We start from the raw sequence: 57,671 nt of genomic DNA, 5'->3' as shown, positions 1-57,671 counted from the left end.
GCGGCAGCGGCTGCTTCGGCTGCCAGTTGCTCCATCACTGCATTCAGATCACAGGGCACTTCTCCCCCGGCCTGACACAGAATGGTGCCATCCTCCGCGACGATGCTGCCATCCTCGGTCATGGTCTGGGCCATCAGCGGCAGCGGGCCGATCTGCATCAGCGCCACCGACAGGGCCGTGGTCGAGATCAAAAGCCTTCTCATCCGAATATCCTTCCAATTGATGCACCCTGCATATGGGCGCAGCTTGGCCCAGATGACTGTCTTTGGCGCTGATATGCGATATCATGGATGCCGAATTACCTATCAATCGGCAGTCAGCCGCCTAATCCGCGCCCATCATGGCCAGAAGGCGCGCCTTTTCCCCGGAATCCCGCGCCTCGGAAATCGCCTGCCCCAAAGCCTCAAGCGAGGCGATGGAATGGCCTGCGCGGAAACTGTCCACATGCGGCAGCATCGCGCGAATGCCGCTGGCCTTTGGCGCGAAACCCTCCCACCGCAGCAAGGGGTTCAGCCAGATCAGACGACGGCAGGACAAATGCAGCCGCTCCATTTCCGCCGCCAGCGCGCCAGTGTCATCGCGGTCCAGCCCGTCGGTGATCAAAAGAACCACCGCCCCCTGCCCCAGCACCCGGCGAGACCAGTCACGATTGAACCCGCGCAGGCAGGTGCCGATCCGCGTGCCACCCGACCAATCCTGCGCCTCGGCCCCCGCCGCCTTGAGCGCGGCATCGACATCGCGATTCTTCAGATGCCGGGTGATGTTGGTCAGCCGCGTGCCAAAGGTGAATGCATGCACCTTGGCCCAGCCTTGCCCTTTGCGGTTGGCAACCGCGTGCACGAAATGCAGCACCAGCCGCGAATACTGGCTCATCGACCCGGAAATGTCGCACAGCACCACCAGATTGGGCCAGCGCATCCCCGGCGATTTCATCGACAGACGCGTCACCTCGCCCCCTTGCCGCAGCGCCGCGCGCAGGGTGCGCCGCCCGTCGATCCGTCGCCCGGCCAGATCGCCCACCATCCGCCGCGTCAGCAAGGGCCGCACGGGCAGCGCAAGGCGGGACAGCATCTTCTTGGCCTCGGCCACTTCGGCCAGGCTCATCTGTTCGAAATCCAGCGTCTTGAGCCGCTCCTCATGCGACATGGTCGCCGATGCGTCGATATCGACCCGGTCCTCGCCCTCTGGCGCGTCCGGGTTGCGGGCGGGCATGTCGATGCCCTTGCCGTCCAACAGCGCCTCTGCCGCGCGCTTTTCCGCGGCATCGGCAAGACGGTCCTCCTGCACCCCACGCACGGCGGGCAGCAGCAGCGTCATCATCTGTTCCAGAAACTGCGGATCGCGCCAATACAGGCGGAACACCTGATCATAGACCGCCCGCTGTTCCGGGCGACTGACGAAACAGGCATGCAGCGTCCAGTAGAAGTCTACCCGTTCGGTGAACCCCGCCACCTCGACCGCGCGGATCGCATCGATCACCCGCCCCGGCCCTATGGGCAACCCCGCCCGGCGCAGGGCGCGGGCAAAATGCGCGATGTTATGCGACAGCTTGCCCTCATCGGGCAGTGTCAGTTCGGGCAGCGTCATGCCCGGCCCCGGCCGCGACGGGGGGCTGTCTGCCCCCCGGACCCCCCGAGGATATTTTTCCAGAGAAGAAGCCGCAAAAGCCCGGTCATGCAAAAACCAACCCCTGCCGCACCTCATCCAAAAGCTTCTTCGCCTCTGACCCCTGAATTTTCTGGATATCGTCCTGATACTTGAGGATTGCGCCCAGTGTATCTGCAATCACCTCGGGCGACAGCTGGATCACATCCAACGCCAGCAGGCATTTCGCCCAGTCGATGGTTTCCGCCACACCGGGCTTCTTGAACAGATCCTCGGATCGGAGCCGCTGAACAAAAGCCACGACCTCGCGGCTCAGCCTGTCCTGCGCTTCGGGGGCGCGCGCTTGCAGGATTTCCAGCTCGCGCTCGAATCCCGGATAGTCGACCCAATGATAGAGACACCGCCGTTTCAGCGCATCATGCACCTCGCGCGTGCGGTTCGAGGTCAGGATCACGATCGGCGGTTCGGGGGCGGTGATGGTGCCCAATTCGGGGATCGTCACCTGAAAATCCGACAGCGCCTCCAGCAGAAACGCCTCGAACGGTTCATCGCTGCGGTCAAGCTCATCGATCAACAGGATCGGCGCGCCCCCCGCCTGCGGGCGCATGGCGGCCAAGAGCGGGCGTTCGATCAGATACTCTTCGGTGAACAGTTCCGCCTTCAGCGCATCCCGGTCCGCGCCACCCCCAGCCTCGGCGGTGCGAATGGCAATCATCTGCGCCGCAAAATTCCATTCATAGACGGCAGATGCCGCATCCATCCCCTCATGGCATTGCAGCCGGATCAGCCGCCGCCCCAGAGCCGCCGCCAGCACCTTGGCAATCTCGGTCTTGCCCACGCCTGCCTCGCCTTCCAGAAACAGGGGCCGACCCAGCTTGAGCGACAAGAACACCACCGTGGCCAGCGCGCGCGAGGCGATATAGCCTTCGCCCGCCAGCAGGGTCTGGACCGCATCGATGGATCTGGGCAAGTCGTGCACCGGGTTCTCCTTCCCTGCTTTGGCAAGCCATGCTTGGGCCTGCCCCGGACAAGGGTCAAGCCGCCAAAGCCCCGCATGCGACCAATGGAGGGGGGCGGGAGAGGATGGCGTTCCCATCCCCCCACCCGCCATGCTATCGCTTGATCCATGCGTGTGCTTGCCATCCTGACCGTGCGAAATGAGGGCAGTTTCCTTCTGGAATGGCTGGCCCATCACCGTGCCTGCGGGATCACCGACATCCTCGCCTTTTCCAACGATTGCACCGATGGCACGGATCTGATGCTGGACCGGTTGGCGCAAATGGGATGGCTGACCCATGTCCGGAACGATGGCCCGCATGAAAAGGGGCCGCAATGGCACGCGCTCAAGATCGCGGCGCAGCACCCGCTGACGCAGGCGGCGGACTGGATCCTTGTCCTCGACATTGATGAATTCGTGAACATCCATGTGGGCAACCGCACCTTGCCTGCGCTGATCGCCACCCTGCCAGAGGCGGATGCCATCACCCTGACATGGCGTATGTTCGGCAATGCGGGCGTCGTCCTCCTGACCGATGCGCCGGTGACCGAAACCTTCACACGTGCCGCGCCGGACCCGCTGGATTGGCCCTGGCGCGCGGTGATGTTCAAGACGCTCTACCGCAATGATGGCCGCTTCGGCCAACCCGGCGTCCACCGCCCAAAGGGCCAGGTGACCGACCGCCAGCGCTGGTTCGACAGCGCCGGTCGCCCCCTGCCGGGCGGGCCGCCACGCATCTTCTCGGCCCTTGGCCAGCCGCACTATACTCTTGCCCAGCTCAACCACTATGCGCTTGGCTCGATGGAGGGGTATCTGGTCAAGGCAGACCGTGGCCGCGCCAACCGCGACGCTTCCGGCTTCGATCTGGGGTATTGGGTCGATCGCAACCTTTGCGACGCCGAGGATCGGTCGATCCACGCGCTCGACAGCCGGGCCCTGCGCGCCGAACTGATGGCAGATCCTGTTCTTGCCCGCCTGCACGCGGCCGCCCATGACTGGCGGCGCGCGCGCTTTCTGGACCTGATGCGCGATGAAGCCTGGCGCGCGCTGTTCGGGCGGCTGCTGATGACCCCGCCCACCCGTCACCTGACCGCCGAACAGGCCCGCCTCATCTGGACCCACGCCTTGCCGGGCGCTTGACCCGCCGGATCGCGACAATCCGCGCAGTCCGCCACCGAACGGCTTTCCAAATGCCCCGTTCCGCGCCAGTCATGCCACAAACTTGCCGTTTGCCTTGGGTAAAACAGAACGCAAGATATGAGGCCCGAGTCCGGGACACGCCCGCGACCGATCCGAGCAGAAAAGGCAAACGCCGATGAACGACCGCGCCGAGGGCGATCTGTCAGACATGGACCGTGACGATGCGGGCGTGGGCGAAGCCCCTGCGTTACAAGCCGTGCTGGACCGTGACCAATGGTTCGCCCGGATTGATGAGCTTTGCGCGGAAGAGGGATATTTCGAACCCCTGGGCAGCAAGCATTGGGCCTATTTCCACGATGACGGCCCGATTCTGCTGGTGTCTTTCGAATCGCTCGACCGCATCCTTGCGCGAAAGGGGCAGATGCCCTTTGGCCATGATGTGGCCATGGCAAATGGCTGGTCGCATCTGACGGTGATTTGCGATGGCGAGACGTGGTTCCGCGATCCTGCCGTCTGGGGCTATTTCGACCGGCTGGTGGATGAGGCCTTTTTCGAAGATTTCGACCGTGTCCTGTTCTACGGCGCGGGGGCGGCGGGCTATGCCGCCTGCGCCTATTGCGTCTGCGCGCCGGGGGCCACCGTTCTGGCTATCAGCCCGCGCGCCACGCTTGATCCGGCTGTTGCGGGATGGGATCACCGCGCCGTCAAGCTGCGCCGGCTCGATTTCTCCAGCCGCTATGGCTATGCCCCGGACATGACCGAAGGCGCGTCGCGCGTCTTTGTGATCTACGATCCGCAGATGCCGGAAAACGCCATGCATGCGGCCCTGTTCCGCGCGGATTGGGTCACGCCCCTGCCCGCGCGCCATTTCGGCGAGACGATCGAATCGGTCGTCGAACAGGCCGACCTTCTGCCCCAACTTCTGACCGCTGCCTGCGAGGCGCGGCTTGATCCGGTCAGCTTCGCCCGCCTCTGGCGTTTCCGCCGCCGCTTTGCCCCCTATCTGCGCGGCCTCTTGCGCAAGGCCGATCTGGCCCAGCGCCCGCTTCTGGCACTTATGATTTGCCGTTCGGTCGTGCAGCGGATGGGTGCGCCACGCTATCGCCGCCGGATGCACGAGCTTGAAGCCCGCCTTGGCCTGCCCTCCACCTCAACGTCAGGCGATGGCAACAGCGACATCGACACCCCCGGCAGCAGCACCGACGAAACCCGCAGCTGAGGCAGGGACAGGGATCACATCCGGGCCGGTCCGTGCCATTCTTTGCTGGAAAGCACGGGCCAGTTGCGCTAGGCGCAAGACATGACCCAGAGCCTTACCATCCGTCGTCCCGATGACTGGCACCTGCATCTGCGCGACGGCGCGATGCTGCAAGGCGTGCTGCCCGAAAGTGCGCGCCATTTCGCCCGCGCGATCATCATGCCCAACCTTGTGCCGCCGGTCGTGACCGGCGATCAGGCCGCCGCTTACCGCGACCGCATCCTTGCCGCCTTGCCCGACGGTATGGTGTTCGAGCCGCTGATGACGCTCTACCTGACCGAAACAACCGACCCCGCCGATGTGGCCGCCGCCCATGCCTCTGGCTTGGTCAAGGCGGTCAAGCTTTACCCCGCCGGGGCAACCACCAACTCCCATGGCGGCGTGCGCGACCTGTCCAAGGTCACGGCCGTTCTGGAAAAGATGGCCGAAATCGGCCTGCCGCTCTGCGTACATGGTGAGGTGACAACGCCCGAGGTCGACATTTTCGACCGCGAAGCTGTCTTCATCGACACCGTCCTCGATCCCCTGCGCCGCCGCATCCCCGGCCTGCGCGTGGTGATGGAACACATCACAACCGAGGAAGGCGTCGCCTATGCCCGGTCAGGCGGCGAAACGCTGGGGGCCACGATCACCACGCATCACCTGATCCTCAACCGCAACCACATCCTCGTGGGCGGGATCAAACCACATTACTACTGCCTGCCCGTGGCCAAGCGCGAAAAACACCGCCTCGCCCTGCGGGCCGCCGCGACAAGCGGCGAAGGGCGGTTCTTCCTCGGCACCGACTCTGCCCCGCATGTCGACGCGCTCAAGGAACATGCCTGCGGCTGCGCCGGGTGCTTTACCGCGACCAACACGATGCAGCTTCTTGCCCATGTGTTCGAGGAAGAGGCGGCCCTCGACCGGCTGGAGGCGTTCAGCAGCCTGAACGGCCCCCGCTTCTATCGCCTGCCCCCGAATGAGGATCGCATCACCCTGACCAAGGGCACCGTCGCCCAATGGCCCGCCAAGATCTTCACCGAGGCAGGCCCCGTTACCGTCTTCGACCCCGGCTTCCCCGTGCATTGGCATGTCGAAGCCTGATCCACGGAAAATTTTCGCCGAAAATTTTCCGCCCCCGCCCCACGCCGAAGAATTTTCGGCGAAAATTCTTCGCCCCGTCCCGAAAATCTTTCGCCGAAAGATTTTCGGGCCCGCCGACAGGAGCCGCCCGTGATCCCCGCTGCCTTCCCCCCGAAAGAAGAAATCGCCCGCCTCACCGCTCGTGCGCTGTTGGAGATCAAGGCCGTCCACTTCAACGCTGAAACGCCCTTCACGCTGGCCTCCGGCTTGCCCTCGCCCACATATATCGATTGCCGCAAGCTGATCAGCTATCCGCGCATCCGCTCCACCCTGATGGATTTCCTGACGATCACCGTCATGCGCGACGCGGGGTTCGAGGCGTTCGACAACATCGCAGGCGGCGAAACTGCAGGCATCCCCTTTGCCGCGCTGGTGGCCGAACGCATGGCGCTGCCCATGACCTATGTTCGCAAGAAACCCAAAGGTTATGGCCGCAACGCCCGCATCGAAGGCGCGATGACAGAGGGCCAGCGCGTGCTGCTGGTCGAAGACCTTACCACCGATGGCGGATCGAAACTGTCCTTCGTCGATGCCATCCGCGACACCGGGGCCACCTGCGCCCATACGGCGGTCATCTTCTACTATGGCATCTTCCCGGAAACGACCCAGCGCCTCGCCGATCATGGCATTGCGCTGCACCATCTGTGCACCTGGTGGGACGTGCTGGCCGAGGCCCGCGCCAGCGGCGCCTTTGATGCGGCCACGCTGGCCGAGGTCGAGGTTTTTCTCAACGACCCCCGCGCCTGGCAAGCGGCCCGCCAGCAGGGATAAGTCGCAGATTCCTGTGGACAGCTTCTGTGGATGCTTTGTGCAGGACTCAGCCGATCCGGGATTTGCCCCATGCAAAACTTGGGTCCACCCGGACAAGCGCCGCAGGATATGGTAGGTTGATCCCCCGGGGGCCGAGTCGCCCTTGGGTTATCCACAATGTTATGCCCGCCTGTTCCTGCGGGCCAAACCGGGGCAATGACGACCCCGAAAGAACACGTGCCAGAACCGATGGCAGACCCGATCCGAGGCAGACATGAACGAAATCGCAACGCTCCGTCCCTCTCTCCCCGCGGCACCGCAGGCCGAGCCGGAATCCCTGCCCCAGAATGTCGAAGCTGAACAGCAGCTTCTCGGCGCGATCCTGACCAATAACGATGTCTATGACCGCATCGCCGCGCTGGTGAAGGCGGATCATTTCTTCGATCCCGTCCATCAGCGCATCTTTGAGAAGGCCGCCGCCCGCATCCAGAAGAATGCTCTCGCCTCTCCTGTCACGCTCAAGCCTTTTTTCGAAGATGACGAAGGGCTCAAGGAACTCGGTGGTCCCGCCTATCTTGTACGCCTTGCCGGTGCCGCCATCTCGTCTTTCGCCGCCCGCGACTATGCCCAGATGATCTATGATCTGGCCGTCCGGCGCGAGTTGATCGCGCTGGGACGCGACATCGCCGCCCGTGCGGCCAAGGTCGAGGTCACCTCGGAACCCCGCGAACAGATCATCGAGGCCGAGCAAAGCCTTTACAAGCTGGGCGAACAGGGCGTGTCGCAGCGCGGCTTCGTCTCCTTCCTGCGCGCCACGACCGAGGCGGTCAATTCCGCCAACGCCGCCTATCAGCGCGGCGGCGGCCTTGCGGGGATTTCCACCGGTCTTGTCGATCTGGACCGCAAACTCGGCGGCCTGCACCCGTCCGACCTTCTGATCCTCGCCGGTCGCCCCTCGATGGGGAAAACCTCGCTTGCCACCAACATCGCCTTCAATATCGCCAAGGCCTATCGCCGCGGCCGCACCCATGACGGCAACGAAGGCGCGGTCGAAGGCGGCGTGGTGGGCTTCTTCTCGCTGGAAATGAGCAGCGAACAGCTTGCCGCACGTATCCTGTCCGAGGCATCCGAAGTGCCCTCCGAACAGATCCGCCGCGGCGACATGACCGAGGTCGAATTCCGCCGCTTTGTCGAAGCCGCGAAATCGCTGGAATCCTGCCCGCTCTATATCGACGACACCCCCGCCCTTCCCATCAGCCAGGTCGCCGCCCGCGCGCGCCGTCTGAAACGCACGCATGGGCTCGATGTGCTGATGGTCGACTATCTGCAACTCCTGAAAGGCACAGGCCGCGGCGAATCCAACCGCGTGCAGGAAGTGTCGGAAATCACCCAAGGGTTGAAGGCCATCGCCAAGGAGTTGAACATCCCCGTCGTGGCGCTGTCACAGCTGTCACGGACGGTGGAATCGCGCGATGACAAACGCCCGCAGCTTTCCGACCTGCGCGAATCCGGATCGATCGAACAGGATGCCGACGTCGTCATGTTCGTCTACCGCGACGAATACTATCACGAACGCCTGAAACCGCAGGAAGACGATCCGCGCTTCACCGAATGGCTCGACAAGATGAACCGCGTGCATGGCAAGGCCGAAGTCATCATTGGCAAACAGCGTCACGGCCCCATCGGAACGGTGGAGTTGAGCTTTGAGGGCCGCTTTACCCGCTTCGGCAACCTCGCCCAGCCCTGGCAGGGCGACGGGCAGGCGCAATACTGACCGGATACACACATGGATCTTCAGCTTCAGAACAAGGTCGTCATCGTCACCGGTGGCGGGTCCGGCATCGGCGGCGCGATCAGCCGTCGCTTGGCACAGGAAGGGGCGATCCCCGTCATCCTCGCCCGCCGCGCGCCGGACGGTGTGTTCCTCTCCGATCTGCGCGCCGATCAGCCCAAGGCAGGCTGGGTGCAGGTCGACCTGTCACAGGACGCCCAGATCGAAGGCGCGATCAAAGAGGTCCATGCCCATTGGGGGCAGGTCTACGGCCTTGTGAACAATGCAGGCACCAATGATGGCGTGGGGCTGGATGCCGGCCCCGCCGCCTTTCGTGCCTCGCTCGACCAGAACCTGATCCATTACTACACGCTGGTGCATCTGCTGCAGGACGATCTCAAGGCCAACCACGGCGCGATCGTCAACATCTCCTCCAAGACCGGGGTCACCGGGCAAGGCTCCACCTCTGCCTATGTCGCCGCCAAGGCCGCGCAACTGGGCCTAACACGCGAATGGGCCGCCGCCTTTGCCCCCCACGGCGTGCGCGTCAACGCGGTGATCCCCGCCGAGGTTCTGACGCCCATGTATGATGCCTGGCTCGACACCTTCCCCGACCGCGATGCCAAACTGGCGGAAATCACCCGCCGCATCCCGCTGGGCCAGCGCATGACGCTGGATACGGAAATGGCCGATACGGTGGTTTTCACCCTGTCGCCGCGCGCAGGCCACACCACCGGCCAATGGCTGTTCGTCGATGGCGGCTATGTCCATCTCGACCGTGCCATGGCGGGCCTGCGCGACTGATCCGGTCCTCAGGCCGCCCCCATTCTTCTCTGCACAACCATCCTCGGGGGACGTCCCGTCAGGGACGGGGGGCAGACAGCCCCCCGGGGCCCCGGTCCGTGCGCAGGCACGGAACGGGGAGAAAAGCCTTGCGCGGGCAACCCTGCCCGCGCGCCATCGGATCACCCTCGCCACCCCGTGATACCCTCGCCGCCAGAATTCCCTTGACCCCGGCCCCGCCCCTGCCGAAAACCCCCGGACCATGGCAACCGCATCCCTTTCCATCGACCTCGACGCCATCGCCGCCAACTGGCAGGCGCTGGATCGCCATTCCGCCCCCGGCGTGCAGACCGCCGCCGTCGTCAAGGCCGATGCCTATGGCACCGGCATCGCCCGCACCGGCCCGGCCCTCGCCCGCGCCGGCGCGCGGCGGTTCTTCGTTGCCGTGACCGAAGAAGGCGCGGCCCTGCGGCAGGTGCTAGGCCCCGGTCCCCAAATCGCAATCCTTGGCGGCCATATGCCGGGTGATACCGAGATGATCCATGATCTCGACCTCACCCCGATGCTCAATTCGCTCCAGCAGGTCACCCGCCATCTGGAGGCGTTGCCCCGCCATCCCTTCGGGATTCAACTCGATACAGGCATGAACCGCCTCGGCATGGAACTGGCGGAATGGCAGGCTGTGGCCCCCATCGTGCTGGCAGCGCGGCCGGAACTTCTGATGTCCCACCTCGCCTGCGCGGATGAGCCGGACCATCCGATGAACCCCATGCAACTGGCCAATTTTCACGCCATGACCGATGGGCTGGGCGTCCCCCGCTCATTCGCAGCCACGGGTGGCATCCTCCTCGGCCCGGACTATCACTTCGACCTCACCCGTCCGGGCATCGGCCTTTACGGCGGCCAACCCTTCGCGCAAGCCCATCCGACCATCACCCTGTCGCTGCCCGTCATCCAAACGCGTGAGGTGGCACCGGGCGAAACCGTGGGCTATGCCTGTGGCTGGACGGCCAGCAAACCTACGCTCGTGGCCACTCTGGCGGCAGGCTATGCTGATGGCCTGCCCCGCGCCCTGTCGGGCAAAGCCACCCTTTGGGATGGCGACACGCCCGTGCCCCTGCTGGGCCGCGTGTCCATGGACCTGATCACCGCCGACATCACCCACCTGCCGCAGGTTCCGCGCAGCCTGGATATCATCGGTCCCCATCAAGGCGTCGATGATCTGGCCGCCGTCGCAGGCACAATCGGGTACGAAATCCTCACCTCGCTCGGCCCGCGTTACACCCGCCGCTACATTGACCGCCGCACAGGGGGGCAGGCATGACCGCCCTTGCCGCGCCGCTCGCCGCCATCGGGCGGCCCGTGCTGGCAGCCTTGGCTGCCATCGGCCGTGTCGCGCTGTTTGCTGCGCAGGTGATCAGCCACCTCTCTCGCCCCCCCTTCTACCCGCGTGAGTTTCTCCATGCGCTGATGCATATCGGCTGGTTCTCGCTCCCTGTCGTGGGCCTGACGGCCGTCTTCACCGGCGGCGCGCTGGCGCTGCAAATCTATTCCGGCGGTGCAAGGTTCAACGCCGAGGCGGTGGTCCCCTCCATCGTCGCCATCGGCATGGTGCGCGAACTCGGCCCCGTCTTGGGCGGCCTGATGGTCGCCGCCCGCGTGGCATCCTCCATCGCGGCCGAGATCGGCACGATGAAGGTCACCGAACAGATCGACGCGCTGGTGACGCTGTCAACCAACCCGATTAAATACCTCGCCGTGCCGCGCGTGCTGGCCGCCACGCTGGCGGTGCCGGTGCTGGTGGGCGTGGGCGATGCCATCGGCATTGCGGGCGGCTGGCTGGTGGGGGTGAACAGGTTGGGCTTCAACTCCACCGTCTATCTGCAAAATACCTATGACTTCCTGGAAAGCTGGGATGTCGTCTCGGGCCTGTGGAAGGGCGCGGCCTTCGGCTTCATCGTGGCGCTGATGGGTTGCTATCACGGCATGAACTCCGGTCGCGGTGCACAGGGCGTGGGCGCGGCCACCAAGGCCGCCGTTGTGGGCGCCTCGGTCCTGATCCTCGCCACCAATTACATCCTTACCGAACTGTTTTTCTCCGCATGATCACGCTCACCGACGTCACCAAGACCTTCGGCAAGAACCGCGTGCTGCGCGGGGTGAACCTGACCATCCCCTCGGGGCAAAGCATGGTCATCATCGGGGGGTCCGGCACCGGCAAATCGGTGCTGCTGAAATGCATCCTTGGCCTTGTCCGCCATGATGGCGGCTCCATCACGCTGGACGGGCAGGATGTCACCAAAGGCGACCGCGATGCCTTTCTCGCCCGCTTCGGGATGCTGTTCCAAGGCGGCGCATTGTTCGACAGCCTGCGCGTCTGGGAAAACGTGGCCTTTCGCCTGATGCGCGGCACCACCAAGCACGCCAAGGCCGAGGCGCGCGAAATCGCCATCGAAAAACTTCGCCGCGTGGGCCTGAAACCCGAAGTGGCTGACCTCTTCCCCGCCGAATTGTCGGGCGGGATGCAGAAACGCGTGGGCCTGGCTCGCGCCATCGCAGCAAGCCCTGAGATCATCTTCTTCGATGAACCCACCACCGGGCTTGACCCGATCATGGCCGGCGTCATCAATGACCTGATCCGCGAAATCGTCACGGAAATGGGGGCCACCGCCATGACCATCACGCATGACATGTCTTCGGTCCGCGCCATCGCCGACCGCGTGGCCATGCTGCATGACGGCGTGATTCAGTGGACCGGCCCCATTGCCGACCTTGACGCCACCGCCGATCCTTATGTCCAGCAATTTATCCACGGGCGGGCCACCGGCCCCATCGCCGCGGTGCGCTGATGCAGGCCTGGGCGGAACAGGCGCTCGCCCTGCTGTCCGGCTCCGGCCTGATCCGCGGCCTCGTTGCCGCGATCCCCGTGACCATCGCAGTCGCCGCGCTGGCAGGCTGGCGGCAAAGGGTAGAGGGCGCGGGTCTGCTGGCGCTGTTCGCCTGCGGCTTCTGCCTCTGGCTGATCCTGCCCTGGCAGTCGGCTTATGTGGAACTGCGTCAGTCCAGCCTCGTCTTTTCAATACTTTGCTGGTTCTGGCTGGTTTGGGCCTGGGCACGGCATGTGCTGGGCGAATGGCCCGCGCCGATCTGGGGCCACTGGATCGTGGGCACCTTTCTGTGGGTTCTTCCCGTCGCCGCGGTGGTCGTCCTTCTGCTGGGCTGATTGTTGCGATTTGGTAAACAATCAGCCCACGAGCCTTGGTCTGTTTCTTTCCAAAACTAATGATCACAAAAACATTTGCCGAATCTCCCGTCCCTGCGCTTGCCTGTCGGACGTGTAAAGAGTGTGTGAGTGCTGCTTATGTCCCCCGTCCTGTCCGGCAACCTGCGTGTTGCCCTGCGCGCGCTGCAATCCGTGGCCCATGGCCTTGTGATCCTGCTCACCCTTTGCCTGATCGCAGCCAGCAGCCTTGCCGCGCTTGGCGTCCTGCCATGGCCCCGCCTTTCACTTGGTTTTGGCGCGTCCGAACTGCCCAATGCCGGCATGTGGGCGCAACTTGGCCTAACCGCTTTCTCGGCCCTGCTCTGCCTGTTTTTGCCGGCCAACACCCGCATGGCCCGTCTGGAACGCAGCCACCGCACCTTTGCCATGGGGCTGGAGGATGTGGCCCACGCCTATCGCATCGCTCATGCCGCCGACCGCGCCGGGGTCTTTGCCCTATCGGCCGAATTTGAGAACATGCGCGCGCGCCTCAACCACCTGCGACAGCACCCCGATCTGGCCCATCTGGAACCCGAACTTCTGCAACTCGCCGCCGCGATGAGCTTTCAGACACGCGATCTCGCCCGCACCTATTCCGATGCCCGCGTCTCGCGCGCCCGCGATTTCCTTCGCCAACGTCAGGAAGAGGTGCAGGCCCTCACCGACCGCATCACCCTCGCGCGGCAAACCACCGATGAACTGCGCCGCTGGCTGACGGATATCGAAGCCGAGGAACGGCTTGCCGAACAGCAGATCAAACGGCTTGAGGCCGACCTGCGCGAAATCCTTCCCCAACTTGGCTATGCGCTTGAGGTTGATGATCCGCGCGACGCCACCGTTGTTCAATTGCCCAAACCGGCAAAGTGACTTGCGCGCAACCGGGCCTTCCCGCCCAATGGGGCCATGCGCATCGCCGTCATCCTGAACCTGTCGCTCCTGATCCTGTTCCCGGTCGCATGGTTCGCGCCGCTTTTGCGCGCGGGCCTTCTGCCGCTCTTCGGCCTGTCGGAAATCTCGGTCATCACCGGCCTTCAGGCGCTTTGGGAGACAGACCCCGCCCTTGCGGCTTTGGTCGCGCTCCTCGCCCTTGTGGCGCCCTATGCAAAGGTGATCGGCCTTGCGCTGATCGACGTTCACCTTCTCTCCCCCCGCGCCCTGCCTGCCCTGCGCCTGCTGGGCCGCTTTGCCATGGCGGACATCTTTCTGATCGCGCTCTACATCGTGCTGGCCAAGGGCACCGGGTTCGGCACCATCGAAACCGCTTGGGGCCTGTGGCTGTTCACCTTCTGTGTGGCGCTGTCGCTGATCCTCACCCACCGCGGCCGCCCCCGTCGCAACCCTTGAACCCCCGGCCCCCAACCGCTACCCAAGAGGCATGAGCAAATCCGCCCCCGCCTTCACCTGCACCGCCTGCGGCACAGTCCACCGCAAATGGGCGGGCAAATGCGATGCCTGTGGCGCGTGGAATTCCATCATCGAAGAGGCCCCTCTGTCGACCGGCCCCAAATCGCTGGGCGCCAAGGGCCGCACCATCCCCCTCACCGACCTGACGACCGAGGAAACCCCGCCGCCCCGCGCCGCCTCGGGGATGGAGGAGTTCGACCGCGTTCTCGGCGGCGGCCTCGTGCCGGCCTCTGCCATCCTCGTGGGCGGCGATCCCGGCATCGGCAAATCCACCCTGCTGCTGCAAGCGACTGCCAGCTTTGCCCGGCGCGGGTTGAAGTGCATGTATATCTCGGGCGAGGAAGCCTCAGCCCAGGTGCGAATGCGCGCCCAACGCCTTGGCCTGACCGATGCGCCCGTGTCGCTTGGTGCGGAAACCGCCCTGCGCGACATCCTCACCACGCTGGATGCCGAACGCCCCGATCTTGCGGTGATCGACTCGATCCAGACCATGTGGCTCGATACCGTCGAGGCCGCCCCCGGCTCCGTCTCTCAGGTCCGCGCCGCCGCCCATGAACTGGTCACCTTCGCCAAACGGCGTGGCGTGGCCGTCATCCTCGTGGGCCATGTAACGAAAGAGGGCCAGATTGCCGGCCCCCGCGTCGTCGAACATATGGTGGATACGGTTCTCTATTTCGAAGGCGAACGCGGCCATCAGTTCCGCATCCTACGCGCGGTCAAGAACCGCTTCGGCCCCGCCGATGAAATCGGCGTGTTCGAAATGACAGGCGACGGTCTGGCGCAGGTCACCAACCCTTCGGCGCTGTTCCTGTCGGATCGCGGCCAGTCCAGCCCCGGCTCGGCGGTCTTTGCAGGCATCGAAGGCACGCGCCCGGTGCTGACCGAAATTCAGGCTCTCGTCGCGCCCTCCAACCTCGGCACCCCGCGCCGTACCGTCGTGGGCCTAGATTCCGGGCGTCTGTCCACCATCCTCGCCGTGCTGGAATCCCGCTGCGGCATCCCCTTTGCGGGCCTTGACGTATTCCTCAACGTGGCTGGCGGCATGCGCGTGTCGGAACCTGCCGCCGATCTGGCCGTCGCCGCTGCGCTGCTTTCCGCCCGCGAAGATGTGGCCCTGCCGCCCGATATGGTGCTTTTCGGAGAAATCTCCCTCTCAGGTGCCCTGCGTCCGGTGGGGCAGACCGAAAACAGGTTGAAAGAAGCGTCGAAACTTGGTTTCTCACAGGCGATTGCGCCGGACCGTTCCAAACTTGGGGCGGATACGGGGATGCGGGTGCGTCAGATGCCCGACCTTACGGCCTTTGTGGGCGAGATGTTCGGGGCGGGCTGACCCCCCCGGCAGGACAGGAGCAGGACGACAGATGGAAGGTTTCACCCTGATCGACGCGGTTGTCGCGGGCATCATCGTGCTTTCGGCGATCCTCGCCTATTCGCGCGGTTTCGTCCGCGAGGCGATGGCCATCGTCGGCTGGATCGGGGCGGCCCTTGTGGCCTTCCTCTTCGCCGCCGCCGTGCAACCGCTGGTCAAGGAACTGCCCGTGGTGGGCGAATTCCTTGGCGACAGTTGCGAATTGTCCATCATCGCGGCCTTCGCCCTTGTCTTTGCCGCCGCGCTGATCGTGGCCTCGCTCTTCACGCCGCTGCTCTCTTCGGCCATCCATCGCACCGCGCTGGGTGGGCTGGATCAAGGGCTGGGCTTCCTCTTCGGCGTCGTGCGCGGTGTGCTTCTCGTCGCCGTGGCCTTTATCGTCTATGACCGCGCCGTCGCCGCCGATGCGATCCCGATGGTGGATGACAGCCGCTCGGCCAAGGTCTTCGCCTCGTTCCAGGAAAACATCGACGCCCAGATGCCGTCTGATGCCCCCGGCTGGATCGTCGCCCGCTACAACGACCTGACTCAGGTCTGCGTCGGCACCGCTGCCCCGGCCGAAACCGCCCCCGCCACCTCGGGCTGATCGCGGCGAACACCGCCTTGTGCACCCGCGCACCGCCGCAGCGCGGCAAAGGGGGCGTGACAGCGGCATGACAAAGCACTAGATCAGACGCATACCCATCCCCGGATTCGGAGGCCCCATGCGCCCCTTCCCCACCCACCCCTTCGATGATGACAAGTTGAAGGAGGAATGCGGTGTTTTCGGCGTGATCGGCGTCGCCGATGCGGCCAATTTCGTGGCCCTTGGCCTGCACGCCCTGCAACATCGCGGGCAAGAGGCAGGCGGGATCGTCGCCTATGATCCCGTGAATGGCTTCAACTCTGCCCGCCGCTTCGGCTATGTCCGCGACAATTTCACCAAGGCCGACGTGATGGACACGCTGCCCGGTGAACTGGCCATCGGCCATGTCCGCTATTCCACCGCAGGCTCCAAGGGCGCGACCGCCATCCGCGATGTGCAGCCCTTCTTCGGCGAATTTTCCATGGGCGGGGCCGCCATCGCCCATAATGGCAACCTGACCAATGCCTCGGCCCTGCGCCGTGAACTCATCGAACGCGGATCGATCTTCCAATCGTCATCAGATTCGGAATGCATCATCCACCTGATGGCCCGCTCCATCCAGAAGACCATCCCCGAACGCATCAAGGATGCGCTGCGCCGGGTTGAGGGTGCCTTCTCCGTCGTCGCCATGACGCGGACAAAACTCATCGGCGTGCGCGATCCGCTGGGCGTGCGGCCGCTCGTGCTCGGCCGCATCGCCGATCACGGTTGGGCGCTGTCGTCGGAAACCTGCGCGCTGGATATCATCGGTGCCGATTTCATCCGCGAAATCGATCCCGGCGAAATGGTGGTGATCGAGAATGACAAGGTGGAAAGCTTCCGCCCCTTCTCGCCCGCGAAATCGCGTTTCTGCATCTTCGAACATGTCTATTTCTCGCGCCCTGACAGCATCCTCGGCGGCCATTCGGTCTATGAAACCCGCCGCCAGATCGGCGTTGAACTTGCCCGCGAAGCCCCGGTCGAGGCGGATCTTGTCTGCCCCGTCCCTGATTCCGGCACCCCCGCCGCCATCGGCTATGCGGCCGAATCCGGCATCCCCTTCGGTCTGGGCATCACCCGCAACCAATATATGGGCCGCACCTTCATCGAACCGACCGAACAGATCCGCAACATGGGCGTGCGTCTGAAGCTGAACGTCAACCGCGCCCTGATCAAGGGCAAGCGGGTGATCCTAGTGGACGACTCCGTCGTTCGCGGCACCACCTCGCGCAAGATCAAGGACATGATCCTTGATGCCGGCGCGGCCGAGGTGCATTTCCGCATTGCCTCGCCCCCCACCGCCTGGCCCTGCTTCTACGGCGTTGACACGCCCGAACGCTCCAAGCTCCTTGCCGCCACCATGTCCGAGGATGAGATGCGCGACTGGATCGGGGTGGACAGCCTGAAATTCGTCTCCCTCAACGGCCTTTATCGCGCCGCCGGCGAAGCCGCAGGCCGCGACCCCGCAAATCCACGCTACTGCGATGCCTGCTTCTCGGGCGACTACCCGGTCGCCCCCTCCGACAAGATCGAAGAAGGCTTTCAGATGAAGGCCGCCCAGTGATGGCCGGCGGGGTGGCAGAGGTCGACGCCTACCTCGCCGCCCTGCCCCCCGCGCCGCAAGCTGCCCTGCGCGACCTGCGCGCCACGCTCGCGCAACTTCTGCCCGATCATGTCGAGACGATCTCCTATGCAATGCCCGGCTTCCGCCAACCGGGGCCAAAGGGCAAGATGGTTGCAGGCTATGCCGCCTTCGCGCGGCATCTTGGCCTCTACCCCCATTCCGGCAACATCCTGCCGCAGCTCGCCGCCGAAACCATCGGCTTCAAAACCTCCAAAAGCGGCATCCTCTTCACTCCGGACCACCCCCTTCCCAAGGATCTTATCCAGCGCATCCTGGCCCTGCGTCAGGCCGAGTTGGCACAGTAACCTACCGGTCAAGGCCTGCCCGTAACCCTTGCCCCCGGCCCTTGCCCTGTCTTCTCTGTTCAAATATCCCACGGGGGTCCGGGGGTGTGAAACCCCCGGGGCTCGTCCCATAGAACCACGTCACAGAAAACGTCACAGAAAACCTCGCCGCAGCCCCCCGCAAACCAAGGCCCGAAATGACCCAGAAAATCGCTCTCGTCACCGGCGCCTCCCGCGGCCTCGGGGCCGCAATGGCCGAACAGCTTGCCCTGCGTGGCTGGCATGTGGTGGCTGTCGCCCGCACCGTGGGCGGGCTGGAGGAACTGGATGACCGGGTCAAATCCGCCCATCTTCCCGGCGCCGGCGCCCTGACCCTCGCGCCGATGGATATCACCAACGACGATGCCATGCGCCATCTCTGCCGGTCCATCCACGATCGCTGGGGGCATCTGGACCTCTGGGTCCATGCCGCCATCCATGCGGCTCCGCTGGCCCCGGCCGGCAGTCTGGATGCCAAGGATTGGGACAAATCCATCACCACCAACTCCCGCGCCACGGGCGCGCTGATCCCAATGGTGGAACCCCTTCTGCGCGCCGCCGCGCAAGGTACGGCGCTGTTTCTCGATGATCCCAAGGCCGGCACAAAATTCTATGCCGCCTATGGCGCAACCAAGGCCGCACAGATCGCCCTCGCCCGATCCTGGGCGGCGGAGAATGCCAAGCACGGCCCCCGCGTCGTCATTGCTGAACCCGCGCCCATGCCCACTGCCACACGCGCCCGCTTTCACCCCGGCGAAGACCGCAGCATCCTCGCCGACCCACGCGCTGAAGCGGCACGCATCCTCGATGATCTCTGACTAACATGTCAGTTTGTCCTTGCCCCCGCGCCCGCCATCCGCTTGACTGGCAGGCATAGGGATAAGGGACAGGATCATGCGCCTTGCAGGCAAAACCGCCTTCTGCACCGCCTCTGGCGCCGGGATCGGCCTCGCCACAGCCCGCGCGTTCAAGGCCGAAGGCGCCCGCGTCATCGCGACCGACATCAACAGCAAAGCGGTTGAGGCGCTGCGCGACGAAGGAATCGACGCCCACCGCCTCGACGTGACAGATGCCGCCGCCATAACGGCCCTCGCCGCCATGGCAGGCCCGGTGGATATTCTCTTCAATTGCGCGGGCTTCGTTCATGCCGGCACCATCCTCGATTGCGAGGAGAAGGATTTCGACTTCTCGGTCGAATTGAACGTGAAATCCCTCTACCGCGTCACCCGCGCCTTCCTGCCAGCCATGCTGGACAATGGCGGCGGCTCCATCGTGAACATCGCCTCGGTCGCCTCGTCGATCATCGCCGCGCCCAATCGCTTCGTCTATGGCGCGACCAAGGCCGCCGTCATTGGCATCACCAAATCCATCGCTGCCGATTACGTCACCCGCGGCATCCGCTGCAACGCGATCTGCCCGGCCACTGTCGAATCCCCCTCGCTGGAACAGCGCCTGCGCGCCACGGGCGATTACGAAGCCGCCCGCGCCGCCTTCATCGCGCGCCAACCCATGGGCCGCATCGGCCAGCCCGAGGAGATTGCCCATCTGGCGGTCTACCTCGCCTCCGACGAATCCGTCTTTCTGTCAGGGCAGGCGATCAGCATCGATGGCGGCTGGACCAACGTCTGACCGCGCCAAGAGGGAAATTTTTCACCGAAAAATTTCCCGAAGCGCCTTCTCCGAAGGCCCCGATTTTTCGCAGAAAAATCGCCAGTAGAAAATTCTTCGCCGAAGAATTTTCACCCCTCACACAGCGTCCAGCGCCGCGCTGATCCCGTCCCACAGCGCCTCCACCGGCTCCACCCCGATCGACAGCCGCAAGAACCCTTCCGGCACAGCGTCGCCCCAGCGCGCCCGCCGCTCCCCCGCCGAATGGGTCGACCCGAAAGAGGTCGTCCGCGCCATATAGGGGCAGGCCTCCAGAAAGCGTTCCGCCACCTCGGCACTGTCCAGCGTCATCCCGATCAGGAACCCGAACCCCTGCGCCTGCTGCGCGGTCACCGCATGGGATGGATCACCCGGCAGCCCCGGATAGCGCAGCGCCCTCACTTTGGGATGCCCCGCCAGTCGCTCCGCCACGACCTGCGCGCTGGCACACATACGCGACAGGCGCAGTTCCAGCGTCTCGATCCCGCGATGCACGAGCCAAGCCTCGAACGCCCCCGGCACCGCACCTGACAGCTTGCGCCAATCCCGCACCTTCTGCATCAGGTCCGCATCCCGCCCGGCCACATGGCCGAACAGCACATCCGAATGCCCGCCCGGTGCCTTGGTATCCGCCGCCACCACCAGATCGGCGCCCAGGTCCAAGGGCCGCTGCAAGACCGCCGTCATCGTGGTGTTGTCCACAATCACCACCGCCCCCACCGCATGGGCCCGCGCCGCCACTGCGGCGATGTCGCACACCTCCAGCCCCGGATTGGACGGCGTCTCGATATAGACGATCCCCGCCCCCGTGAAATCAGCCGCAGCCATATCTACGGTAGGCACATAATCCAGCGTCACGCCGAAGGGTCGCAGGAACCCCTCGGCAAACAGCCGCACGGTGTAATACCCGTCCGACGGAAGGATCACCCGCTTACCCGGAACCACCGCCGCAAAAAGCGCCGCCGAAATCGCGGCCATCCCTGACGGGAAGCTCACACAAGGCGCGCCTTCCAACACCGCCATCTGCGCCTCGACCTCTTCCCAGGTCGGCATCGACATGCGGCCATAGATGAAACCGCCCACATCCGACCGGGGCAGATGATAGGTGGCTGCGCTGACCAAAGGCGGCGTGACCGGATCCCCCTGTTCCAGCCGCGCCGCGCGGTGGTGCAGCAGGTCGGCAAAACGGCGGTCGTCATTGTTGCGTAGGGTCATTGGCGGGCTCCTTTGCGGCGAACCTTCCCCGCCACGGCGGCAAATGCAACCCCGCGCGCTGCAATGGATGGCAAGCCCCGGGGGCGCTTCGCCCCCCGGACCCCCAGAGGATATTTTCCCAGAGAAGAATAGACTTACTCAAGCCGCGCCGGGAACCCATCCGCCCGCAGATCGGTGCCTAGTGCATCCTCCAAGAGCTTCACGATCTGCGTTGATTGCGCGCCGCCGCCGTATACCGCCTTGCCCTTCATGAAAGTCTGGTTGGTCATCGCGGCAAGGTCCAGTGGCACCCCGAATTCGCGCCCGAACCCCATCGCAAAGCCCAGATCCTTCAGCGCCAGATCCATCGAGAACGCAATGTCATAGCTGCCATTCAGGATCAGCTGCCCCTCTGTCTCATGCACAAAGGAGCTGCCGGATGAAGCCGCAATCGCCTCCCACGCGGTCTTCAGGTCCAGCCCGCCCCGCTTTGCCAGCATCAGCGCCTCGCCATCTGCCACCAGATGGATGAAGGCCAGCATGTTGGTAATCACCTTGATCACTGCCGCACTGCCCAAGGGGCCCATGTGGAAGATGCGGTTCCCGATCGCTTCCAGAGCGGGTTTGTGCATCGCGAACAGGTCGGCATCACCGCCCACCAGCACGGTGATCTCTCCCCGCGCGGCCAGATGCACGCCCCCGGTCACAGGCGCCTCCAGCAGCCGCACACCCCCTGTCCGCGCCAGCCCCGCCAGCCGCAGGATATCATCCCGCCCAAGGGTGGAGTTTTCGATCCAGGTCGCGCCGGGTTTCATCTCGGTCAGCAGTTGCGCCAGCACCGCCTCGGATACGGCAGGCGACGGCAGGCAAGTGAACACATGGTCCACCTGTGCTGCCACCTCGGCCGGGCCTGCGGCGACTTTCGCCCCCATGGCCCGGTGCCGTTCGGCAAGCGCGGGATCGCGGTCATAGACCACAACCTCATGCCCGGCCCGGATCAGGCTCGCCGCCAGATGCCCGCCCAGATTGCCCAGACCTACATAGCCGTATTTCATTTTCCGTGACCCACGATTGCCTTCACCTCGCAAAAATCATGGATGCCCCAATCGGCATATTCCCGACCGTTGCCCGATTGCTTGTATCCGCCAAAGGGCGCGAAAGTATCCCAGGCGGGGTAGTTCAGGCTCACCTGTCCCGCCCGCATCCGCCGCCCCACGGCAATCGCCTCTGCCGTCGGCCCCTGCACATAGGCGGCAAGGCCATAGACGGTGTCATTGGCCATCTCTACCGCGTGATCGACGGTCTCATAACCGATCACCGCCAGCACGGGGCCAAAGATTTCCTCGCGCGCCACGGTCATGTCATTGGTCACATGGCCAAAGATGGTGGGCCGTGCGAACCAGCCCCGGTTCAGCCCGGCAGGCCGCCCCGTGCCGCCTGTCACCAGCGTGGCCCCTTCATCGATGCCCTTCTGGATCAACCCCTGCACCTTGTCGAATTGCAGCTTGGAAATCAGCGGCCCCATCGTCACCGCCGGATCGTTGGGGTCGCCCACAACCACCGCCTCGGCGGCCTCTTTCGCGACAGCCAGCGCCTCATCCATCCGCGCCATCGGTACGAACATCCGCGTGGGCGCATCGCAGGATTGCCCCGTATTGCCAAAGCAGCCTTCCACACCGCCCGCCACCGCCGCAGCCAGATCGGCAGTCGGCAGGATGATATTGGCCGATTTGCCGCCCAGCTCCTGCGCCACGCGCTTCACGGTGGGGGCAGCCGCCGCCGCAACCGCCGTACCCGCGCGAGTGGACCCGGTGAAGCTTACCATGTCCACTTCCGGATGCGACGACATACGCGCGCCGACCTCGGGGCCAGAGCCGTTGACCATGTTGAACACGCCCGCAGGCACGCCCGCCGCATGGCAGACTTCGGCAAACAGCACGCCCGACAGCGGGGCGATTTCAGACGGTTTCAGAACCATCGTGCAGCCTGCCGCAATCGCTGGCCCCACCTTGCAGGCGATCTGGTTCATGGGCCAGTTCCACGGCGTGATCAGCGCACAAACACCAATCCCCTCACGGATCAGCAGCGTGTCGCCCCGCATTTCTTCCCAATGAAACTCCTTGGCCGCCTTGATTGTGCTTTCCAGATGCACCTGCCCCGCCCAGGCCTGCGCCTCGCGCGCCCAGGCCATCGGCGCACCCATCTCGGTGCTCATCGCCACCGCGAATTCCTCATAGCGCGCGTTGTACTCGGCCAGAATCCGCTCCAGCAGCGCGATCCGCTCCTCCGCCGACCAGGTTGAGAAGCCTGCAAAAGCTGCCCGCGCCGCCATGATCGCCCGATCCGCATCCGCAACCGACCCCAGCGCCACCTGTGCCACGATCTCTTCGGTGGCGGGATTCTCTACGCCCATCATGGTTCCGCCCAGCGGCGCCACCCATTCACCGTTGATGTAGAACTTGGAAAGGTTCGCGTAAGTCATTCTGTCCTCACCGGAAATAGATGTTGAAGCGCGCCCGGATCGCGGCATCGATCTCGGGATCGACCACGCAGCCGGCCTTAGCCAGTATGTCATTCTTGCGCCGGATTGCCGTATCCAGCAACAGCGGCTTTCCGGCCTCGTTCCATTCCTTGGGACTCATGCGGTTGGCCGCATTGGGATAGATGTATTCCGTCTGCATCAGGCTCAGCGTCTGATCCGACCCCAGATAATGCCCGGGTCCACCCAGACAGACCTGCTTCATCGCCTCGATGCTGGTGGAATCCTCGGTCACGTCGATCCCCCGCACCAGCCGCATCGCCTGCCCCAGCAGGTCATCGCCCAGTACCAATGACTCCAGACAGAAGCCCAGCAGCGATGCATGCATCCCCACCGCCTCATAGCACATGTTCAACCCCGCCAGACCGGCCAGCGCATTCGTGATGCCCTGCTCCCAACCGGCCTGCATGTCAGGCAGTTTGCTGTCGGAAATCCCCGACGCCGCGCCACCGGGCAGATCATAGAACCGATGCATCTGCGCGCAGCCCGCCGTCAGCAGGGCTTGTTCCGCACTCCCGCCCGACATCGCCCCCGTCCGCAGATCGCTGACAAAGGGCCATGTGCCAAAGATCGCCGGCGCCCCTTTCTTGATCGCGTTCACATAGACAACGCCCGCCAGACATTCCGCCACCGCCTGCACTATGGTCAAAGCGATCGGCGCAGGCGCCGTCGCCCCCGCCTGCCCTGCGCTCAAAAGCAGCATGGGCATGCCCCGCCGCACGCAATCCTCCATCGTGATGCAGGACTCTTCGGCAAACTTCATCGGCGGCACGACAAAGCAGTTGGAATTGCTGACAAATGGCCGCTCAAGCCATTTCTCCTCGCCCCCCGCCACCGTGTAGAGCATGTCAAAACAATCGGCGACATGGGACGGATCGCTGAATGATGTCCCCACATGCTTCTTCGTACCCGCAAGGCAGGCATAAAGCGTGTTCAGGTCCATCTCGCGGTTGTCCACCACATCACGGCAAACCATCGTGCGCTGATAAAAGTGGATGTTGTCGAGGTTGTCGACCAGCCGCGCCCCGTCATACAGGTCTTGCGCGGTCGACTCGCGATACTCCAGCGTGATGGGGTCCACGATATGCACCGCCGCCCCAGCCGTGCCGAAATGCACCTTGGTTCCCGACAGTTCCAGATCATGCTTCGGGTCGCGCGCATGCAGCGTGATGTTGCGCGCCGCCACCGTCAGCATGTCCTCGACCAGCGCGCGGGGAAAACGGATACGCCCATCGTCGCCCAGAATCGCGCCTGCCTTGGTCAGGATCTTCACTCCTGATGGCGGGGCTTGTGACAGCCCGATCACCTCCAGCGCTTCAAGCGCGCTTTCATGGATCTTCGCCATCCCGGCCTCGGTCAGGGGTTTGTACTGCCCGCCCGACATGCCGCCGCGAACGGGCCGCACATTTTCGGCCAACGGGGCCGACCGCAGGGCCACCCGTGCCGACCGCCCACCAGACCGCCCAGAAGCGCGCCGCGTCGGTTCGCAGACCTCGCCCACCGTACCCGCATCCGCGCCTTCGATTGCCTCAGCCATGACCCGCTCCCTGATTCATCTGTTCCCAAATATCCTGCGGGGGTCTGCCATCGCGTCCGCCACGGGTCCAAGGACCGATGGCAGACAAGGCGCAAAGCCCCCCAGACCGCCCGATGTCACGCACGCACCCGCTCCGATTTCGGGTCATACATCGGTGCCAGTGACGCCACAGCCCGATGCCGCACCCCCGCCACCTCGATCTCATAGCTTGAGGCAAGCACCGCTTCTTCGCTCTCGCCCGCGCAGGGCACATACCCCATGCCGATCGCGCCCCCGAGGAAGTGCCCGTAATTCCCGCTTGTCACCGGCCCCACGATCCGGCCATCGCGCACAATGGCCTCATTGTGGAACAGCATGACTTCGGGGTCCTCCATCCGGAACTGCACCATCCGACGGCTCAGCCCGGCCTCCTGTTTGCGCAGCACCGCCTCGCGACCCAGGAAGGCCGGCTTCTTCTTCGAAACGGTAAAGCCCAACCCCGCCTCCAGCACATGATCCTCATCGGTGATGTCATGGCCCCAATGGCGATAGGCTTTCTCGATCCGGCAGGAATCCAGCGTGTGCAGCCCGCACAGCGTGAAACCCAACCCCTCGCCCGCCGCCTCCAGCGCCTCGAACACATGCGCCGTCTGGTCGGAACTGACGTAAAGCTCCCACCCCAGCTCGCCCACATAGGTCACCCGATGCGCCCGGGCCAAACCCATGCCGACCTCGATCTCACGCGCCGTCCCGAAAGGATGCGCTGCGTTAGAGAAATCATCGGGGGACACCCGCGCCATCAGATCGCGCGCCTTCGGCCCCATCACGCACAGAACGGACTCCGCCGCCGTCATGTCGGTGATGACAACGAATTCCTCATCCAGACAGCGCCGCAGATGGGCCAGATTGCGCTGCAACGTCGCCCCCGGCACCACCAGCAGATAGGCCGTCTCCGACAGCCGTGTGACCGTCAAATCCGCCTCGATCCCGCCCCGCGCATTCAGAAACATGGTATAGACGATCCGCCCCACCGGCACGTCCACCTCTGCCGAACAGACCCGGTTCAAAAAGGCCGCTGCATCGCGCCCCTCCACCCGGATCTTCCCGAAAGAGGTCATGTCAAAGAACCCGACGCCGTTCCGAACCGCCAGATGCTCGGCCTTCTGGTTCTCGAACCAGTTCTGCCGCTTCCAGCCGTACCGATATTCCCGCTCCTGCTCCGGCTTCGCGAACCAGTTCGCCCGCTCCCATCCCGCGACCTCGCCGAACACCGCCCCGCGCGCCTTCAGATGCTCATGCAACGGCGTCCGCCGCACATCACGCGATGTAACCATTTGCCGATAGGGGAAATGGTCCGCATAAAGCAGCCCCAGCGTCTCGCTCACCCGTTCCTTAAGGTATGCCCGGTTGCGCTGGAACGGCTGCGCCCGGCGGATATCCACCTCCCACAGATCAAACGGCGGCTCGCCTTCGGTGATCCAGGATGCCAGCGCCATCCCCGCCCCGCCAGACCCCGCGATCCCGACAGAGTTATACCCCGCCGCGATCCAGTATCCGCCAAGCTCCGGCGCCTCGCCCAAATAGTAGCGATCATCCGGGGTAAAGCTCTCCGGTCCATTGAAAAAGGTGTGAATCCCCGCCGTCTGAAACAGCGGCATGCGGTTCATCGCATCTTCAAGGATCGGCGTGAAATGCTCCCAATCCTCGGGCAGCGTGTCGAACATGAAATCGTCGCGGATGCCCCCCATGCCCCAGGGTTTGGCCTTGGGCTCAAAGGCCCCGATCATCATCTTGCCCGCATCGGATTTGTAATAGGCACATTCATCCGGCACCCGCAGCACGGGCAGATGGCCCAGCCCCTCCACCGGTTCGGTGATCAGGTAGAAATGCTCGCAGGCATGCAGCGGCAGCGTCACGCCCGATTGCGCCGCGAGGTCACGCCCCCACATGCCCCCGCAGTTCACCACCACATCGGCGGCGATGAACCCCGGCTCGCCATCAGCGCCGATGTAATCCACCCCCGTCACGCGGCCCCCCGCCTGACGCACACCCGTCACCTTGGTATGCTCAAAAATCTGCGCCCCGCGCATCCGCGCACCCTTGGCCAGCGCCATCGCGATGTTGGCTGGATCGCATTGCCCATCCAGCGGCAGATGCACCGCCCCCACCACGTCCGACACGTTCAGATGCGGATACATCTCCTTCACCTGCGACGGCGAAATCTCCGCCACATCCACCCCGAAGATGCGCGCCACCGTCGCCTGCCGCAGCAATTCCTCCCGCCGATGCTCGGTCAGGGCCACCGATATGCTGCCCACCTGCCGCATCCCCGTCGCCACCCCCGTCTCCGCCTCCAGCTTGACGTAAAGGTCCGCGGAATACTTCGCCAGACGCGTCATGTTGGCCGATCCGCGCAACTGCCCGATCAGCCCCGCCGCATGCCATGTGGTGCCGGACGTCAACTGCTTGCGCTCCAGCAGCACCACATCGGTCCAGCCCGCCTTGGCCAGATGATAGGCCACCGAACAGCCCGACACGCCGCCCCCGATCACCACTGCCCGCGCCTTCGCCGGTATTGCTGCCATGACCTTGCTTTCTTCTCTGTTCAAGTATCCTGCGGGGGGTCCGGGGGGCGCAAAGCCCCCCGGTCCTGCCCGATCTCACGCGCGCAAGCGTTCGTTCTTCGCATCCCACAGCGGCGCATCCTCGCAGACCAGCGCCGGATAGCGTTCCCCGAAGATCTCCACCTCGACCGCCGTCCCTGGCACAGCCAGTTCCGCCCGCAGCATCCCCAGTGCCACGACCTTCCCCACCCGATGCCCGAAATAGCCGCTCGTGGTTTCTCCCACGACCGCGCCATCGTGCCAGATCGTCGACATGTAGGGCGGATCGCACTCCCCCGCCTCGACCGTCAGGGTCACGAAGCGCTTGGTCACGCCCCGCTGCTTCTCCGCCGCCAGCGCCGCCTTGCCCCGGAACTCCTTGCCCCAGTCGACAAACCGCTCCAGCCCGCCCTGCAACACGGTGTAATCGGTCGAAAGGTCACCCTTCCACGCCCGATACCCCTTTTCCACCCGCAGGGAATTCAGCGCGAACATCCCGAAGGGTCGCAGCCCCAAAGGCCGCCCCGCCGCCATCACCGCGTCGTATACAGCCGCCGTATCCGCCACCCGCGAATGGATCTCCCACCCCAGTTCACCCGCGAAACTCACCCGCATCAGGAACACCGACCGCCCCGCGATCCGCCCCTCCTGCCAGGTCAGCCAGCCCTTGCCCAGATCCGCCTCGCAGCCCGCCGCGACAAGCACCTCCCGCGCCTTCGGCCCCGTCAGGATCTGGGTCGACCAACCCTCGGTTTCATCGACCATCGACAACCCGGCAGGCAGCGTCGACAAAAGCCATTCCTTGTCATGCATCTGCGCGGTGGCCGCGGTGATCAGCAGCACCTCGTCCTCGGCCAGACGCGCGACCGACATCTCGGTGACGATCCGCCCCTTCTCGTCCGCGAAATAGGCCAGACCCAACCGCCCGACCGCAGGAACCTTCCCCGTGATTTGCGCCGACAGCCAGTCCACCGCCCCCGCCCCGCTTACGCGGAACCGCGAAAACCCCGGCAGGTCCAGAATCCCGCAGGCATCCCGCACTGCCAGACATTCCTCGCGCACCGCGCCGAACCACGGGCCTTCCCGGTCCCAAGTCCGCTGGGCGTCTTCGCTCACATCATCACCGGGTCGCGCATACCACAGCGCACGCTCCCAGCCGTTATACGGCCCGAACTGCGCCCCCATCGCCGCCACCCTGTCATGCACGGCCGACAGCTTCTTCCCCCGCCCCTCGGGCCAGGTGTGATGCGGGAAATGGATGGCATATTCGTGCCCGTAAACCTCCATCCCCTTCTTCACGCAATATTCCGGGTCCTCAAAGCCGGTAAACCGGCGCGGGTCGCAGGACCACATGTCCCATTCCGTCGCACCCTCGGTCACCCATTCCGCCAGCACCTTGCCCGCCCCGCCCGCCTGACAGATGCCAAAGGTGAACACGCAGGCCTCATAGGCATTGGGCACACCGGGCATAGGCCCGATCAATGGGTTGCCATCGGGGGTATAGGGGATAGGTCCGTTGATCACCTTCGTCAGATTGGCCTGCGCCAACAGCGGCACCCGCGCCATGGCGTCGTTGATATGCCATTCCAACCGCTCCAGATCATCCGGGAAGAGCTGGAAGCTGAAATCCTCCGGCATCGGATCATCAGGTGTCGCCCAATGCGCGCGGCAATTGCCCTCATAGGGGCCAAGATTGAAGCCGTATTTCTCTTGCCGCAGGTAATAGCTCGAATCCACGTCCCGCAGGAGCGGCAGCTTCTGCCCCGCCCCCTTGGACCAGCTTTCCAGTTCCGGGATCGTGTCGAACAGCATGTATTGATGGCTCATCACCATCATCGGCAGGTCGCGGCCAAACATCTTTGCCACGTCGCGCGCATAGTATCCGGCGGCATTCACCACGATCTCGCAGCGGATCTCGCCCTTGGGGGTTTCCACCACCCATTCATCGCCCTCGCGCCGCACGCCCGTTGCCGGACAGAACCGTTCGATCCGCGCCCCCATCTGCCGCGCCCCCTTGGCAACGGCCTGCGTCAGCTGCGCCGGATCGATGTCCCCGTCATAGGGGTCGTACAGGGCCCCCGACAGATCATGCGTCTCAAGGAACGGATAGCGCGACTTGATCTCGTCAGGGCCAAGGATGTTCAGGTCCATCCCCTGATACCGCCCCATGCCCACCACACGCTTGAACTCCTGCAACCGCTCCTTGCTGTGGCCCAGCCGGACCGATCCGGTGACGTGATAGTTCATCGGATAGTCCACCGCCGCGCCAAGGCCGCGATACAACTCGGCCGAATAGCGCTGCATGTTCATGATCGACCAGCTGGAAGAAAACGTCGGCACATTGCCCGCCGCATGCCAGGTGGACCCAGCCGTCAATTCGTTCTTTTCCAGAAGCACGCAATCCGTCCACCCGGCCTTGGCCAGATGATAAAGCGAGGATGCCCCCACAGCCCCCCCGCCGATAATGACCACCCGCGCGCTTGTGGGAAATTCCGCCATGACACCCTCCGTTGGCCCGCAATGCAGGCCCGTTCCGCATCGCAGGATGACAGCCCACCCCGCCCCTTTCAATTCGCCCCAGACCCGCCTATTGATCGGATATTCCGATCAGAGGCTCCCCATGCAGATCGACCTTCTCGACACGTTTCTCGATCTTGTCGAAACCCGCAGTTTCAATCGTACGGGCGAAAGGTTGGGCATCACGCAATCCACCGTCTCCTCGCGCATAGCCGCGCTGGAACAGGCGCTGGGATCAAAGCTCTTCACCCGCTCACGCGCAGGCACCGACCTCACAACCGAAGGCGCGCGCTTTGAATCCCATGCCCGCACCCTCCGCCATGAATGGCACGAGGCGCGGCGCAGAATTCAGGTCCCCGACCGCGCGGCCCATCTGGTGCGCCTCGGCATCCAGAACGACCTTGCCGCCCAGCATATCGGGGAATGGATCGCCGATTTCCGGCGTGCCCTGCCCGATACGGCCTTCTATATCGAACCCGACTATTCCAATCAGATGTGCGCCGATGTCCTGACCGGCATCCTCGACTTTGCGGTGATGTATTCGCCCAAACCCCACCCCGATCTGCATTTCTCGGAACTGGGCGACGTGACCTATCGCATGGTCAGCACCGATACCGACCGCCGTGCCGGGGTGAACCCCGATACCTTCGTCTTCGCCCATTTCTCCCCTTTGTTCGAGGCGATGCATCGCGACCTGACGCCAGAGTTTGCCTCTGCCGCTGTCTCGGTGGGACAAAGTGCGACAGTGGCCTCGCTGCTGGGGGCCATGGGCGGCGCGGGCTATGTGCTGGATCGCACCGCCACCCAACTCATCACTGCGGGCCGCGTGCGCGAGGTGACGGATGCCCCCGTCCTGCGCCAGCCGGTCTTTGCCGCCACCCACCTGCGCCACCGCATCACGCCCCTGCACCGCAAACTGCACCGGATCGTGCAACGGCGGCTGTCGGGCCGCTGATCCAGAGCACCTTCACAGCGCGATTGCATCTGCTCGGCTGCGCCAAATCCTGTTCAAAATCTTAACGACATGCCCAACCACCGCCCGCTGCGTGCATACGCCTGTCTGCACCGCCATCTGCACCGGCTGCTGCATAGTCAAACCATGGTCCTCAGCCGGTATCCCGGCCCATGCAGCAAGCGCACAAAGGTGATCGGCGCATCCGCCGTCCAGGTCATTCGCTCGGTAACAAAGACCGGCGCCCCTTCCGGCAAACCCAGCGCTGCCGCCTCCTCCGGGCTTGCGCCTTCGGCAGAAAAGGCAATATCTCCAACCGCATAAGCGACGTTCTGCACCAACCATTCATTCGCGCTGACCGCCCCGAAATCGGGCACCATACCACCCGGCAGCACGGCGGGGTTCAACCACCGCACCTCATGCGCAAAGGGCCTCCCCCCCGCCAGATGCAGCGTCTCCACAAACAGCAGCGCCACCCCCGCCGCCGCCCCCATCCGCAACGAAACCGCCATCGGCACTGCCTCTATCCGCTGCGCCAAAACGCGGTGAGAGTAGCTTTCACCCCGCGCCTCAACCTCTTGCCGTATAATGGAAATTTCCAGCGTCGCCTTGCGCACTGGCAAGACAGCGACCCGCGTTCCGGCCTTCCTGCGCCGCTCCAGCAACCCAGACTCGGCCAGATCGCGCAGCGCCCGGTTTACCGTGGCCCGCGCCACGCCGAACTCCACCGCCAGCGCCTCCTCCCCCGGAATCACCGCCCCCGGCACCCATTCCCGCGCCCGGATACGGCGCAGCACCTCAGCCCGCACATCCTCCCAACCGGTCATCAGGCACGCTCCCGCAAGCCGCGCATGACGGCGCGAAACCGCGCCGCAACAGCCTCGCGCGCCACATGCCGCCCACCCTGCACAATATGCCGCCCTGCCGACCAGACATCTGCCACCAACGCATCATTTCCTGCAAAAACAAAGGCATCCAGGATCTCATCCCCCTTTCGCCCTTCCAGATGCAGATTGTCCATATCCAACGCCATCAGGTCCGCCCACTGCCCCACGGCAATCGCTCCAGACGCCCGTCCCGCCGCCTGCGCGCCGCCCTGCGCCGCGCCCTCCCACAGCACCCGCCCCGTCGACCGTTCCCCGTCGGCCAGCATCGCCCGCCCCCGATCGCGCAAGCGCTGTGAATACTCCAGCAACCGCAATTCCCCCGAAAGGGTGATCTGGACATTGGAATCCGACCCAACGCCCCAACGCCCGCCCGCGCCCAGATAGCGCATCCCGTCAAAAATACCGTCGCCCAGATTTGCCTCGGTGATCGGGCACAAGCCTGCCACTGCGCCGGATCGTGCCAATCCTTCCGTCTCCGCAGCCGTCATCTGCGTGCAATGGATCGGGCACCAGCGACCATCAACAGCCGCATTGGCAAGCAACCACTCTACCGGGCGAGCGCCCAAAGCGGCAGAAACCTCTTCCACTTCAGCCACTTGCTCGGCCAGATGAATGTGGATCGGCGCCGTCGGCGCAATCGCTTCGGCCAACCGCAACCCCTCAAGATCGACGGCACGAAGCGAATGCGGCGCAACCCCAGTCACCCCATCCCGCAACCGCGCGACAGACCGCGCCGCCCCTTGCCATAGCCGCACAAACCGCTCGGGATCATTGCCAAACCGCTGTTGCCCCGGCCCCAGCGCACGCCCGTCACAGCCGCCCCGCTGATACAGAACCGGCAGCAGTGTCAGGCCGAACCCGGTTTCCTCCGCTGCGTTGACGATCCGTTCAGACATCTCTGCAATACCCGCGTAGGGCACACCTCCGGGTTGATGGTGCAGATAATGGAACTCCGCCACGGCGGCGTATCCGGCCTCTGCCATCTCCACCATCACCTGCGCGGCGATGGCCTCCACATCCTCCGGCGTCAGCCGATCCAGAAAGCGATACATCAGGCTGCGCCAGGTCCAGAAACTGTCTTGCCCCGCGCTGCGCCGTTCGGTCATTCCCGCCATCGCGCGCTGAAAGGTGTGAGAGTGCAGGTTCACCGGCGCGGGCAACACACAACCCACACGCTGCGCTGCCCCCGCGCCGAATGGCCCGACAGCCGCGATGCGGCCATCCGCGACCCGCAGCGCCACGTCACGCGCCCAACCCTCCGGCAAAAGCGCCCAATCGGCATGGATCAGCATCGGCCCCTCGCTTGACAAGCTTTATTATGTATAGACATATTATGCTCAAGCGCAGACATAAGGCAAGTCTTCATGGCGATTCTCCTCACCGGTTTGACCGCCGCCACAATGCAGGGCGGTTATGGCCTGATCCAAGACGCCGCCTTGTTGATTGAGGGCGACCGCATCGCTTGGGTCGGCCCTCGAACGAACGCGCCCCAAGCTACGGAAACCTCTGATTTCCATGGTCGTTTGCTGACCCCCGGCCTGATCGACGCCCACACCCATATCGTTTTTGGCGGGAACCGCGCGGCAGAGTTCGAACAGCGCCTGAACGGTGCCAGCTATGCCGATATCGCCCGCGCGGGCGGGGGTATCCTGTCCACCGTCACCGCCACCCGCGCCGCCACCGAAGAGGATCTCGTGGCGCAGGCGCTGCCCCGTCTGGATGCCATGATCCGTCAGGGGGCCACGACGGTTGAGGTGAAGTCTGGCTACGGCCTGACCATCGAAGATGAATTGAAAATGCTGCGCGCAGCCCGCCGCCTTGCCACACTGCGCCCCGTGACCATCACCACAACCCACCTCGCGGCCCACGCCATTCCCCCGGAATATGCTGGCCGGGCAGAGGCTTATATCGAAGATGTTGCCATTCCCTCGCTCCGCGCCGCCCATGCAGAAGGGCTGGTCGATGCCGTCGATGCCTTCTGCGAAACCATCACCTTTTCGCCCGCGCAGGTGGATCGCCTGTTCACCGCCGCCCGCGCGCTTGGCCTGCGGGTCAAGCTGCATGCAGAACAGCTGTCAGATCAGGGCGGCGCCACCCTCGCCGCCCGTCATGCCGCACTGTCGGCCGATCATCTGGAATACCTGTCGGCTGAAGGCATCTCCGACATGTCCCTTGCCGGAACCGTGGCCACCATTCTGCCGGGTGCCTTCTACACCCTGCGGGAAACGCAGATGCCTCCCATCGCCGCCCTGCGCGCGGCGGGTGTGCCGATGGCAGTGGCCACCGATTGCAACCCTGGCTCGTCGCCGATGACATCGCTGCCCTTGGCCATGAACATGGCCTGCACCCTGTTCCGAATGACCCCGGAAGAGGCGCTGCTGGGCACCACATCCCATGCCGCCCGGGCCCTTGGCCTGGCGGATCGTGGCACCCTCGCCCCTGGTCAGCGCGCCGATCTCTGCATCTGGGATGCCGCGCATCCCGCCGAACTGTCCTATCGCATCGGGGCCGAGTCCCTGCACACCCGCATCTTCGGAGGCCGCCTTGACGCCTGAAATCCTGATCCCGGGCGAAACCACCCTAGCCCAGCTTGAACGGCTCTACCGCGACGGTGCCCCTGCCCGCCTTGCCCCCGTGGCCCGCGCGGGGGTGGAGGTTGCCGCCGCCCGCATCGCTGCTGCGGCGGCCGGGGGCGATGCGGTCTACGGCGTCAATACGGGTTTTGGCAAACTCGCCTCGCTCAAGATCGCGGCGAAGGACACGGCAACGCTACAACGCAACCTGATCCTGTCGCATTGCTGCGGCGTGGGCGACGCGATGCCGCGCGATGTGGCCCGCCTTATGATGGCGCTAAAACTCTTGTCGCTTGGACGCGGCGCATCCGGCGTGCGCTGGGATGTCGTCGCCCTGATCGAAGGGATGCTAGCCCATGGCGTGACGCCTCTCATCCCCGCGCAAGGGTCAGTTGGCGCGTCCGGCGACCTAGCCCCCCTTGCGCATATGGCCGCCGTCATGATCGGCGCAGGCGAGGCTGAGGTGGCAGGACACATCAAACCCGGCGCCGAAGCCCTTGCAGCTGTTGGCCTTTCCCCGGTGATCCTTGGCCCGAAAGAAGGGCTCGCGCTGATCAACGGCACCCAGTTCAGCACCGCCTATGCGCTGGCAGGGCTGTTCGACGGCTGGCGCAACGCACAGTCGGCGCTTGTGTTGTCGGCCTTGTCAACCGATGCGATCATGGGCTCCACCGCGCCGCTGCATCCCGAAATCCACGCCCTGCGCGGCCATGCCGGGCAGATCGAAGCCGCCGCCACAATGCGCGCCCTGCTGGACGGGTCGGAAATCCGCGAAAGCCATGTGACCGGCGACACCCGCGTGCAGGATCCCTATTGTATCCGCTGCCAGCCGCAGGTGACGGGGGCCGCGATGGACATCTTGCGGCAGGCCGCGCGCACGCTCGAGATCGAGGCGAATGCCGCCACAGACAACCCGCTTGTCCTGTCGGATGGGCAGATCGTTTCCGGCGGCAATTTCCACGCCGAACCGGTGGGTTTCGCCGCCGATATGATCGCGTTGGCGCTGTCAGAAATCGGGGCCATCGCCCAGCGCCGGGTCGCGCTGATGGTGGACCCAACCCTCAGCTTCGATCTGCCCCCTTTCCTGACGCCGAACCCCGGCCTCAACTCCGGTCTGATGATCGCCGAGGTGACGACCGCAGCTTTGATGAGCGAAAACAAGCATCTCGCCCATCCTACTGTGACCGACAGCACCCCCACCTCAGCCAATCAAGAGGATCACGTCAGCATGGCCGCGCATGGTGCGCGCCGACTGATGCAGATGAATGCAAACCTGTCGCGCATTCTGGGGGTCGAGGCGCTCTGTGCCGGGCAAGGCGTGGAATTCCGCGCGCCGCTGAAAACCTCGCTGCCTCTGCAAGCCACCCTCGCCCGTTTGCGGGCCGATGTGGCGACGCTGGGCGAAGACCGCTACCTCGCCCCCGATCTTGAGTCCGCAGCCTGCCTTGTCGCCTCTGGCGCATTGGCGCAGGCCGCAGGCCTCCCGCTTCCCACGCTTTGAAGGGCAACCCCATGAACACGCGCCATAATCTTCGCGACATCTACCCCGCAACGGGAACCGAGATCACCGCCAAATCCTGGCTGACCGAGGCACCGATGCGGATGCTGATGAACAACCTGCACCCCGACGTTGCAGAGAACCCGCATGAGTTGGTGGTCTATGGCGGCATCGGACGTGCCGCGCGCACGTGGGAGGATTTTGATCGCATCGTCGCCACACTTAAAACGCTGAACGATGATGAAACGCTGTTGGTCCAATCAGGCAAACCGGTTGGCGTTTTCCGCACCCACAAGGACGCCCCCCGCGTTCTGATCGCCAATTCCAACCTCGTTCCGCATTGGGCGACATGGGACCATTTCAACGAGTTGGATAAGCGTGGGCTGGCCATGTATGGCCAGATGACGGCCGGTTCCTGGATCTATATCGGGACCCAGGGCATTGTTCAGGGCACCTATGAAACATTCGCCGAAGCCGGCCGCCAGCATTACGGCGGCGATCTTAAGGGCCGCTGGATCCTGACCGGGGGCCTTGGCGGCATGGGCGGTGCGCAGCCCCTTGCCGCCGTGATGGCCGGGGCATGCTGTCTGGCGGTCGAGGTGGATGAAACCCGCATCGATTTCCGCCTGCGCACCCGTTATGTCGATGCCAAAGCACACACGCTGGATGAAGCGCTGGCCATGATTGCCGACTGGACGGCAAAGGGCGAGGCGAAATCCGTGGGCCTGCTGGGCAACGCCGCCGAGGTGTTCCCCGAGCTTTTCGCCCGAATGCAGGCCGGCGGCCCGCGCCCCGACATCGTGACCGACCAGACCTCGGCCCATGATCCGCTGCATGGCTATTGCCCCCTTGGCTGGACCGTCGCCGAGTGGCGGGCCAAGCAGGAAACCGAGCCGAAAACGGTGGAGCAAGCCGCCCGCGCCTCGATGCGCGCCCACGTCGCCGCGATGGTGGATTTCTGGAACGCGGGCGTTCCGACGCTGGATTACGGCAACAACATCCGGCAGGTGGCACAGGAAGAGGGGCTGGAGAACGCCTTCGCCTTCCCCGGCTTCGTCCCCGCCTATATCCGCCCGCTGTTTTGCAAAGGGATCGGCCCTTTCCGCTGGGTTGCCCTGTCGGGTGACCCTGAGGATATCTATGCGACCGACCGCGCGATGAAAAAGCTGTTCCCCGACAATGCCCATCTGCACCGCTGGCTGGACATGGCGCAGGACCGCATCGCCTTTCAGGGCCTGCCTGCCCGTATCTGCTGGATCGGTCTGGGCGACCGTCACCGCGCGGGGTTGATGTTCAACGAGATGGTGAAATCGGGCGAGTTGAAAGCCCCCATCGTCATCGGACGCGATCATCTGGATTCGGGCTCTGTCGCGTCACCCAACCGCGAGACCGAGGCGATGAAGGATGGGTCTGATGCCGTATCGGACTGGCCGCTTTTGAACGCGCTCTTGAACACCGCAAGCGGCGCGACCTGGGTCAGCCTGCACCACGGTGGGGGCGTCGGCATGGGCTTCTCACAACACTCGGGCATGGTGATCGTGGCCGATGGCACCGAAGACGCCGCGCGGCGCTTGCATAACGTGCTGTGGAACGATCCGGCGACAGGCGTGATGCGCCATGCCGATGCGGGGTATGACATCGCGCTTGACCACGCCCGCGCGATGGACCTGCGCCTTCCCGGCATTCTGGGCAACTGACCGAAGGCCAAGATTTTTCTACGAAAAATCTTGGATGGCGATCCTTCTGCGAAGGATCGCCGAACTTTCGCAGAAAGTTCGCAAGACAAAATCTTCGCAGAAGATTTTGCGCTTCAGACCCGCGGATTGCCGCCTTCGACGTCACGCCAGAACGGGTTCGACCAGGCCCGCTTGCCCGCCGCATCGATTACCGTCACCCGCAACCACGGGCTGTTGAGCAGACGCGCCAACGGCACCTCGGCCCGCGTCATCGAATGGCCATGCACCGCCTTGGCCCCGGTTCCCCATCCCTGCACGATCACCGAAGACACGGCCGTGCTTTCCACCAAAACCCGATCCCCCTCGATCCGCACATCGCGCAATTCCGGCCCCTGGGAAGAATAGAAATCCCCCCGTTTCAACGCAGCCAGCAGGGCATCGGGTTCGTTCGCCTCGGCTTTGACCATGACCCAGCCACCGAAATGGTCGGGCTCTGAGAAATGCGCGTCATCCGTTGCGATCATCGTCAGCTTGCGCCCTTCGGTCAGCAACAAATCGGCGATAGCAAAACCATCCGGCCGATCACAGCCCGTGGCACAGCCATGATTGTAGACCTCAACCGCATGTGCCGCGGTGATGCCACGCGCATCTGCAAGGCTCAGGCCGGACCATTGCGGATGGGCAATCGCCACAAAGGCCCCTGCCGCGACGGCCCGCGCAGCAATCTCGGCCGCGGTTTCCTGATCCGGACGGGGTACGAAATCCGGGCTGTTTGACGGTGCAAAGTCAGCAGGAAGACCAACGGCAAGGATATGCCACAACTCGCCATTCGCCATCGCACCTGAATGCAGTTCGGCACCTAGGATGGTGGTGAAACCGTCGGTCCGGAACGGCACTGTGTCCACGATGGGATAGCCCCATATCCCCACGAAATGATCGGTCAGGGCGAGGAAATCATAGCCCTCTGCCCGATAGCGGCGACACACCTCTTCGGGCGACAATACCCCGTCGGACCGAGTCGAATGGGTGTGGATGTTGCCACGCCAAAAGCGGCCCGGCGCGGTAAAGGCAGAAAGCGGTCGCGTCATGTCATCCATCCCGGTTGAGTCGCCCCGCACACTAACCCGACGTCTTTGCCAAGCGCAGCCCCCAACCGACGCGGCAATTCCATTCCCGCTGCCTGCCCTTCCCAGCATCTGGCGGCAGAAATCGGGGTGCGGCGGGCCGAATTAACCTTTAAATCCGCCGCCTGCGATCACATCTCTCACTTTGGCAGCGGGTTAACCTGTGGCAGCGCGGCGATATCGCCTGCCGGGTTGGATTGTGATAAACGGCAGGGGTGGAAATGGAGCAGGACATGCAGATGCAGGTGCCAGTTGTGGATCCGGAGGTTGTCGAAGGGCAGGATGAGGGCTGCGCAGACCTTGCCGTCGATGAGATGACCGTGCGCGCGACGGCTGCGGCGGCCTTTCTCAAGGCGCTGTCGCATGAAGGCCGGCTGATGATCCTGTGCCATCTGTCATCGGGCGAAAAATCCGTGACCGAACTTGAACGCCTTCTGGAAACACGTCAGGCCGCAGTCAGCCAGCAACTCGCGCGGTTGCGGCTGGAAGGGCTGGTCAATTGCCGGCGCGAAGGCAAAGCCATCTTCTATTCGATCCAGGACCCCAAAGTGAGCCGGACCATTGCGCTGGTCTATGACATGTTCTGCCGCGAAGGGTGATCACCCGCGCCCGATAAAGGGCATGTCGCGGGCCATGATCGTGAGAAAGGGAATGTTGGCCGAAAGTGGCAGGTTGGCCATGTGCAGCACCGCCCGGGCAACATCCGCCACATCCATGACCGGCTCCGCCCGGATCGCCCCATCCGCCTGTGGCACACCGCTTGGAAAGGCTGCGGCCATCTCGGTCAGGGCATTGCCGATGTCGATCTGCCCGCAGGCGATGTCAAATCGTCGCCCATCCAGCGCAAGTGTCTTCGTCAGCCCGGTCACCGCGTGCTTTGAGGTGGTATAGGGCGCCGATCCCGGACGCGGGGCATGTGCGGAAATAGATCCATTGTTGATGATCCGCCCGCCTTGCGGCGTTTGCCGCCGCATCAGGCCAAAGGCCGCCCGCGCACACAGAAACATGCCCGTGATGTTGACCTGGCACAGCCGCAGCCAATCCTCGACCGGGATTTCATCGATCGGCGCGGCCTTGGCGGAAATGCCTGCATTGTTGAACAGCACATCCAGCCGCCCCCATTCCGCTGCGATGCGGGCAAAAGCCTGATCCACCTCATGCGGCACGCCTACATCGGCGGGCAGGATCAGCGCGTCAGCGCCATCCGCCGTTTCTTCCAGGGCCGCCTGCCTGCGGCCCATCAGCGCCACGCGCCAGCCCGCCGCCATGAAAGCGCGTGCAGTGGCGCGACCGATGCCGCTGCCTGCGCCGGTGATCAGGATTGTCTGGGTCATGAAGTTTCTCCCTCGGCATAGTCGTACTTCATGAGCCAGAGAAGGCAACGCTCCACCTTCAGCGGTGAAGTGTTCAATTCCGCCGCAATCTCCGCTGCAGTTGCGCCTCCGCGCGCAGCGAGCGCGTCGGCCACGCGGGCCACATCTTCCGGCGTTTCGAATATCCGCTTTGTCACCGGATAATCGCGCAAGGCAAGCATTCGCGTGACTGGCACCGTCGTGGTGCCCGACCATCGAAACTGCCGCGCCTTGGGAAGACGTTTCGTCGGAAAGGCGGCGAAATAGTCCATCGGGGACGGGGCGACCGGCAGGGCAGCAGCCGGAATGGGCGGATACTTCGCCGGATCGGCCCTGCGACGGATGGAATCAAGTTCGGCGAACAGATCCTGCATCGCGGGGATCACCACCTGCCAGTCAAACATCGCCCGCGCCCGTGCCTGCCCCGCCGCGCCCATGCGGGCACGCAGATCACCATCCAGCATCAGCCTGCGCACCGCTTCGGCCATCTGCCCTACATCAATCTGCGTGACGGCGGATAACTGGCTGAGATATTGGATGTAATTGTCCGTTCCCCCATGATAGCGCAACCCGGTGGCTGTGACATGTTCTGGCCTTGCGCCGGTTGTCGCGACGCGGAAGCCGGCCCCGCCATCCACCGTATCGCGGATACCGTCCCAGTCTGACGCCACCACCGGCAGGCCTGCGGCCATCGCCTCGACCGGGGCAATGCCAAAGCTTTCCTGCAAGTTGTCGATCAGGAACAGGAACATCTCGGCTGCGGAAAGTACCGCGAGCCGCCGCGCCGCGCCTTCGTGCGGAAGATGATGCAAAGTGACGTCAGGCATCAACTCGCGGGCGGGGGCCAGAAAGATGCGCTGCGAATAGCTGTCGGGGAAATTGCCGTAAAGGATCAGATGCAAACGCCGCCCTGTTCCCGCCTGCGCCCGTTGCAAGGCCAGATAGACGGGCAAGGGATCGAACTTTTCATGTGGGCTCAGGCGTGCCACAACAAGCGCGACACTGTCCTCTGCGGCAATCCCAAGCTCTGCCCGCAGGGCAATGCCCGCCGCCGGATCAGGCCGGAATTCATCGCAATCCACACCCAGCGGAATGACCGGAAGCTGTGGGCGTGGCGGCACCTGCCCCCCGAAACGGTGAAGCAGAAAATCGTCGATCAACTCCAGTTGCAAGCTGACCGCTGCCTTCACGGCCCGCGAGGTGCAGATCACCGCATCCCATTCGGCCTGAGGCGATGCCCGCAGGTGCCAAGCCCCTTCCATCACGGCCTTGGTCGAAATCGTATGCGTGATCCCGCAAATCGAATAGGCCGTGTCGCCCCAAAGGCTGCGCCGCCAGGTTTCCGTCGCAAAGTTCGGACCGGAAATGTACATCGTGCCGACCGGGGCGATGGCCCGGGCGTTTTCCAGCCGCTCCACCCGCACGCGCTCGCCGGGACGGCGCGCCTCGGAAAGGGTGCGGAACAGCTGCGCGTCGTTTGGTCCGTGGGTAATGGCAAGCCACTCTTCCACCGCAGCATGGCGAAACCAGCCGCGCAGAAAACTGTCACCCGCCATCCGGCGCCCGTTCACACCTTTTTCCGGATCAAACCCATCCGGTGCGAACCAGATCGCAGCATTGCGCGACGGGGGGCGCATCACACCGCCCTCTGGCGCATCCAGAGCCAGGGTGTCGGCGTGGACCGCCATTCCCACAAAAGCAAAAGCCGGTCCAGATCGCCCAGATCATCGGTCCACCCCGGCAGGCCGCTGTCATCCAGATGCCGTTCGATTCGGCGGATGTCATGGCTGGGGCCGAACCGTTTGGTCAGCAAATCAAGGCGCCCGGCCTTCATCCCTTCGTGCACTTCGACCAGTATATCAACGCCGCGCAGGGCCGGGGCAGCCACCGGATCAAGCAAGACGTCTTCGGCACCCTCGATATCGCAGATGATCACGGTACGACCATGGATCAGAACGGCAAAATCGCCATGCCCGACCGCACCGCCGATCTCGATACGCGCGGAAACCCCATTCGCTTCGGCAATCTGAGTACAGGCGGCATGGGCGTTTTCATCCGTGTCGCGGGCGATGACCCGCGCCTGCGGCATCCGCAAGGCAAGGCCAATGGCATAATAGCCCTCTGCCGCACCAATATCGACCACCGTGTCATAGCCAGCGGCGATGATATCCTCGATCACAGGCGCGAGGCTTGCTTCATAACAGCCGATCAGGCGCGGATTCCGCGATCCTTCAGAGGTGCGCGTCGGATAGACCATACCGCGGAATGGCCCGGACAGCACGCGTTCCCCAGATCGTTCCACCAGCGCGTTTTCAAGCACATGCGCCCGCCATTTCGCCAGGTGGCGCAACGCCATATTCAGCCGCTGCGGCGTCGGCTCGCCCGACATCAATTCGTTGATGCGGCGTTGCACGTTCTTGTTCATCTGTGATGGCATCCCCGCCCCCGAAACTCGTTAACCCGCGCATGCTAGGGTGCCACATCCGCCCGGTCCAGCCTGGCAAGGGGTTGCGCAGGATGCTTGACGCCGCCTGCGGCAACAGGGCATCACGGAGACGGTGAAACGGTGCAAGGGTCGAACATGAAGGCGGAGCGCAAGGCAAAGAAGCCGCGCGGGGCATCCGACCTGTGGGGCAGCGTGCCCTTTGGCCTGAAACGCCATGCCAGCCCGCATGGGCAGGTCACCGCAGTTTCGATGATGAAGGATGAAGGCCCCTTCGTGATCGAATGGATCGCGCATCATCTGGCCATCGGATTCACCGATCTGGTTGTTTATACCAATGACTGTTCCGACGGCACCGATGACATGCTGATCCGGCTCGAAGAGCTTGGCCTTGCCCATCATCGCCGAAATGTCATCCCCGAAGGTCTGCGCCCACAGCCCAGCGCGCTGAACCATGCGCAGGACGAACCAGTCGTGTGCAAATCCGATTGGGTGATGGTGTTTGATGCCGATGAATTTCTGTCCATCCGCTATGGCGATGGCACGCTGGACGATCTGATTACTGCCGCGAGGGCGCAGGATGCAAATGGCATCGTTGTGACATGGCGCATCTTCGGATCGGGTGGTGTGGTGGATTGGTCGCGGGCGCCAGTGACTGAGCAGTATCTCTATGCCGCGCCCCCGATGTGGAACAAGGGCTGGGGCGTCAAGACACTGTTCTGCTTTGATCCCGACTACTGGAAACTGGGCATCCATCGGCCCAAGATGAAGAACCGCCATATCGACACGCCCTTCCCCGATACGGTGAAATGGCTGAACGGGTCGGGCCGCGAGATGGAGGATTACTTCAAGTTTCGCGGCTGGCGGTCCATCACGCGAACGGTCGGCTATGACTGGGTGCAATTGAACCATTACGCGGTGAAGTCGGTCGACAGCTATGCGATCCGCAAGATGCGCGGCAACGTCAACAACAAGAAAGACAAGTACAATTCCGACTACTGGTCGCTGCAAGACCGCAACGAGGTGCACGATGACACGATGTTGCGCTATAGCGACCAGCGCAACGCGATCATGGCGCAACTGCTGCAAGACCCGGTGCTGAACCAGCTGCATCATGCTGCCGTCGACCGGGCCGAGGCGCGACTAGCCGAATTGCGGCAGACCGAGGCCTATCATCAACTTGTGGCCGATCTGGCCAAGGCATCAGCCGTGCCGATCACCCAGATCACCGCAAAACCGCCCCAGGCCCGCGACAAGGAAAAGATCGCGGCGCTGATGTCCGATGTGGAAAAGCGACGCAACGCCAAGGCGCGCGAAGACCGCAAATCCGCACCTGCCGAACCAAAGCCCGTTGTCACCCCGATGGGCAGCTATGTCTCGGGCCGGATTGATGTGACGGCAGAGGTTGCGCTGGACTGGCGGCAGAACCACACAGTCGAGGTGCCGCTTGACCCAAGGGTGTTTTCACCCTCTGCGCTTGCGGTGATCGAAGTCGGCAAGTTCGAACGCGGCATCGCGCGACGGATGCCTTCGGTCCTGCCAAAGGGGGCTACGGTTCTGGATCTGGGGGCAGCTTGCGGGTTCCTGTCGGCGCATCTGGCGCGGGTGAGGCCCGATCTGACGCTTGCCATGGTGGAGGATGACCCCGGCCTGCGCCAGGTTCTGACGCGGCTTTGCGCCCATAACGGGCGAGAGTTTTCAGACCGCTTCCGCCTGCTTGACACAAGCCTTCAAGACGATCCGGTGACGGCGATCCGCGATCTTATCGCCAGCGTTGTGCCCAACGCGCTTATCCTTGCCCACCCCGCCGTGACACCTAACGCGCTGATTGATGCACTGCCTTTGCTGAACCCGATGCCGGAACAGATATTCCTGACAGGACGCTGGATCGAAAAATGGCACCCGGATCTGGCGCAAATCGAATCCGCCCTGCATCAGGCAGGGTGGCATGGCCCGCAATTCGGCTTTGATCCCGTCCTTACGCGGGGATACGGGCGAACGCCCGCAGGGAAAGTCCAAGGTGACAGTCCGTGATTTTCGACACTTGCTGACAGCGAAATCGTGGACAGGCAAAACGCTTTCAGGCATGTTCTGCGAAAGACAAGAGACCCGGCAATCCGGGCGTAGTGAGGCAAGATGTCAGTACCCCAGCGCCGTCCCGTCGCATCCCTGTGGATCGGCGAAAAGCTCCATTATCTGAACCAGCTCTGCCTGTTGTCGCATGTGCGGAACGGCCATCCGACGATCCTTTACTGCACGCATGACGTGTCGAACGTCCCTGACGGGGTGGAGGTGCGCAAGGCGACGGATGTGATGAAGATCGACATGGATATCGTGTCGCAGACATCGGAATCCTTTCTGTCGAACGTGTTCCGCTACAAGATGATTCAGGCGATCGATGCAGTTTGGATCGATTGTGATGCCTATTGCCACAAGCCCTTCCCCGATGAGATGCAGAACATCTTTGCAGGACATGGCTTTCGCGGCGCTTTGAACTGTGGCGTTGTATATATCCCGCCGAAAGGCGAGTTGATCGAGCAACTGCTTGATTACTACGAAAACCTGCCAGAGGCACCGGCTTGGTTTAACAAGCAGCAACGCAAGAAACTGGAAAAACAGGATCGCAGCCTGCCGCAGGCCGTGCGCATCTACAACGCCGAACGCACGGCTTTCGGGCCGCAGGCTTTTACGTGGTTTGCCCAGCAGACCGGCGATTACGAAAAGGCTCTGTCGCCGGATTACCTGTATCCGGTACCGTTTCAGTTGAACGACGTATTCTATGATCCCTACGGCCGGGTCGAAGGGCATTTCACCGACAACACGCTCTCGGTGCACCTCTATACCAACGGCACCAAACCGTGGTGGCGGCGCAACCCACCCCTGCCCAATTCCTATGCCGCCCGCATGTGCGAGATCGAAGGCGTAGACCCCAGCAAAGCGCTGGAAGAATGACAACCTGCCTTTATTCCGCGATGCGGAACGAAGGGCCGGACATTCTTGAATGGGTCGCCTGGCATAGGATTTTGGGGTTTGACCGGATCATCATCTGGTCAAACGATTGCACGGATAAAAGCGACCTGCTGCTGGATGCGCTGCAACAGATCGGCTGGCTGGTTCATCATCGGCACAGCCCCGCCTCCGGCGCATCGGTGCAGGGTGACGTGGCCATCCACGCCCTGCGCGACCCGCAGATCACCGGCGCGTCCTGGCTGCTGTGGCTGGATGCCGATGAATTCCTCGTCGTTCATGGTGGAGAGCGGCGCCTGCCAGATCTGCTGCGGGCCTTGTCAGATGCGGATGGCATGGCGATCAACTGGCGGCTCTTTGGTGACAGCGGACATGACCGCAGCCCCGACCAGCCGGTCATCGAGGGCTTTACCCAGGCGTCAAAGCTGGGCTTTCGGTTGAACCGAAGCGTAAAGACACTGCACAGGATGGACAGCCGCGTAGAGCAACTTTTCATTCATCGCCCCGTCTGGCCGGAGGCGGCACAACCGCACGTCCGCCTTGTGGCAGGGGACGGATCCCCCCTGCCCGCCGAATTCGTGCATGGCACAAAGGACAATGGGAACCCGCAGGAAATGGTGGATAAGGGCCGCCAAAACTGGAAGCTGGCCCAGATCAATCATTATGCTGTCAAGGCGCTGGAACGTGTGGCAGCAAAGCGCCTGCGCGGTGATGGCCTTTATGCGAACTGGTCTGATCGCTTTGATTTCCGATACCTCAAACGGTTCAACAAGAACGACGAGGTCGACAAAAGCGCGCATCACCACCTGCCCGCGCTCAGGGCGATGATGGAAACCGCGCTTGCCGATCCGGCGGTTGCCAAAGCCCATGCCGATTGCGCCGCCTGCTTTCGCAAGATGCTGGATGGCTTGCAACAGGAAACCCGGCATCTCGCGACAGATCGTTACGGCGCGTCGGTCGGCGGCTGACCGGCCGCTGCACCGGCGCGGCGGGCCTTTCGCCGGCTGGCGACCAAAAGGAAATTCTCGTTCGCTCGATAGCGACGATAACGCGCCCGCACGGAATAGCCGGTATCATCCACCCAACGCAGAAATTCATCGCGGTTTTCGTTGTCCACTTCGATGAAAATGGTCGGCTTGAACTTTGTGATCGTCTCGGAAAGCCCGCGCAGGACGCGCATTTCCATGCCTTCGACATCGATCTTCAGAAAGGTTGGCGCGCTGCCAAGCAAGAGGTCATCCCCCCGCGCCACCCGCAAATCGCCATCGCCTTCGACCATCCGCCCGCCGCCAAGATTTCGTTCTGGCGCATCAATATGCAGCCCCTCAGCGGCGACATCGGACAGGCCGCATCCCAGATGCGACAGATCGCACAGGTCAAGAACCCCGTTCAGGCCAAGATTGGCCAGAAGATGCTGAATGGCGGCCGGGTTTGGCTCAAAGCAGATCAGCTTGGCCGGGCGCAAGTATTTCGCGACGAAAAGCGAATGGTTACCGATATTCGCCCCAATATCCGCAAAGACCGCTCCCGGAGGGCAAGCGCTGCGAATAATTTCCAGTTCCTCTTCTTCGTAGAACCGGCCCATACGATGGTGCTTCTGAATCGAGTCTCGCGGCTTGGTGATATTGAAAAAGATCGGCTCGCCCCAAATCACGCTGCGGACAGTCACCCCCGGCAGCGACGTGCAGAGCTTTGCCGGCTTGGGGCCACCGGAATGTGCCTGCGCTTCGCCTTCCTGGATTTCGACAGTTTCCGTCACACTTCTTCCCCCGCTTTCAGGTCAAGCTCTGCGGCCTGAACCTTGCCCATCTGTGCAATCCGCCGGACGCCTGCCTGGCGTTGCAGCATGTCCTTGGCCTTGCGCGACAGGCCGTGTTCCTTGACGATTTCCCAATTGCGATAATGCACCGTGAAAATCTCGCGGTCCTGTGGTAGGGGTTCACCCCGCTTGCGGCCGCCCAAAATATAATGCTGCTCTTTGGGCAACATGTGCCAGTCCAGCCCAGCCTTGCGGATGGCCAGCGGCAGGGTCATTTGGTCGAGATAGGGCCGCTTGGCCGGAATCGTGGGTTCTGCCTCGATCTTGGCGGCAACCTGCATCCAAACCTCGGGGAAGCGCAGGCCTTCGGCATTGCGGTGCTGTTCGGGAAAGACAAAGAGGCCCGAACTGAAATAGGGCATCCGGTCCTTGCCCTTGTTCTGGTTCATCAGGCGGATGCGTTCTTCCGGTATAGGAAGCCCGGCCGTGTCATAGATCAGTGTCCACACCTCTTGCCCCGCCCAACCCATCGATGCAGCGGGGGTCAGGCTGACATGGCCTTCATGGATCAAGTTGGCCGGGTCATTGGGGCGCAAGAACAGGATGTCGGAGTCCAGAAAACAACTGTACTCGCTGTCGCGCGGTTGCAGCGTGGCCACCATCTTGTTGCCATGCGGATAGGGCGGGTCAAAGGCACCTTCGGTTTCCATAGGGCGCAGATCGCATCCCATCTTACCGAGGGTGGTGACCACATCCGGATCAATCTCTGCCATCCGGTGCGCCGGGCAATAGCCGATCATGGCGACCTGCGAACCAAAAGCTTCGCGAATAGACGCTGCAAGATAGCAGGCCATCAGCTGATACTTGGGCGGTTCGACGATGAAGAAAAACGTCAGCCTTTCCATCACGCATCCTCTTCGTCGGCATGGGGTTCATCCTGCCCCAACGCGCGCATGTCGCCCCCCCGGCGGGCAGCGAAATCCGCCAGCATCGCAGACATGGCAGCAGCGTCTGGCAGATGGGGGCGGAAGGATTTGGTCACATAACCCTCGGCGACCAGCGACTGAAAGAGGGCTGCAAAGTCGATTTCGCCCACCGACCGGAAATCCACTCGGTTCGATCCACCCGATACCCAATCGGTGCGGACCACGTTGATGACATCCAGCGCAACATCGCAGAAAGCGCGGAATTGCAACAGGTAATCCCCCGCCAACGCCTTTGACCGGCGCAGGATCATCGCGACCCGGGTGCCGGGATCGGTGACGTAGGCCGCAAGATGCAGAGCGGAACCGTCCAACGCCACGATCCGTTCCGCCGCGCGATAGCGCGCGATCTGCACGTCAATCGGGTGTTTTTCGGGATGAAACACCTCATAGCCCGCGCGGGCGAGGTTTTCCTCGATCACGGTCTCGCCGAGGATGCCGCCACGCTGGGCGGCAAGACGCGCGCGCGAGATATAGAGCTTCTTCCCACCCTCCGGCGCCACGGCCGCGCGCAGCCGCCCCTGCATGAAAGCGCGGTAGGCCGGGCTGCCGGCATAGCGTTCCGCCCAACCGAACCCCAATTCCGGAACGAACAGCCGTTCCACGCGCAGGGGCGTTCCGTAGGTGCGCACCGGCATGTCGATGCCCAGAATACGATAGAACCTGTCATGCCCTTCGATCACTTTCTCAATCGGGCCGACCTCGCCCCGATAGGGCAGATAGAGAATGCTTTCCGGCTGCACCGGAAGGTGGTCGAGCGCCCAGAGCCGGGCCGTGGATTCAACAAGGAAGTGGCCGAAATGGCCCCGGAAATTGCCACCGAACAGATGGGTGCCGGGCAGAGGTTTGATCTGCTCCGCTCGCTGCAGGCTTGGGGCTGGCATCGGCTTGCGCGCGCGGATCCAGCCCTGCGACAGGGCGCAATAGCTGCCATCCGCGCGAAGAATGCCGGATGCCAGCTTGCCATCACCTTCGCGTTCGGGAACAAAAATAGCCTGCGGCAGATCGAGGATCAGCCCTTCGAACGGTGCGGATGGCGCGCCATCGGTCACAACGATCCGGCGTTCCAGCACGGTTTCATCGGCAACCGGTTTTGCCCGTGCCGCCCGTTGCAAGCGACGCGCTTCGCGGCGGGCAAAGCCGCTTTCGGGGTTGGTCCGGCGCAGGGCAGCCATGGCCCCAGGCAAAAGACCCGCATGACCGCGCGCCGTGGCCTCGGCCACCAGCGCCCTTTGCCACGGAACCTGACCACGCCGGGCGCGGAAGGTTTTCCAGAACATCGGCCAGTCGGGCGTGCCCCGGACAACACCTTCGATCAGCTCTTGCAGACCGCCCACTTCCTTTATTTGTCGGATGGCGCGGTGCCCCATCAGCGGCACCGGCACATGCCGCACCCCTGCCCCGGTAATCCGCTTGGCATGGGCGCGGTCTTCGGCAACGAGCGGATCATAGACCAGCGTCACCTCGCCCCCCGTGCGCCCTGCCTCGGCCGCATCCAGAAATGCAGGATCGGACCAATCCCATTTGCGCGCGGCGAAACGATAGCGGCGTTCAAACGGGGCAATACTGCGCGACAGGGAGCTTTGCGGGCTGAAGGCAAGAACGGCCGCCCCCGGCACCATCGGCGCATAGGCCAGCGCGGCAAAGCCACCCATCGAGGCCCCGATAAAGACCACCCTGCGAAAGCGCGCGAAAACGCCTGCATCGCGCAGGGCGGCGATCAAGGCCGGGGTATCCGCGTTACGGTACCAATCCTTGCGGCTGGCCATAAGGCCCAGAAGCGAAAAGCCCGCCTGTTCCACACGCCACCGCAGCCAGGGTTGCGGCGGATCATATTCGCCCACGGACGAAAGGTTGTCGAAGGTGACGGCAAGAATATCCGAACCGGGCCGCGCCTCGAACCAGGCATCAACAAGACCACCGCGATACAGGAAACGATCCTTGGCAGCGGCCTTGGCCAGATCCTTCACCACAGGAGGAACCTTTACGGCCACCTTCTTGGCAGGGCGTTCAGCGGGCGTTTCGTCATTCATGGGATAAGTCCGCACAGGGGCGGGCCAGATACTCATACATCGCGCCACTCACTCTTGCCACGTGCCCACCGCCCCTGCCCGAACGTTTTACCACCCTCTTGACCGGGGTGCCTTTGCGGAAATCATACGTTCCGATCCGCCACCGGTCAAATCGCGCGCGGGCCTGACGCAATGGCAAAGGACGACTGTGGCGCGAAGCCTTCACTGACAAGCAAACCGGAAAGGCAGGCCATGGCTGGCTGACCGCAGGGTTGAGCGAGCCGCGCCAGCACAACCCCTGATCGCAACCCCATGGCCCAAGCGCGGAAACTTGGGGCAGTCAGTGGCTGGGCAGCGCCAGATCGACGAAAGTTCACGAAATCTTCTTTTGAGTCTTTTGCGAATCGTGCGACCAATACCGCCAAGATCGGCCAGCAAGGCACGGTCCGCTAACCAGGTGCAAGACAACCTGCACCGGGCCACAACAAGGGGAGCTATGATGAAAAGAACCACCTCCACCCTCGACCGCCGCACGCTGCTCAAGGGTACCGCCCTTGGGATCGGCGCGCTGGCTGCACCGGCGATCGTGTCGCGCAAGGCGCTGGCTTCGTCGGGCGAGCTGAACTTTACCGGTTGGGCAGGCTATCCGCTGTTTGCGGAAAAGGTGTTCCCGGCTTTTGAAGCCGCGACCGGCATCAAGATGAACTTCAAGGAACTGCCCGATCAGGACACCATGTTCGCCGATGCCAAAGTTGCGTTGGAAGCGGGCGGGATCGACCTGATCGAGCCGACGATCGACCGCGTCGGCGCGTGGAACGACAACGGCCTTCTGGGCGCGTTCGACGAATCCAAGCTGGCCATGGCCAACTATCTGCCGGGTCTGGCCGATGGCGCGGCGGGCGAGCGTTCGCGCAAGGATGGCGCGCTGCTGTATGTACCGTCGGTCTGGGGCACGGAATCGCTGGTCGTGAACGAGGCGGATGCCGTTCTGTCCGATCCGCCGTCGCTGGGCGATCTGTTCAGCGCGGAAAACCAGGTCGTGGTTCGCCCGCATTCGGCGCTGGCTGCCATGGGCCGCTGGCTGGATGCACAGGGCAAGCTGCCGCGTCCGTGGATGGATGGCTATACCGACATGGGCGCCATGGTCGAACTGTGGGATATCGCACTGGCCGAGGCGATCAAGGCCAAGGGCAATGTCGTGCAGTGGTGGTCGGGTGAGAACGAGGCGAATGCCGGCTTCACCGCCAACGGCGCGACGCTGGGCCTGTGCTGGGATTCCACCGGCTTCAACCTGCGCAATGACGGCTACAAGTATGTGGCCCCGGTCGAAGGTGCGATTGCATGGCATCAGGGCTTTGTCCTTATGAAGAATGCGACCAACGTGGATCAGGCGCATGAATTCGTGAAGTGGATCTCGACCGGAGAAGGCGCTGCAATGTGGGCGACCGCATTCTCGGCCAACCCGGTTGGCAAAGGCGCTTCCGACTTCATGGATCCGGAAGTGTCGGCCTATTACAACGGCACCTTCAACGATGAAGCGCTGTCGAAACTGTGGTGGTGGCCGGATCAGTCGGCCGAGTTCCTGGCCAAGCGGTCGGAATACGCTGACAAGTACAAGGCCTCCTGATCGGTCTTACAGTGACAGCACGCCGGGCCTTTGGTCCGGCGTGTTCATTTGCGAGGCATCCTGCGCTGGCGGGACAGTTCTGGCGATGCAATCTGGCAATACAGATTGCGCGGCGGAACAGGCCTGATAGCCTGATCAAAACGAACAAAAGAAAACACGCCACGACAGGGGACCACGACGCGATGAGCGCCGGAATTGATCTTGATAACGTATGCTGCGACTTTGGCAGCTTTCGCGCGGTTGACCATGCGAATGTGTCCATAAAACCGGGAGAGTTCTTCTCATTCCTTGGGCCGTCGGGCTGTGGCAAGACCACGATCCTGCGGATGGTGTCTGGGTTCATAGAACCGACGCAGGGGGTGATCCGCATCGGCGGCAAAGATATGCGCGGGCAGCGGCCCAACCAACGGCCGACTGCGCTGATCTTTCAGAATCTGGCATTGTTTCCCCTGATGACGATCTGGGAAAATATCTCTTTCGGGTTGGAGGTGCGGGGGGTCGACAAGGCCACGCGCCGCGCAAAGGCCGAGGAATTGCTGGCGTTGGTCGATCTGCCCGGCGCAGGCGACAAGATGGTGAGCCAGCTTTCCGGCGGGCAGAAGCAGCGTGTTGCGATTGCGCGCGCGTTGGCGGTGGAGCCGCAGGTGATGCTGCTGGACGAACCGCTTTCGGCGCTTGACCTGAAACTGCGCCAGCACATGCGGGCGGAATTGCGGGCGATCCAGAAGCGAACCGGCGTGACCTTCATCTACATCACCCACGATCAGGGCGAGGCGCTGGCCATGTCCGACCGTGTCGGGGTGATGAGCCATGGACGCATCCAGCAGATCGCCGATCCGCGCGAAATCTATAACAATCCAGTCAACGGCTTTGTTGCGTCTTTTGTGGGCGAAAACAACGTGTTCACTGGCGATCTTGGTATCGTTTCCGAAGGCATGGCAAGCCTGTCGACACCGCATGGCAGCTTCCGCGCCCGCATTGGGCAGGGCGTTTCCGGCAAGGGTGTAAAGCTTTATGTGCGCCCGGAACACACGATCATCAGCCAGACCGCCCCCCCCGAAAACGGGGTGCATGGGATGGTAGAGGAAGTGTCGTTTGAAGGCAGTTTCATCGCCATCCATGCGGTATCGGACAGCGGCATGAAGATGGTCGCGGAATTGCGCAATGACGGATCAGCCGCGATCCCCGCGATTGGCGATCAGGTCTGGATGGGCTTTGACGCCAACCGCGCCGCCATCCTGCCCGATGCCGATACAAAGAGGTAAGCCATGCAGGACCTGATCCGCCGTTACGGGCTTGGGCTGACAGGGTTGATGTGCCTGATCGTGGCCTTTTGGTTGCTGATCCTTGTCATCATCCCCAACATCACGCTCTTTGAAAGTTCCTTCCGGCCCTATTTGCCTGTGACCGAAATCGGCGGGCCGCGGGATACCTATTCGGTCAACAACTACCTGAAGGTTTTCGATGGCATGATCGAAACCTCGATCCTTGGCATGCCGATCACGGTGCCGGTCCACGTGATGACCTTTTCGCTGACGATCTGGTATTCGGTTGTTGTCACCCTGCTGTGCTTCGCCTTTGCCTATCCGGTGGCGTACTACATGGCGAAGATCGTCAATCCCCGGTCGTTGCCGACGCTGATGCTTTTGCTGTTCGTGCCCTTGTGGGTGTCCGAGGTGCTGCGCGCCTTTGCTTGGTGGATCATTCTGGCATTCAAGGGACCGCTGAATTCGTTGCTGCTGTTTATCGGGGCCATCGAAAAACCCGTGCGGTGGATCACGGATTACGACGCGGTGATGATCGGGTTGGTCTACACCTATATCCTGTTCATGCTGTTCCCACTGTACAACGCCATCTCTTCGCTGGACACAAACCAGATCGAGGCGGCCGAGGATCTGGGGGCGCCGTGGTGGAAGATCCATTGGCGGATCGTGCTGCCCCATGCCAAGCCGGGTGTCGCATCAGGGGCGGTGATGGTGTTCATGCTGTCGGCGGGGTCCTTGCTGGTGCCGTCGATCCTGGGATCGACAACGTCGCAATGGTTCACGCAGACGATCCAGCAATGGATGAATGACGCGCTCGACTGGAATACGGCATCGGCCTATGCGTTCCTGCTGCTGTTCCTCTGCACCGTTTTTGTCAGCGTCGTGATGTGGATTTTCCGCGTCAAGCTGTCTGACATCGCGAAATAAGGGGGGCGGGAGATGTACAAGTTCAGACAATCCCTTGCCCATCTGTATATGGGCGCTTTCCTGATTTACCTGCTTATTCCGTTACTTGTGATGGCGGGGGCGGCGTTCAATGACAGCAAGCTGCCGTCTATCGTGCCATGGAAAGGCACGACGGGGCGGTGGTTCGTGGAACTGGCTGCGGATGAGCGGATGTGGATCGCCTTTCGCAATACGATTGTCGTGGCCTTGGCAGTAGCCGTGCTGGCGGTGATTGTGGGGACGGCTGCGGCGATCTTGATCAACTCCATTTCGGGGCGGTTGCGGTCGATCATCTACGGGTTGATGATTTCCACGATCCTGATCCCCGGCGCGGTCATCGGGATTTCTACCCTGTTGATGTGGAACAAGATCGGTGTGCCACCGGGGCTGCATCTTTCGGTGCTGGGGCAGGTCAGTTACATCGCCGCCATGGTGATGCTGCTGGTGCTGGCGCGGTTGCAAAGCTTTGATCCTGCACTGGAAGAGGCGGCGCTGGACCTGGGGGCGAGCCATGGGCAGGTGATGAAGCGCATCCTGCTGCCGCATCTTTACCCCGCCATCGGGGCCGGGGCGGCGGTAGCCTTCTTTCAATCCATCGAGAATTTCAACGTGACGCAGTTCACGCGCGGCGGGGCGGATACGCTGACGGTCTATGTATTCTCGAAAGTGCGCGCTGGAATTACGCCCACGATCAATGCCTTGGCCGTGATCATGATCGGCATAACGATCATCATGGCGATCCTTTATGAGGTGCGTCGGCGGCGGATTGAGCGGCGGATGGCACAGATCACGGTCGAGGAATAGGCGCAGCGGCTACCTGGCCCTAGATGGCTTTCAGCTAGGCGTTTCACACGCCTTGCCCTACCCTGTTTTTCCCAAATTGATTATTTTGGCTGTGCAGCAGGCGGTGCAGACGCCTGTGCAGACAGCTGTGCATACGCGACGCACCCTCGATTCAGGTTTCGTTCACGGTCACCGCCCGGTTTGCTTGTCCGGCGAATGACACTGGTATAATGAGTGAGCCAGTTGGGCCGCGTGCCGGAAGGGGATCGACAGGATGGATTTTCGCGGTGTTCTGGTTGGCTGCGGGTTCTTTGCGCGCAATCACATGGCAGCTTGGGCCGATTTGCCGGGGGCGGGCATCATCGGGGTTTGCGACCGTGATCCAGCCAAGGCCGAAGCCTATGCCCGCGATTTCGGCATTGCCCATTGGGGAACGGATGCGGCTGAGATGCTGGCAACACTGCGCCCGGATTTCGTGGATATCGCCACGACCGTAGGATCACACCGCGCGCTGGTGGAACTGGCAGCCCAGCATGCACGGCTGGTGATCTGCCAGAAACCTTTTGCCGAGACGTTGGAGGATGCCGCTTCCATGGTCGCCGCCTGCGAGGCGCGGGGCGTGATGCTGGCGGTGCATGAGAATTTCCGCTGGCAACGCCCGATCCGCGAGGTGAAGGCCCTGCTGGATGCCGGGGCCATCGGCGTGCCGCGCTGGCTGCGCCTGTCGTTCCGGCATGGCTATGACATCTATGCCAATCAACCCTATCTGGCGGAGGTGCGCGATCTGGCGCTGACGGATATTGGGCTCCATCTGTTTGATATGGTGCGGCACCTGATGGGCGATGCCACGCGCCTGTCCTGCGAAGTGCAGCGGCGCAATCCCCGCGTGACCGGGTTTGATGCGTTTCAGGCGCTGGTCCGGCACGGGTCGGGCGCGGTGAGCACGGTGGAATGCAGCTTTCATTCGGTGCTGTCGCCCGATCCGTTTCCGCAAAGCCTGTTGCAGATCGAAGGGGATGACGGGTCGATCACCTTGGAGGACGGGTTTCGCCTGCGCCTGCACCGCGCGGATGGCGTGGAAGAGCGGGTGGTGGAACCGCCCTGCCCCGTCTGGGGCGCAAAGCCATGGCATCTGATACAGGATTCGGTGGCGGCGTTTCAGGGGCAGTTGCCTGTCGCCCTGTCGGGTGGGGCGGCGATGGAGCCCAGTGGGGCGCATAACATCGGGACGCTGGCGATGGTGTTGGCGGCAATCCGGGCTGCCGATATGGGCGAGACGGTTTCGCTTTAGCGCCAGCCTTCGGCTGTGCGCGCCCATGCGGTGGCGGCATCGGGTTTGAAGCTGCCGTCGCTTGCGGCGCGGAAATGGGTGATGGTCCCGCCTTCATCCGTCAGGTCGATCATCGAGAAGGCGTTGCCATCGTTGCGGGTACGTGAAGACAGGCAGGTGCCTGCCTGCACCGACAGGATGGTCGGGGCGGCGGTCAGCGGCGCGATATGGGTGAAATGCAAATGGCCTGACAACAGCATATCCACACCCATCCGGGCGAAGGCCGCCACAGCCACGGCCGCGCCCGCCAGCGAGGGAGCCTCGCTGTTGGGCGGTTCGGGCGGGTGATGCAGCGCCACGATGCGGCGGCGATCCCCCGCGCGGGCGAAGAGCGTGGCAAGGCGGTCCAGTTGCGCGGGGTGGATGCGGCCATCCTTCCATACGTGGGGGTTGGCGGTGTTGATCCCGGCGATCAGGGCGCGGGGGGTGGTAACTTCCCCTTCCAACGGGAGCGACAGGCCGCGGTTCCAGTTGCGCCACGGGGCCAGCAGGCGCAGCGGCAGGTTGAACAGGGGAATGTCGTGATTGCCGGGGATGGCCAGCAGCGGCGACGGGCAGGATGCGATGAAATCACGGGCGGCGGCGAATTGGCCGGGACGTGCGCGCTGTGTCAGGTCACCCGACAAGACCACGGCATCGGGGGCAAGGGTCGCCAGCGTGGCGGCCAATGCGCGGGGCAAATCCGGCGGGACGGTGCCGAAATGCGGATCGGACAGGTGGATGATGCGCGTCATGGGGTGACGCGATCCTGCACATCCGGGATGACGATGGACAGGGCATCGGAGTGGATCTTGAAGCTGAGCGGGGCAAGCATCCGGCGCTTTTCCCCATCAAAGGCCACACGGGGGCGACGGCGCGGGGTGCGGATCGTCAGGCTATGGGCGCTGAACAGTTCCACATCGGTGCCTGCATCCAGCCGCTTGCGGGCAAGGTGGAAAGCCAGTTTCATCAGGTGCCAGCGTGTGCCGGAGCGGGCGATGAAGACGGCGAAGCGGTCATCGCTGATGATGTCGGCCCCAGACAGGCCGAAGCGTTCCAACTGATAGGCCGAGCGGGCGATGAAGATCAGGGGCGTGCGCAGGGTGCGGCTGCCGTCTTCGGTTTCGATGGTGAAGGAGGGCGTGCGTTGGGCGCGGATCAGGGTGGCGAGCACTGTCCAATAGGCCAGCACGCGAAAGCGGCCCCAGCGGGCATACATCGCCTCACGTTCTGACAGGATGCGGGGGTAAAGGCCGAGGCTGACATTGTTCAGGAACAGCTGGTCATTGACGGTGCCCACGGAAATTCGGTGCGGGTGACCGGCGAGGATGGCGCGGGCGGCGGCTTCGGGATCCTCGGACAGGCCAAGGCCGCGGGAGACGAAGTTGAAGGTGCCAAGGGGCAGGATGGCAAGGCTGGCCTCTGTGCCAAGAAGCGCCTGCGCGATGCCGGTCACGGTGCCATCGCCGCCAGCGGCGACGATGGTGG

Annotated in this window: 51 protein-coding genes (2 of these 51 cut by a window edge); 31 read left to right on the top strand and 20 right to left on the bottom strand. The window is 63.4% G+C overall.

What is annotated here, in order from left to right:
- The 3 genes from RSE12_10715 to RSE12_10705 all read right to left on the bottom strand — a co-directional run.
- Nucleotides 1–203: the 5' end (the start) of an OmpA family protein gene (locus RSE12_10715; GenBank protein ID WRH60883.1), read on the bottom strand. The gene continues 1,936 nt to the left of window position 1, outside the view; only the first 203 of its 2,139 coding nucleotides appear in the window; the start codon lies at nucleotides 201–203; its stop codon lies beyond the left edge, outside the window.
- Between the two features lie 121 nt (nucleotides 204–324).
- The gene (locus RSE12_10710; GenBank protein WRH64789.1) at nucleotides 325–1,581 is read right to left on the bottom strand and encodes a VWA domain-containing protein; all 1,257 of its coding nucleotides are present in this window, start codon (nucleotides 1,579–1,581) and stop codon (nucleotides 325–327) included.
- 91 nt (nucleotides 1,582–1,672) lie between these two features.
- Nucleotides 1,673–2,584 (bottom strand): MoxR family ATPase, encoded by a 912-nt coding sequence (locus RSE12_10705; GenBank protein WRH60882.1) that lies wholly within the window; start codon nucleotides 2,582–2,584, stop codon nucleotides 1,673–1,675.
- A 147-nt stretch (nucleotides 2,585–2,731) separates the two neighbouring features.
- Here RSE12_10705 and RSE12_10700 point away from each other — a divergent pair, with 147 nt between their 5' ends.
- From RSE12_10700 to RSE12_10615, 18 genes are all read left to right on the top strand, one after another.
- The gene (locus tag RSE12_10700) at nucleotides 2,732–3,742 is read left to right on the top strand and encodes a glycosyltransferase family 2 protein (protein WRH60881.1); all 1,011 of its coding nucleotides are present in this window, start codon (nucleotides 2,732–2,734) and stop codon (nucleotides 3,740–3,742) included.
- A 175-nt stretch (nucleotides 3,743–3,917) separates the two neighbouring features.
- Complete coding sequence (locus tag RSE12_10695; protein ID WRH60880.1) at nucleotides 3,918–4,961, top strand: hypothetical protein; 1,044 nt, start codon at nucleotides 3,918–3,920, stop codon at nucleotides 4,959–4,961.
- 81 nt (nucleotides 4,962–5,042) lie between these two features.
- Nucleotides 5,043–6,083 carry a dihydroorotase gene (pyrC, locus tag RSE12_10690; protein WRH60879.1) on the top strand — a complete coding sequence of 347 codons (1,041 nt, stop codon included), beginning with the start codon at nucleotides 5,043–5,045 and terminating at the stop codon, nucleotides 6,081–6,083.
- A 129-nt stretch (nucleotides 6,084–6,212) separates the two neighbouring features.
- Nucleotides 6,213–6,893, top strand: coding sequence for an orotate phosphoribosyltransferase (locus RSE12_10685; GenBank protein WRH60878.1), 681 nt, complete (start codon nucleotides 6,213–6,215; stop codon nucleotides 6,891–6,893).
- Nucleotides 6,894–7,146: 253 nt separating this feature from the next.
- The gene (locus tag RSE12_10680; protein ID WRH60877.1) at nucleotides 7,147–8,646 is read left to right on the top strand and encodes a replicative DNA helicase; all 1,500 of its coding nucleotides are present in this window, start codon (nucleotides 7,147–7,149) and stop codon (nucleotides 8,644–8,646) included.
- Nucleotides 8,647–8,658: 12 nt separating this feature from the next.
- Complete coding sequence (locus RSE12_10675) at nucleotides 8,659–9,447, top strand: SDR family oxidoreductase (protein ID WRH60876.1); 789 nt, start codon at nucleotides 8,659–8,661, stop codon at nucleotides 9,445–9,447.
- 241 nt (nucleotides 9,448–9,688) lie between these two features.
- Nucleotides 9,689–10,750, top strand: a complete 1,062-nt coding sequence (gene alr, locus RSE12_10670; GenBank protein WRH60875.1) for an alanine racemase — start codon at nucleotides 9,689–9,691, stop codon at nucleotides 10,748–10,750.
- Nucleotides 10,747–11,532 (top strand): ABC transporter permease, encoded by a 786-nt coding sequence (locus tag RSE12_10665; GenBank protein ID WRH60874.1) that lies wholly within the window; start codon nucleotides 10,747–10,749, stop codon nucleotides 11,530–11,532. Before alr ends, RSE12_10665 begins: the two co-directional genes overlap by 4 nt.
- Nucleotides 11,529–12,275, top strand: coding sequence for an ATP-binding cassette domain-containing protein (locus tag RSE12_10660; protein ID WRH60873.1), 747 nt, complete (start codon nucleotides 11,529–11,531; stop codon nucleotides 12,273–12,275). Before RSE12_10665 ends, RSE12_10660 begins: the two co-directional genes overlap by 4 nt.
- Nucleotides 12,275–12,649, top strand: coding sequence for a hypothetical protein (locus RSE12_10655; GenBank protein WRH60872.1), 375 nt, complete (start codon nucleotides 12,275–12,277; stop codon nucleotides 12,647–12,649). The genes RSE12_10660 and RSE12_10655 overlap by 1 nt, the downstream gene beginning before the upstream one ends.
- Nucleotides 12,650–12,787: 138 nt before the next feature.
- Entirely contained in the window at nucleotides 12,788–13,555 is a 768-nt protein-coding gene (locus RSE12_10650; GenBank protein WRH64788.1) for a DNA repair protein, read from the top strand.
- Between the two features lie 36 nt (nucleotides 13,556–13,591).
- Nucleotides 13,592–14,032, top strand: coding sequence for a paraquat-inducible protein A (locus RSE12_10645; protein WRH60871.1), 441 nt, complete (start codon nucleotides 13,592–13,594; stop codon nucleotides 14,030–14,032).
- 31 nt (nucleotides 14,033–14,063) lie between these two features.
- Nucleotides 14,064–15,422, top strand: coding sequence for a DNA repair protein RadA (gene radA, locus RSE12_10640; protein WRH60870.1), 1,359 nt, complete (start codon nucleotides 14,064–14,066; stop codon nucleotides 15,420–15,422).
- 31 nt (nucleotides 15,423–15,453) lie between these two features.
- Nucleotides 15,454–16,047 (top strand): CvpA family protein, encoded by a 594-nt coding sequence (locus RSE12_10635; GenBank protein WRH60869.1) that lies wholly within the window; start codon nucleotides 15,454–15,456, stop codon nucleotides 16,045–16,047.
- 118 nt (nucleotides 16,048–16,165) lie between these two features.
- Entirely contained in the window at nucleotides 16,166–17,629 is a 1,464-nt protein-coding gene (purF, locus tag RSE12_10630; protein WRH60868.1) for an amidophosphoribosyltransferase, read from the top strand.
- Nucleotides 17,629–17,994: a DUF1801 domain-containing protein gene (locus tag RSE12_10625; GenBank protein WRH60867.1), complete on the top strand. Its 366-nt coding sequence runs from the start codon at nucleotides 17,629–17,631 to the stop codon at nucleotides 17,992–17,994. The genes purF and RSE12_10625 overlap by 1 nt, the downstream gene beginning before the upstream one ends.
- Before the next feature lie 176 nt (nucleotides 17,995–18,170).
- Nucleotides 18,171–18,830, top strand: coding sequence for an SDR family oxidoreductase (locus RSE12_10620; protein ID WRH60866.1), 660 nt, complete (start codon nucleotides 18,171–18,173; stop codon nucleotides 18,828–18,830).
- 76 nt (nucleotides 18,831–18,906) lie between these two features.
- Nucleotides 18,907–19,641, top strand: coding sequence for an SDR family oxidoreductase (locus tag RSE12_10615; GenBank protein ID WRH60865.1), 735 nt, complete (start codon nucleotides 18,907–18,909; stop codon nucleotides 19,639–19,641).
- Between the two features lie 117 nt (nucleotides 19,642–19,758).
- Here RSE12_10615 and RSE12_10610 read toward each other — a convergent pair whose 3' ends face one another.
- From RSE12_10610 to RSE12_10585, 6 genes are all read right to left on the bottom strand, one after another.
- Nucleotides 19,759–20,874 (bottom strand): cystathionine gamma-lyase, encoded by a 1,116-nt coding sequence (locus RSE12_10610; GenBank protein WRH60864.1) that lies wholly within the window; start codon nucleotides 20,872–20,874, stop codon nucleotides 19,759–19,761.
- Nucleotides 20,875–21,008: 134 nt separating this feature from the next.
- Nucleotides 21,009–21,908: an NAD(P)-dependent oxidoreductase gene (locus RSE12_10605; GenBank protein WRH60863.1), complete on the bottom strand. Its 900-nt coding sequence runs from the start codon at nucleotides 21,906–21,908 to the stop codon at nucleotides 21,009–21,011.
- Entirely contained in the window at nucleotides 21,905–23,335 is a 1,431-nt protein-coding gene (locus RSE12_10600; GenBank protein WRH60862.1) for an aldehyde dehydrogenase family protein, read from the bottom strand. Before RSE12_10600 ends, RSE12_10605 begins: the two co-directional genes overlap by 4 nt.
- A 7-nt stretch (nucleotides 23,336–23,342) precedes the next feature.
- Nucleotides 23,343–24,929 (bottom strand): trimethylamine methyltransferase family protein, encoded by a 1,587-nt coding sequence (locus RSE12_10595; GenBank protein ID WRH60861.1) that lies wholly within the window; start codon nucleotides 24,927–24,929, stop codon nucleotides 23,343–23,345.
- Nucleotides 24,930–25,045: 116 nt separating this feature from the next.
- Nucleotides 25,046–27,493: an FAD-dependent oxidoreductase gene (locus tag RSE12_10590; GenBank protein WRH60860.1), complete on the bottom strand. Its 2,448-nt coding sequence runs from the start codon at nucleotides 27,491–27,493 to the stop codon at nucleotides 25,046–25,048.
- Nucleotides 27,494–27,568: 75 nt separating this feature from the next.
- The gene (locus RSE12_10585; GenBank protein WRH60859.1) at nucleotides 27,569–30,010 is read right to left on the bottom strand and encodes an FAD-dependent oxidoreductase; all 2,442 of its coding nucleotides are present in this window, start codon (nucleotides 30,008–30,010) and stop codon (nucleotides 27,569–27,571) included.
- 121 nt (nucleotides 30,011–30,131) lie between these two features.
- Between RSE12_10585 and RSE12_10580 the strand changes: the two genes are divergently transcribed.
- Nucleotides 30,132–30,983 (top strand): LysR family transcriptional regulator, encoded by an 852-nt coding sequence (locus RSE12_10580; protein WRH60858.1) that lies wholly within the window; start codon nucleotides 30,132–30,134, stop codon nucleotides 30,981–30,983.
- 137 nt (nucleotides 30,984–31,120) lie between these two features.
- Here the strand turns inward: RSE12_10580 and RSE12_10575 are convergent, their stop codons facing one another.
- Nucleotides 31,121–31,807, bottom strand: a complete 687-nt coding sequence (locus RSE12_10575) for a GntR family transcriptional regulator (protein WRH60857.1) — start codon at nucleotides 31,805–31,807, stop codon at nucleotides 31,121–31,123.
- Nucleotides 31,807–33,159 (bottom strand): formimidoylglutamate deiminase, encoded by a 1,353-nt coding sequence (locus tag RSE12_10570; protein WRH60856.1) that lies wholly within the window; start codon nucleotides 33,157–33,159, stop codon nucleotides 31,807–31,809. The genes RSE12_10575 and RSE12_10570 overlap by 1 nt, the downstream gene beginning before the upstream one ends.
- A 72-nt stretch (nucleotides 33,160–33,231) precedes the next feature.
- Between RSE12_10570 and hutI the strand changes: the two genes are divergently transcribed.
- From hutI to hutU, 3 genes are read left to right on the top strand one after another with little or no spacing between them, the layout of a single operon-like run.
- A complete protein-coding gene (gene hutI, locus RSE12_10565) occupies nucleotides 33,232–34,422 on the top strand; it encodes an imidazolonepropionase (protein ID WRH60855.1) in 1,191 nt (396 codons plus the stop codon).
- Complete coding sequence (gene hutH, locus RSE12_10560; protein ID WRH60854.1) at nucleotides 34,412–35,941, top strand: histidine ammonia-lyase; 1,530 nt, start codon at nucleotides 34,412–34,414, stop codon at nucleotides 35,939–35,941. Before hutI ends, hutH begins: the two co-directional genes overlap by 11 nt.
- 11 nt (nucleotides 35,942–35,952) lie before the next feature.
- Nucleotides 35,953–37,635: a urocanate hydratase gene (hutU, locus tag RSE12_10555; GenBank protein ID WRH60853.1), complete on the top strand. Its 1,683-nt coding sequence runs from the start codon at nucleotides 35,953–35,955 to the stop codon at nucleotides 37,633–37,635.
- A 113-nt stretch (nucleotides 37,636–37,748) separates the two neighbouring features.
- On the opposite strand, the gene RSE12_10550 is transcribed toward hutU, so the two are convergent.
- Nucleotides 37,749–38,702, bottom strand: coding sequence for a CehA/McbA family metallohydrolase (locus tag RSE12_10550; protein ID WRH60852.1), 954 nt, complete (start codon nucleotides 38,700–38,702; stop codon nucleotides 37,749–37,751).
- Between the two features lie 269 nt (nucleotides 38,703–38,971).
- Between RSE12_10550 and RSE12_10545 the strand changes: the two genes are divergently transcribed.
- Nucleotides 38,972–39,337: a metalloregulator ArsR/SmtB family transcription factor gene (locus RSE12_10545; protein ID WRH64787.1), complete on the top strand. Its 366-nt coding sequence runs from the start codon at nucleotides 38,972–38,974 to the stop codon at nucleotides 39,335–39,337.
- On the opposite strand, the gene RSE12_10540 is transcribed toward RSE12_10545, so the two are convergent.
- From RSE12_10540 to RSE12_10530, 3 genes are read right to left on the bottom strand one after another with little or no spacing between them, the layout of a single operon-like run.
- On the bottom strand, nucleotides 39,338–40,072 hold the full coding sequence (locus tag RSE12_10540; protein ID WRH60851.1) for an SDR family oxidoreductase: 735 nt from the start codon (nucleotides 40,070–40,072) through the stop codon (nucleotides 39,338–39,340).
- Entirely contained in the window at nucleotides 40,069–41,778 is a 1,710-nt protein-coding gene (locus RSE12_10535; GenBank protein WRH60850.1) for a glycosyltransferase family 4 protein, read from the bottom strand. The genes RSE12_10540 and RSE12_10535 overlap by 4 nt, the downstream gene beginning before the upstream one ends.
- Nucleotides 41,727–42,515, bottom strand: coding sequence for a hypothetical protein (locus RSE12_10530; protein WRH60849.1), 789 nt, complete (start codon nucleotides 42,513–42,515; stop codon nucleotides 41,727–41,729). The genes RSE12_10535 and RSE12_10530 overlap by 52 nt, the downstream gene beginning before the upstream one ends.
- Before the next feature lie 156 nt (nucleotides 42,516–42,671).
- Between RSE12_10530 and RSE12_10525 the strand changes: the two genes are divergently transcribed.
- The 3 genes from RSE12_10525 (at nucleotide 42,672) to RSE12_10515 (ending at nucleotide 46,468) form a co-directional block, all read left to right on the top strand.
- On the top strand, nucleotides 42,672–44,567 hold the full coding sequence (locus RSE12_10525) for a glycosyltransferase family 2 protein (protein WRH60848.1): 1,896 nt from the start codon (nucleotides 42,672–42,674) through the stop codon (nucleotides 44,565–44,567).
- A 102-nt stretch (nucleotides 44,568–44,669) separates the two neighbouring features.
- The gene (locus RSE12_10520) at nucleotides 44,670–45,485 is read left to right on the top strand and encodes a hypothetical protein (GenBank protein ID WRH60847.1); all 816 of its coding nucleotides are present in this window, start codon (nucleotides 44,670–44,672) and stop codon (nucleotides 45,483–45,485) included.
- The gene (locus RSE12_10515; GenBank protein ID WRH60846.1) at nucleotides 45,482–46,468 is read left to right on the top strand and encodes a glycosyltransferase family 2 protein; all 987 of its coding nucleotides are present in this window, start codon (nucleotides 45,482–45,484) and stop codon (nucleotides 46,466–46,468) included. The genes RSE12_10520 and RSE12_10515 overlap by 4 nt, the downstream gene beginning before the upstream one ends.
- Here the strand turns inward: RSE12_10515 and RSE12_10510 are convergent.
- From RSE12_10510 to RSE12_10500, 3 genes are read right to left on the bottom strand one after another with little or no spacing between them, the layout of a single operon-like run.
- Nucleotides 46,444–47,259, bottom strand: a complete 816-nt coding sequence (locus tag RSE12_10510; protein ID WRH60845.1) for an FkbM family methyltransferase — start codon at nucleotides 47,257–47,259, stop codon at nucleotides 46,444–46,446. The two genes, RSE12_10515 and RSE12_10510, sit on opposite strands and share 25 nt — an antisense overlap.
- On the bottom strand, nucleotides 47,256–48,164 hold the full coding sequence (locus tag RSE12_10505) for a hypothetical protein (GenBank protein WRH60844.1): 909 nt from the start codon (nucleotides 48,162–48,164) through the stop codon (nucleotides 47,256–47,258). The genes RSE12_10510 and RSE12_10505 overlap by 4 nt, the downstream gene beginning before the upstream one ends.
- Nucleotides 48,164–50,275, bottom strand: a complete 2,112-nt coding sequence (locus tag RSE12_10500; protein ID WRH60843.1) for a glycosyltransferase 61 family protein — start codon at nucleotides 50,273–50,275, stop codon at nucleotides 48,164–48,166. Before RSE12_10500 ends, RSE12_10505 begins: the two co-directional genes overlap by 1 nt.
- Nucleotides 50,276–50,753: 478 nt before the next feature.
- Between RSE12_10500 and RSE12_10495 the strand changes: the two genes are divergently transcribed.
- The 5 genes from RSE12_10495 (at nucleotide 50,754) to RSE12_10475 (ending at nucleotide 56,165) form a co-directional block, all read left to right on the top strand.
- Complete coding sequence (locus tag RSE12_10495; GenBank protein WRH60842.1) at nucleotides 50,754–51,881, top strand: extracellular solute-binding protein; 1,128 nt, start codon at nucleotides 50,754–50,756, stop codon at nucleotides 51,879–51,881.
- Between the two features lie 182 nt (nucleotides 51,882–52,063).
- On the top strand, nucleotides 52,064–53,146 hold the full coding sequence (locus RSE12_10490) for an ABC transporter ATP-binding protein (protein ID WRH60841.1): 1,083 nt from the start codon (nucleotides 52,064–52,066) through the stop codon (nucleotides 53,144–53,146).
- Nucleotides 53,147–53,149: 3 nt separating this feature from the next.
- Complete coding sequence (locus RSE12_10485) at nucleotides 53,150–54,073, top strand: ABC transporter permease (GenBank protein ID WRH60840.1); 924 nt, start codon at nucleotides 53,150–53,152, stop codon at nucleotides 54,071–54,073.
- Between the two features lie 12 nt (nucleotides 54,074–54,085).
- Nucleotides 54,086–54,895 carry an ABC transporter permease gene (locus RSE12_10480; GenBank protein ID WRH60839.1) on the top strand — a complete coding sequence of 270 codons (810 nt, stop codon included), beginning with the start codon at nucleotides 54,086–54,088 and terminating at the stop codon, nucleotides 54,893–54,895.
- Nucleotides 54,896–55,148: 253 nt separating this feature from the next.
- Nucleotides 55,149–56,165 carry a Gfo/Idh/MocA family oxidoreductase gene (locus tag RSE12_10475; GenBank protein ID WRH60838.1) on the top strand — a complete coding sequence of 339 codons (1,017 nt, stop codon included), beginning with the start codon at nucleotides 55,149–55,151 and terminating at the stop codon, nucleotides 56,163–56,165.
- Here the strand turns inward: RSE12_10475 and RSE12_10470 are convergent.
- Together RSE12_10470 and RSE12_10465 are read right to left on the bottom strand one after the other, a co-directional pair.
- The gene (locus RSE12_10470; protein WRH60837.1) at nucleotides 56,162–56,938 is read right to left on the bottom strand and encodes a metallophosphoesterase; all 777 of its coding nucleotides are present in this window, start codon (nucleotides 56,936–56,938) and stop codon (nucleotides 56,162–56,164) included. The genes RSE12_10475 and RSE12_10470 overlap by 4 nt on opposite strands.
- Nucleotides 56,935–57,671: the 3' portion of a diacylglycerol kinase family protein gene (locus RSE12_10465; GenBank protein WRH60836.1), read on the bottom strand. It continues 181 nt past the right edge of the window; only the last 737 of its 918 coding nucleotides appear in the window; its start codon lies beyond the right edge, outside the window; the stop codon is at nucleotides 56,935–56,937. Before RSE12_10465 ends, RSE12_10470 begins: the two co-directional genes overlap by 4 nt.

The organism is Fuscovulum sp. (genome assembly GCA_035192965.1).
In the GTDB taxonomy this organism is placed as follows: Bacteria; Pseudomonadota; Alphaproteobacteria; order Rhodobacterales; family Rhodobacteraceae; genus Paragemmobacter.
This window is presented reverse-complemented; position numbering and strand designations above follow the sequence as displayed.

Bases quoted from the DNA above. Each gene is read 5' to 3' on its own strand.
- RSE12_10700 (WRH60881.1), top strand. From the start codon at position 2,732: ATGCGTGTGCTTGCCATCCTGACCGTGCGAAATGAGGGCAGTTTCCTT.
- RSE12_10645 (WRH60871.1), top strand. From the start codon at position 13,592: ATGCGCATCGCCGTCATCCTGAACCTGTCGCTCCTGATCCTGTTCCCG.
- RSE12_10570 (WRH60856.1), bottom strand. From the start codon at position 33,159: ATGCTGATCCATGCCGATTGGGCGCTTTTGCCGGAGGGTTGGGCGCGT.
- purF (WRH60868.1), top strand. From the start codon at position 16,166: ATGCGCCCCTTCCCCACCCACCCCTTCGATGATGACAAGTTGAAGGAG.
- RSE12_10530 (WRH60849.1), bottom strand. From the start codon at position 42,515: ATGAACAAGAACGTGCAACGCCGCATCAACGAATTGATGTCGGGCGAG.
- RSE12_10610 (WRH60864.1), bottom strand. From the start codon at position 20,874: ATGACCCTACGCAACAATGACGACCGCCGTTTTGCCGACCTGCTGCAC.
- RSE12_10520 (WRH60847.1), top strand. From the start codon at position 44,670: ATGTCAGTACCCCAGCGCCGTCCCGTCGCATCCCTGTGGATCGGCGAA.
- RSE12_10495 (WRH60842.1), top strand. From the start codon at position 50,754: ATGAAAAGAACCACCTCCACCCTCGACCGCCGCACGCTGCTCAAGGGT.
- RSE12_10665 (WRH60874.1), top strand. From the start codon at position 10,747: ATGACCGCCCTTGCCGCGCCGCTCGCCGCCATCGGGCGGCCCGTGCTG.
- RSE12_10580 (WRH60858.1), top strand. From the start codon at position 30,132: ATGCAGATCGACCTTCTCGACACGTTTCTCGATCTTGTCGAAACCCGC.
- RSE12_10525 (WRH60848.1), top strand. From the start codon at position 42,672: ATGAAGGCGGAGCGCAAGGCAAAGAAGCCGCGCGGGGCATCCGACCTG.
- RSE12_10605 (WRH60863.1), bottom strand. From the start codon at position 21,908: ATGAAATACGGCTATGTAGGTCTGGGCAATCTGGGCGGGCATCTGGCG.
- RSE12_10470 (WRH60837.1), bottom strand. From the start codon at position 56,938: ATGACGCGCATCATCCACCTGTCCGATCCGCATTTCGGCACCGTCCCG.
- radA (WRH60870.1), top strand. From the start codon at position 14,064: ATGAGCAAATCCGCCCCCGCCTTCACCTGCACCGCCTGCGGCACAGTC.
- RSE12_10485 (WRH60840.1), top strand. From the start codon at position 53,150: ATGCAGGACCTGATCCGCCGTTACGGGCTTGGGCTGACAGGGTTGATG.
- RSE12_10695 (WRH60880.1), top strand. From the start codon at position 3,918: ATGAACGACCGCGCCGAGGGCGATCTGTCAGACATGGACCGTGACGAT.
- hutI (WRH60855.1), top strand. From the start codon at position 33,232: ATGGCGATTCTCCTCACCGGTTTGACCGCCGCCACAATGCAGGGCGGT.
- pyrC (WRH60879.1), top strand. From the start codon at position 5,043: ATGACCCAGAGCCTTACCATCCGTCGTCCCGATGACTGGCACCTGCAT.
- RSE12_10505 (WRH60844.1), bottom strand. From the start codon at position 48,164: ATGGAAAGGCTGACGTTTTTCTTCATCGTCGAACCGCCCAAGTATCAG.
- RSE12_10575 (WRH60857.1), bottom strand. From the start codon at position 31,807: ATGACCGGTTGGGAGGATGTGCGGGCTGAGGTGCTGCGCCGTATCCGG.
- RSE12_10515 (WRH60846.1), top strand. From the start codon at position 45,482: ATGACAACCTGCCTTTATTCCGCGATGCGGAACGAAGGGCCGGACATT.
- RSE12_10625 (WRH60867.1), top strand. From the start codon at position 17,629: ATGGCCGGCGGGGTGGCAGAGGTCGACGCCTACCTCGCCGCCCTGCCC.
- RSE12_10550 (WRH60852.1), bottom strand. From the start codon at position 38,702: ATGACGCGACCGCTTTCTGCCTTTACCGCGCCGGGCCGCTTTTGGCGT.
- hutU (WRH60853.1), top strand. From the start codon at position 35,953: ATGAACACGCGCCATAATCTTCGCGACATCTACCCCGCAACGGGAACC.
- RSE12_10545 (WRH64787.1), top strand. From the start codon at position 38,972: ATGCAGATGCAGGTGCCAGTTGTGGATCCGGAGGTTGTCGAAGGGCAG.
- RSE12_10540 (WRH60851.1), bottom strand. From the start codon at position 40,072: ATGACCCAGACAATCCTGATCACCGGCGCAGGCAGCGGCATCGGTCGC.
- RSE12_10595 (WRH60861.1), bottom strand. From the start codon at position 24,929: ATGGCTGAGGCAATCGAAGGCGCGGATGCGGGTACGGTGGGCGAGGTC.
- RSE12_10655 (WRH60872.1), top strand. From the start codon at position 12,275: ATGCAGGCCTGGGCGGAACAGGCGCTCGCCCTGCTGTCCGGCTCCGGC.
- RSE12_10585 (WRH60859.1), bottom strand. From the start codon at position 30,010: ATGGCGGAATTTCCCACAAGCGCGCGGGTGGTCATTATCGGCGGGGGG.
- alr (WRH60875.1), top strand. From the start codon at position 9,689: ATGGCAACCGCATCCCTTTCCATCGACCTCGACGCCATCGCCGCCAAC.
- RSE12_10635 (WRH60869.1), top strand. From the start codon at position 15,454: ATGGAAGGTTTCACCCTGATCGACGCGGTTGTCGCGGGCATCATCGTG.
- RSE12_10675 (WRH60876.1), top strand. From the start codon at position 8,659: ATGGATCTTCAGCTTCAGAACAAGGTCGTCATCGTCACCGGTGGCGGG.
- RSE12_10500 (WRH60843.1), bottom strand. From the start codon at position 50,275: ATGAATGACGAAACGCCCGCTGAACGCCCTGCCAAGAAGGTGGCCGTA.
- RSE12_10660 (WRH60873.1), top strand. From the start codon at position 11,529: ATGATCACGCTCACCGACGTCACCAAGACCTTCGGCAAGAACCGCGTG.
- RSE12_10620 (WRH60866.1), top strand. From the start codon at position 18,171: ATGACCCAGAAAATCGCTCTCGTCACCGGCGCCTCCCGCGGCCTCGGG.
- RSE12_10600 (WRH60862.1), bottom strand. From the start codon at position 23,335: ATGACTTACGCGAACCTTTCCAAGTTCTACATCAACGGTGAATGGGTG.
- RSE12_10490 (WRH60841.1), top strand. From the start codon at position 52,064: ATGAGCGCCGGAATTGATCTTGATAACGTATGCTGCGACTTTGGCAGC.
- RSE12_10535 (WRH60850.1), bottom strand. From the start codon at position 41,778: ATGGCGGTCCACGCCGACACCCTGGCTCTGGATGCGCCAGAGGGCGGT.
- RSE12_10680 (WRH60877.1), top strand. From the start codon at position 7,147: ATGAACGAAATCGCAACGCTCCGTCCCTCTCTCCCCGCGGCACCGCAG.
- RSE12_10590 (WRH60860.1), bottom strand. From the start codon at position 27,493: ATGGCAGCAATACCGGCGAAGGCGCGGGCAGTGGTGATCGGGGGCGGC.
- RSE12_10615 (WRH60865.1), top strand. From the start codon at position 18,907: ATGCGCCTTGCAGGCAAAACCGCCTTCTGCACCGCCTCTGGCGCCGGG.
- RSE12_10480 (WRH60839.1), top strand. From the start codon at position 54,086: ATGTACAAGTTCAGACAATCCCTTGCCCATCTGTATATGGGCGCTTTC.
- RSE12_10650 (WRH64788.1), top strand. From the start codon at position 12,788: ATGTCCCCCGTCCTGTCCGGCAACCTGCGTGTTGCCCTGCGCGCGCTG.
- RSE12_10475 (WRH60838.1), top strand. From the start codon at position 55,149: ATGGATTTTCGCGGTGTTCTGGTTGGCTGCGGGTTCTTTGCGCGCAAT.